A 57325-nucleotide genomic window follows, 5' to 3' on the forward strand; every position below is an offset into this window, starting at 1 on the left:
TAGACTTCCAGAATCTGCCGTCAACCCCTGATTTGGCTTTTCTATCACGATGTTCAAAATCACCGCTTATATATAGACGCGGCCGCCTTGAATGCGCAGTATATTGCCCAATACACGATACAACTCTTTCGCTCCCTGCCTTGGACGATGCCACGCAATGAATGACCAGCCTCGCAGCCTTGCCTCGACCCTGTTCTCGGTGGGCCTGCTATTAATAGCAATGGCGTCGATCCAGTCCGGAGCTTCCCTGGCCAAAAGCATGTTTCCTGTTATCGGCGCTCAAGGAACGACTACCCTGCGATTGATCTTCGCCAGCCTGATCATGATCGTGCTTCTGCGTCCGTGGCGAGCGAAGCTCACCACAAAATCCCTGCGTACCGTCATCGTTTACGGAATGGCGCTGGGCGGCATGAACTTCCTCTTCTATATGTCCTTGCGCACCGTTCCTCTGGGCATTGCGGTAGCGCTGGAGTTCACCGGCCCCTTGGCTGTCGCCATCTATGCCTCGCGTCGAGCGATCGACTTTTTGTGGATCGCCTTGGCCGCCGTCGGATTGCTGCTGTTGATACCGACAGGAGCAACCAGTGCCAGTCTTGATCTCCTCGGAGCGGGCTATGCCCTGGGCGCCGGTGTCTGCTGGGCGCTATATATCCTCTTCGGCCAGAAGGCCGGTGCCGATAACGGCGTGCAGACTGCTGCACTGGGGGTGATGATCGCCGCGCTGTTCGTCGCGCCTATCGGCATTGTTCATGCGGGTGCCGCGCTGTTGACGCCGTCGTTGATTCCTGTGGCCATCGGCGTTGCCATCCTTTCCACTGCCCTGCCCTATACGCTGGAGATGGTCGCCCTGACCCGAATGCCGGCCCGCACGTTCGGTACGCTGATGAGTATTGAACCTGCCTTCGGCGCATTGTCAGGCTTGCTGTTCCTTCATGAGTTCCTCTCACTGTCACAGTGGATGGCTATTCTGTGCATCATTCTGGCTTCCGTCGGCGCGACCATGACCATGGGAAGCGCCGCCAAGCCCGCCGTCGCGGCGGATTGATACAGGATTTGACGAAACTCTGGTATTTACCGCGCATTTAGGCCATGTTTAGGCCCGCAACCCAATGTCGGACATGGACTTTTCAGGATAGGGATATCAGAAACGCTTCGAACGAAAGCGAGTGCAGCCAGACCCGGGCACAAAGATCCGGGGACGCTTTAAGGACAGCAATGAAACGAATTTTGATACTCATCGCCGCACTTGCAGTTGCGGGCTGCGCGGCGACTTCGGAAACCCATATCAAACGTGGCAAGAAAGGGCTGCATGTCAACTGCTCCGGACTGTCGTCATCCTGGGACAAGTGCTACACCAGCGCCGCCAATTCGTGTGCGCCGAAGGGCTACAAAGTCATCGCCAAGTCAGGGGATGGCGTGGAAGAACCAGGCGATTATCCGTTTGGCCTCAATCCTGCCGGCTATACAAGCCGCAGCATGATCGTGATCTGCAAATAGGTTGATGCCGTCGCTTCAGGTTCGTGGGCTTGCGATCTGACGGCCAATCTCATCGTAACTGGACTTCAACACCGTGCGCTGGATCTCTGGAGTGGCCAACATTCGCGCCACCACCAATGCTCCAATGCATTGCGACAGAATGGCCCAGGCCAGGCTGTCGCTCTCCAGTATCTGCGCCCAACTCTCATGAAGCCGACAAATCCATTTCTCCGCCTGCTGGCGAATCATCACGTCTGAACGGGCAATTTCCGCGCCCAGTGCCGGTAACGCACAACCGGATTCCGGATGTTCGACATGGGACATGCTCAGGTAGTGCTTCAGGCAGCGTTCGAGCCTGTCACGGTCCTGATCGGCCCCCAGGCGTTCCAGGCTTTGACCCAGCTCCTTCTCGACGATTGAAGCGAACAGTTCATCCTTCGACGAAAAATGGCTGTAGAACGCTCCGCCACTCAAGCCAATAGCTTTCATCAGGGCATCGACGCCGACCGTAGAGAAACCGGACTTCTTCGCCGACACCGCACTGCTTTCCAGCAGCTTCTCCCTGGTTTCCAGTTTATGACTGGCCGAGTAACGCATTGCCTTCCCCTCAGGATTGATCGTCTTGACGCCTGCCCGATCGTAGCATAACGTTCGTTTAGTTAACGATCGTTTAGCAAAGGGAACTACCCATGAATAACAAGAAGGTCGTACTGGTAGTCGGCGCGGGTGATGCCACGGGTGGCGCTATCGCCAAACGTTTTGCGCAAGAAGGTTTCGTCGCGTGCGTTACCCGGCGCAGTGCAGAAAAACTCCAGCCGCTGGTGGACGCCATCAACGCTGTTGGCGGTGAAGCCCATGGTTTTGCCTGCGATGCACGCAAGGAAGAGGACGTGATCGCGCTGGTCGAACAGATTGAAAGCCAGATCGGTCCCATCGAGGCTTTTGTGTTCAATATCGGCGCCAACGTGCCGTGCAGCATTCTCGAAGAAACGGCGCGCAAGTATTTCAAGATCTGGGAAATGGCCTGTTTCTCAGGCTTTCTCAATGCCCGTGAAGTGGCCAAGCGCATGGCCAAGCGTCAACGGGGCACGATCCTGTTCACCGGTGCTACCGCCGGCATGCGTGGCGCGGCAGGTTTCGCGGCGTTCGCCGGCGCCAAGCATGGCATTCGCGCGCTGGCCCAGAGCATGGCCCGCGAACTGGGGCCGATGAACATTCACGTTGCTCACGTCGTCGTCGACGGCGCCATCGATACCGATTTCATTCGCGATGCTTTTCCCGAGAAGTATGCGACCAAGGATCAGGACGGCATCCTCAACCCTGAACACATTGCCGAGAATTACTGGTACCTGCACAGTCAGCCTCGTGACGCCTGGACCTTTGAGCTGGACCTGCGCCCCTGGAACGAACGCTGGTAAGCCCTCCCCTACAACAATAATCAGAGAGCATCGACCATGAGCAAAACCGTGGAGTTCTATTTCGACCTTGGCAGCCCCGCCACCTACCTGGCTTACACCCAACTGCCGAAAATCTGTGCGCAGACCGACAGTCAGCTGAACTATATTCCGATCCTGCTGGGCGGGGTCTTCAAGGCCACAGGCAACGCCTCACCCGCGACCATTCCGGCCAAGGGCGCCTATATGTTTCAGGACCTTGATCGTTACGCCAGACGCTACGGCGTGCCGCTGAAGTTCAATCCGAACTTTCCCATCAATACACTCATGCTGATGCGCGCAGTCACAGGCATGCAACTGCGCCATCCGGAACGCTTCCAGGCTTTTATCGACTGCCTGTTCCAGGCGATTTGGGTTGAAGGGCGCAACCTCGATGACTTGGCGACCGTCGCCACCGTGCTGACGCAAAATGGTTTTGATCCAACCGAAGTGCTGGCTTTGACGGCTGACGAAGAGGTCAAAACCGCGCTCAAGAACAACACCGAGAAAGCCGTGCAACGCGGTGTGTTCGGCGCACCCAGCATGTTTGTCGATAACCAGCTGTTCTTCGGCCAGGATCGACTGGACTTCGTCCTTGAAGCCCTGGCTTAAATCTCGATGACCAACCGCCCCTGAGCCCCTCCCGAGACGAGCAACTCATGGGCAGCCTCGGCCGTTTCCAGTGTGAACGTCCGAGGATCCATCAAGGGCATCAGCTTGCCCGCCTCTATCAACCGCGCCGTTTCTCGAAGAATCTCCCCGTGATGCTCGCGCCCGACACCGGTGAGCAAGGGCAACAACGTGAACACGCCAGAGTACGTTGCCCCGCGAAACGAAAGAGGCGCCAGACTGTGCTGCCCCCAGCCAAGGCAGCTCAACACATGACCGTGATAAATCCGCGCGGCCTTGAAGGAGGCATCCAGGGTTTCGCCGCCTACCGTGTCATAGACGATATCGAAGCCCTCCCCATCCGTATGCTGCGCTACATATTCCTCAACCGAAGACTGGCGGTAATCGATAAACGTCGCACCGTAACCTTCGATGATTGCCTGATGCCTTGCAGAACCGGTCGCAAACACCTGAGCACCGAAGGCCCGGGCAATCTGTATCGCAACATGACCTACACCACCCGCCCCGCCGTGAATCAGCACCTTCTGGCCCTCCCGCACCCGCGCCCGATCCACCAGTCCTTCCCACGCAGTGATCAGCACCAGCGGCAACCCCGCCGCCTCACGCATGCTCAAATTGCCTGGCTTGCGCGCCAACAACCGGGCATCGACCGCTGCGTATTCCGCCAAAGAACCCTGCGCACCGCCAATGCCGGTGGCCATGGCATACACCTCATCGCCCGGCTGCCATCCGGTAACACCTGTCCCCACACCTTCAACGATTCCCGCCAGATCAATGCCCACTGTCGCCGGCAACGGCTGACGCGCATGAGCCGCCAGGCCTGCACGGATTTTCCCGTCCAGCGGGTTCACCCCGCTGGCTTTGATGCGGACCAGCACCTGCCCCGTTTCGGGCACCGGCCGTTGAATGGAAGCCAAGCGTAGCGGCGCATTAGCCGAGTCGACAATCAGAGCGCGCATTTCAGTTATGTCTGTCATTTCGCATATTCCCGTCAGAGGTGGCTGTGGGATAAATCCTCCTCCATCTCACTCATGCTGATAAGACGCTATATAGCTATAGTGATCATGCCTATTTAGCATCAATGAGAAACCCTGTGGATAAACTCACTGCAATGGCGATCTTCGTCCGGGTCGTCGAACGCGGCAGCTTTTCTGCCGTTGCCCGAGAGATGCAGACCAGCCAGCCCACCATCAGTAAAGTCTTGAAAGCGCTGGAAACCGAACTGGGTGGAAAACTGATTGCCCGCAGCACCCGTCAGCTTTCCCTGACCGATGAAGGTCAGCGTTACTACAACGAATGTCGACAAATCCTCGCGGCCGTCGATGCGGCGGAACACAGCTTCCAGTCCGGCAGAGAGCGCATCGCCGGTCACCTGCGCATCGGTTCCTCGGTGAGTTTCGGGCGCTTGCAGATTGCCCCGCGCCTGGCGGAATTTCTGAAACACCATCCCGGTATCGACATTGACCTGCAACTGAGTGATCAAAACCAGGACCTGGTCCGCGAAGGGCTGGATGTCACGTTCAGAATCGGCGAACTGCACGACAGCGGCCTGATCGCCCGCCACGTCGGCACCACGTATCGAGTGACCGTCGCAGCGCCGGACTACCTCAAGCAACACGGCGAACCGCGATCACCGGAAGAACTGAGCGGGCACAACTGCCTGCAGTTCAACCTGCTGAACAGCCAGAACCTGTGGGTTTATGAGAAAGATGCCCAGCGCCACGAAGTGCGGATCAAGGGCAACGCACAAAGCAACAACTCGGAGGCTATCCGCGAGATGGTGTTGGGGGGACTGGGGATTGCGCTGTCGCCGGTGTGGTTGTTCAGCGAGGATCTGAAAACCGGGCGAGTGACGGCGATTCTGCCGGACTACGTTGCGCAGTCGCTGCCGATCCATGCCGTGTCCCCGGCGAATCGTCGCCAATCCGCCAGGGTCAAAGCCTTTGTCGACTATATGAGTCAAGCGCTGGAAGCAGCGCCTGAACTCAGGCCGATCAGATAGCGGCGGTTCGAGTGTTCAACCACTCAAGCGCTCCGCCGTCGAGCAACGGGCTCAAGCGCTCGCGCACTTCGGCGTGATACGCGTTGAACCATTGTTTTTCGTCCGCCGTCAGCAGCGACGGCTCGAGGCAACGGGTGTCGATCGGGCACAGGGTCAGGGTTTCGAATTTCAGGAACTCACCGAACTCGCTCTTGCCCGCTTCACGGTTCAACACCAGGTTCTCGATCCGCACACCCCAGCGGCCCGGACGGTAAGTGCCCGGTTCGATGGAGGTGATCATGCCCGGCTGCATCGCGGTTTGCGGTGCCGCCGCGGCTTGATAGGCAATGACTTGCGGGCCTTCGTGAACGTTGAGGAAGTAGCCCACGCCGTGCCCGGTGCCGTGACCGTAATCGACGCTTTCCGCCCAGATTGGCGCACGGGCGATGGAATCCAGCAACGGCGACAAGATACCCCGAGGGAATTGCGCACGGGACAATGCAATCACACCTTTCAACACGCGGGTGCAATCGCGCTTCTGCTCATCCGTCGGCGTACCGACCGGTACCATCCGCGTGATGTCGGTGGTGCCGCCCAGGTATTGGCCGCCGGAGTCGATCAGCAACAGACCGTCGCCTTCGATCACCGCATGCTCTTCTTCGGTGGCGTGGTAATGCGGCATCGCACCATTGGCGTTGAACGCGGCAATGGTGTTGAAACTCAGCGACACATAGTCCGGACGACGGGTACGCGCAGCGGTCAGGTGTTCGTCGATGGTCAGCTCGGTGATGCGCTCGCGGCCCCACGCCGACTCCAGCCAGGCGAAGAATTCGCACAGCGCCGCACCATCCTGTTCCATGGCCTTGCGGATGTGCTCGGCATCGGCCAGGCTTTTCTGCGATTTGGCCAGTGTCGTCGGGTTCAGGCCTTCAACCAGTTTTACACCGCTGTCCAGGTTGTCCAGCAGGCCAGCCGTGACACGCGCCGGATCGACTTGCAGGCTCGCGCCGCTCGGTACCGCGCGCAACGCGTCGGCCACTTCACTGTAGTCGCGCAGGGTTACGCCGTCCTGTTCGAGGATCGCGCGTAGCTCGGCGCTGACTTTGCCCAGCGCCACGAACAGGGTGGCCTGTTGCTGGCTGATCAGCGCAAATGAAACGAATACCGGATTGAACGACACATCGCCGCCGCGCAGGTTGAACAGCCAGGCGATGTCGTCGAGGGTGGCGATGAAATGCCAATCGGCGCCCCGCTCTTTCAACACCTCGCGCAGGTTGGCGAGTTTTTCGCCACGGCTGACCGTCGCCTGAGGCGGCAGGTGCTGATAGATCGGCTCGTTCGGCAGCGTCGGACGATCGCTCCAGACTTGGCTCAACAGATCGATGTCGGTACGCAGTCGGGCGCCGCGCTCTTCGAGTTTGCCCCCCAGCGTACGCGCCGAAGCCACGGCCATCACCGCACCGTCCACCGCGACGACACCGCCTTCAGGGGTTTGCTCGGCCAGCCAGTCCAGCGGGCCTGGTTGCCCCGGTTGCAGCTTGACCAGCTCAATGCCGCTGCCCTTGAGCTCTTTGGTCGCTTGCTCCCAATAACGGCTGTCCGCCCAGACGCCGGCGAAATCCGGCGTCACGATCAGCGTGCCGACCGAGCCGTGAAAACCCGACAACCATTGCCGCCCTTGCCAGTAACCGGGCAGATATTCAGACAGGTGCGGATCGGCCGACGGCACCAGCAGGGCATGGATACCCAACCGGCTCATCAGCTCGCGGGTGTGCGCCAGGCGCTCGGGCACCGATCCATTGATCGAAGGCTGCGTACTCATCGTGTCTCCTGCTAATCACTTCATCATTATTGTTGAGTGCCGATCTCAGTCGGCGCGTAAAAGCGCTACTGCCAGAATGCCGGAGCACTGGTGCAGGCGGCTGTGATCAGATGTACCGCCTGGTCGATATCCTGTTCGGTGGTAAACCGGCCCAGGCTCAGGCGAATGGTGCGACTTGCCGAACGAGCGTCATGCCCCAGGGCCAGCAGCACGTGGGATGGCGTATTACTGGCGGAGTTGCAGGCCGAAGTCGCGGAAAAGGCGATCGAGGCGCTCAATGCCGCCGGGTTGAAATCGCCTTCGTTGAAGGTCAGGCTCAGGGTATGGGGAATGCGCTGGGTGGCGCTGCCGTTGAGGCGAACGCCGGGAATGGTCAGCAACGGTTCCAGCAGGCGTTCACGCAGACGCGCGATCCTGGTTTTCTCTTCATCGAACAGTTGCGCCGCCAACGCGAAGGCCTCGCCCATGGCGGCAATCTGATGAGTCGCCAACGTACCGGAGCGCAAACCGCCCTCGTGGCCGCCGCCGTGAATCTGCGCCTGTAAACGCGGCTGCGCGCGAGGACCGACATACAACGCGCCGATGCCTTTGGGGCCGTAGATCTTGTGCGCCGAAAACGACATCAGGTCCACCGGCAACCGCGTCAGGTCAATCGCCACTTTCCCTGCGCCCTGAGCGGCGTCGACATGGAACAACGCATCGCGGGCACGCACCACTTCGCCGATGGCCGCGATGTCATTGACCGTGCCCAGCTCGTTGTTGACCAGCATCAGCGACACCAGGAAGGTGTCCTCGCGCATCGCCTCGCTGACGGCTTGCGCGGTGATCAGACCTTCCTCGTCCGGCACCAGATACGTCACTGCGACGCCCGCGTCCTGCAACTGCTTCGCCGTGTCGAGAATCGCCTTGTGTTCAATCTGGCTGGTGATGACATGGCCACCGGATACGCCCCGGGCCTGGGCCACGCCCTTGAGGGCGAGGTTGTTCGATTCGGTGGCGCCGGAGGTCCAGACGATCTGATTTGCTTGCGCGCCGACCAGTTCTGCCACCTGCTGCCGCGCCTGCTCGACCGTTTGCCGGGCCTGCTGGCCGAACGCGTGGGAGCTGGACGCCGGGTTGCCGAAGTTACCGGAAAAACCCAGACACTCGACCATGACCACGATGACCCGCTCATCCACCGGCGTGGTGGCGGCGTAGTCGAAATACAACGGACGTTTATTCATAAAAGACTCGCAGAGCTTGTTCCGGGATCAGTGCTGGGAACCAGTCAACCAGCAATACCTGATCGGATGCGTAATAGAAGTACGACTTCATTGAAAAGTGCGTAGGAACGCTCCTGAAGTCGAGCTTAACAGGCATCGGGCAACCGGATGAAGCAATGCGTCAGCTAAAGCTTTCGAGCAACAACGGATACAGCGAAACCACCAGCAGCGCGGCCATGCCCCAGTTGAACAGGCGCAACCAGCGACGGTCCTTGAGCACGTTGCGCAACAACGTGCCGCACGCCGCCCAGACACCGACGCTCGGCAGGTTGATCAGGGCGAAGACCGCTGCAATCACAAGCACATTGGTGAAATAGCCCTGCATCGGCGTGTAGGTGCTGATCGCACCGATGGCCATGATCCACGCCTTGGGATTGACCCACTGGAAAGCTGCGGCGCCGAGGTAACTGATGGGTTGGCTCTCCCCCTGCCCGCCGTCGGACACCGGCCCGGAATGCGCGATTTTCCACGCCAGGTACAACAAATACGCGGCTCCAACGTAACGCAAAACGGTATAGAACAACGGATAGGTTTGAAACACTGCGCCCAGGCCGAAACCGACTGCCACGACGAGCACGAAGAAGCCGCAGGTAATCCCAAGCATATGGGGAATGGTGCGGTTAAAGCCGAAGTTCACGCCCGATGCCAGCAACATGGTGTTGTTCGGGCCGGGAGTGATGGAGGTGACGAGGGCAAACAGGGCAAAACCCAGCAGCAGGTCGAGCGAGAGCGTCATGAGCGGCAGTCCATCAGGGTCAGTCAGGTATTGACCCTATCGCACACCCTGAAGGAAACCCATGGACAGTTGGGTGAAACTTCGAGCGGTACAGTCGCTCAGCTTGGACGGCCGTGAAGCTGAACGGCACGCTCGGCGTTCATCTCGCCTTGCTTGTCAAAACTGAAGGTCTTCTGCGGTTCGCCGAGCAATTCGGCTTTTTTCGCGTGGTATTCGTCGAAGGACAAACCGCGACGATTCAACGCCTCCAGCGCCAGTTCCCTGCTTTCTTCAGCAGTGTAGGGCCGCAATTCCGGGGAAACATGGCTGGCACATCCGGCGAGAACGGAGACCGCAAGCAGCAAGAAAGTGGTGAGTAGGGTTTTCATGATGTGGCGTCCTGGCATCTGGGTTCGGGTCAATGAACACAGGCTACCCCCGCCTCTCGATGGGCAGAAATCAACGCTTTCGATAGTGGCTATCGACTTTGCCTGATGACCTACCGTCCAGGTCGAAGTTACCGACGAATTCCTGAAGATCCGGCGCCGTGTGCTGCAAGGCGAAGCCGTGGATTTCGAAGGCAAACACTCGCAAGTGAAGAACGCCATTGCGTTATTCCGTTGTTGCCTGAACCGTACGCCAGCCTGGCCGGCCGCGGTGTCACCAACCTCACCGGCCGTTTGGCGAATCGATCGCCAATGACGTGCTGCCCGCCAAAGCCACGGCCTGAAACGATGTGGCGAGGGAGCTTGCTCCCGCTGGGCTGCGGTGCAGTCCCATAACAGGCCCGCACGTTTTTTCTCAAAGACCGCGTCAACCTGTTTACGACTGCTGCGCAGCCGAGCGGGAGCAAGCTCCCTCGCCACCCCCAAGAGGTTTGTGTTGAATTAACTGAGGAACCCCGCGTGACAGCTTGAGCCGTAACGTGACGCGCATACGACTGATCAAGATCGGCGAACTGGCGGCGAACAAGCGCCGACCGACCGAAAACGTGCAGGACGAGCGTCTGATGCACTTGTCGATTCAACCCACCAGATTGCAGTGCAACGCGTCATCGTGGCTACGTTCCAGACTGTGCAGCACCTGGAACGAGCCGAAGGTCACGGTTTTCGCCTGATGGGCGCGAATCAGCTGCCAGAAATCCTGCTCGCCGCTTTCAAAACTTTGAAACGCCGCTTCCCCCGCCTCGCGAGATTGCCATTGCAGGTAATTGAGCACCCGCCGGCCATCGTCGCTGGCCTGGATACTGGCGCTCAGAAATCCGCTGTAGCCTTGGGCCAGACGTTCGGTCTGCTTCGATAACGCCGACACCAATGCAGGTTGCTGATGGGGTTCGATCTCGAATTCGATCAACTGGGTGAAGCTGCGATTTTTCTCTGGCGCTTGCATGAAAAGTCCCCACTGACGTGTAAGACGGATCTTGCGATCCGAAGGCCTGCAGGGTAAAACCTCGAGTTAACTAGAGGTCAAGAGGCATTTTTCAAATGATCACCTCGGAAAACCTGCATAAGGAACTTACCGTCGGCCAATTGGCCGCCCGTAGCGGCGTGGCGGTCACGGCGCTGCATTTCTATGAAGCCAGGGGGCTGATCAAAAGCAATCGCAATCAGGGCAACCAGCGGCGCTATCCACGGGAAGTGTTGCGGCGGGTGGCGTTGATCAAGGTGGCGCAGCGGTTGGGGATTCCGTTGGCAGAGATTGGTGAGGCATTGAAAACCCTGCCGGATAACCGGGCGCCGACGGCGGCGGACTGGAAGGTGTTGTCGGCGCAGTGGAGTCGGGAGCTTGATGAGCGGATCAATCAACTGACCTTGCTGCGGGACAAGCTCAACGGTTGTATCGGCTGTGGGTGTTTATCGATGGAGGCGTGTCCGTTGCGTAATTTTGGGGATGTGCTTGGGGAACAGGGACCGGGGGCGCAGCTGTTGGAATCGGGGGTTGATCCTGAATAGCGGCGCGGCTATCGCGGGCTTGCCCGCGATGGCGATCCGAGCATTCTGTTGCTTCACTGTTGAAGGCTGAACAGTGGCGTTGTTATGCCCTGCACCGGTAGGAGCTGCCGCAGGCTGCGATCTTTTGATCTTGGTGTGGGCGCGACCGACGAAGGGTCAGGATCAAAAGATCGCAGCCTGCGGCAGCTCCTACTATCTTTGTAGGCTCGCGACAGCTTTATCCCATAACGAAATCAGGGAGACTGATCATGAGCGTCAAACCCATTCCAGAGGGTTATCACAGCATCACCCCGTATCTGGGGATCCAGAAAGCGGCGGAAGCCATCGAGTTCTACAAGAAAGCCTTCGGCGCCACTGAAGTCATGCGCCTGTCCATGCCCGACGGCGGCATCGGTCACGCCGAACTGCGCATCGGCGATTGCCCGATCATGCTCGGCACGCCGTGCGATCAGGGGCCGTTGAGCAATCCGGACAAGTCACCGTCCGTGGGCTTGCACCTGTATGTGAACGATGTGGACGCGTCTTACAAACAGGCAATTGCAGCGGGCGGCACGGTGGTGTCCGAGGTCAAGGATCAGTTTTATGGCGACCGTTCGGGGACCTTGAAGGATCCTTATGGGCATCTGTGGTTTCTGGCCACGCGCAAGGAGGATCTGACCCAGGAGCAGATCGAGCAGCGGGCGAAGGAGATGTTTCAGCAGGGTTGAGCGCTTTGGTGCCTGCCCCGGCCTCATCGCGGGCCAGCTCGCTGCCACAGGGTCCTGTGTCGTAGGAAAAATGGCGAACGACACAACACCGGTGGGAGCGTGGCTCGCCCGCGATGAGGCCATCAGCCACACCACACCGCCCTCGAACACACTTCATGAACAAGCCCACCACGCTTTGCGCCTTGCCCTCCCCGCCCAACACTTTCAGGATGCAGGCAACTACAACAAGGAGACCTCCATGTTCGCCGGATTCCTCAAAGACCAGCGCCACGTCAACGGTGTCGACATTGCCTACCGCGTCGGCGGCAGCGGGCCGGGCCTGCTGTTGCTGCACGGCCACCCGCAGACTCACGTCATCTGGCACAAGGTCGCCGAACAACTGGCCGAGCACTTCACCGTAGTCGCCGCCGACCTGCGCGGTTACGGCGACAGTGCCAGACCGCCGGCCGACGATCACCATACCCCTTACTCCAAACGCGAGATGGCCAAGGATGCCGTGGCGCTGATGAACGCCATGGGCTTCGATCGGTTTTCGGTTCTGGCCCACGACCGCGGCGCCCGCGTGGCCCATCGCCTGGCGCTGGATCATCCGGACGCGGTGCAACGCATGGTGCTGCTCGACATCGCCCCCACGCTGTCGATGTACGCACAAACCAACGAAGCCTTTGCCCGCGCCTACTGGCACTGGTTCTTCCTGATCCGCCCGGCGCCGTTGCCGGAAACCCTGCTTGAAGCCGACCCCGAAGCCTATTTGCGCAGCGTGATGGGCAGTCGCAGCGCCGGACTCAAACCCTTCACCGCCGAAGCCTTTGGCGAATACCTGCGTTGCCTGAAACTGCCGGGCTCGGCGCGCGGGATCTGCGAGGATTACCGTGCCAGTGCCAGCATCGACCTGGAGCATGACCGCGTCGACCTCGACGCCGGCCATCATCTGAACCTGCCGTTGCTGGTGTTGTGGGGCGCCGAAGGCACGGTCGGGCGCTGTTTCGAACCGCTCAAGGAATGGCAACTCGTCGCCACCGATGTGCGCGGCAAAGCGCTGCCCGCCGGTCATTACATCGCCGAAGAAGCGCCGGAACTGTTGCTCGCCGAAGTGCTGGGTTTCCTGCGCTGACACCCGCGTCGCGCTGCTATGCTGGCGGCTCATGCCGCCAGTGCCCGTTCTGTCATGACCACCAAGAAAGACACCGTGCCCCTTCCCGAAGACCTGCGTGTATTCCTCACCGTCGTGCGCAAAAGCGGTTTCGCCGCGGCCGCCGATGAGCTGGGCCTGTCGCCCGCCTACGTCAGCAAGCGCATCCAGATTCTCGAAACCACCCTAGGCACGCGCCTGCTGCACCGCACCAGTCGCCGCATTGCCCTGACCGAGGACGGCGAGCGCGTGCAGCGCTGGGCGTTGCGCATTCTCGATGACTTCCAGCAACTGCACGACGAACTCTCCGACGCCCACGACAGCCCTCGCGGGCGTTTGCATCTGTGCAGCAGTTTCGGTTTCGGCCGTCACCACGTGGCGCCGGCCGTGTCGTTGCTGGCCGAGCGATATCCGGACCTGGAGATTCGCCTCGACCTGTTCGACCGGGTGGTGGACATCGTCAGTGAAGGCTTCGATCTGGAGATTCGTGTCGGCGACGACATTCCCGGTCAGCACATCGGCCGGCGCCTGGTGAGTAATCGGAGGGTGGTGTGTGCGGCCCCCGATTATCTGCAGCGCCAGGGTGTACCGCAGACGTTAGGCGAACTGGAGCAGCATCATTGCCTGGTGATCAAGGAGCGGGACAACGCGTTCGGCATCTGGAACCTGGAACGCAACGGGGTGCAAGAAAGCGTGCGGGTCAGCGGACCGTTGTCGTCCAATAACGGCGAGATTGTCTTGCAGTGGGCACTGGACGGGCGCGGCGTGGTGCTGCGGTCATTGTGGGATGTGAAACCCTTGCTGGATCAAGGGAGGTTGGTGCAGTTGCTGCCCGAGTACAGTCAGAGCGCCAACGTCTGGGCGGTGTACCCGACGCGACTGGCATACTCGGGAAAGTTGCGGGCGTGCGTGGAGTTTTTACAGGCGCATTTCGAGGGGTTGTCGGTGTAGCCGAGCCAACACAATTCTAATGTGGGAGCGGGTTTGCCCGCTCCCACATTTTGATCTGCGTTTAGCTTAACCAGGGATTGGCGGCCAGGTGTTTTAGTTCGAAGGCTTTGATCTGCTCGCTGCGCTGCAAGGTGCTGCCGATGGCGTCGAGGCCGAGCAACAGCGCGGTTTTACGCAGAGTGTCGATGTCGAACAGAATGACCTCGCCGTCGTGGAGGCGAATCTCCTGCGCCTGCAGATCAACACTGATCTGCGCCCCCTCAGGCTGACTGACAACCCGGCCGAGCCGCTGCAACACCGACTCATCGAGGGTAATCAACAACACGCCGTTGCGCTGACAGTTGTCATAAAAGATCCCGGCAAAACTGCTGCCGATCAGCGCGCGGATGCCCATCTGCTTCAAGCCCCAGACGGCATGTTCCCGGCTCGACCCACAACCGAAATTCGGCCCGACCACCATGAAACTCGCGCCCTGCCACGCCGGTTGATTGAGCACGAACTCGGGGTTGGGTTGACCATCCGGCAAAAACCGCAAATCAAAAAACAACCCTCGATCCAGCCCGGCGCGGTCGATGCCCTTGAGAAACTGCTTGGGCATGATTACGTCGGTGTCGATATTGGCCGCCAGCATCGGCGCAGCCTTGCCGCTGACGTGGGTGAACGGCTGCAGGCTCATGCGCGGTCTCCAAAGTGGCGGATGTCGGTCAGGCGGCCGGTAATCGCGGCAGCGGCGACCATCGCCGGGCTCATCAAATGCGTGCGGGCGCCAGCGCCCTGGCGGCCTTCGAAATTGCGGTTGGTGCTGGACGCGCAGCGGTCGCCCGGCGCCAGCACGTCGTCGTTCATGGCCAGGCACATCGAGCAGCCGGACTGACGCCACTCGAACCCGGCTTCGATGAAGATCGCCGCCAGGCCTTCGGCTTCCGCCTGATTGCGCACTTCGGTGGAGCCCGGCACGATCATCGCCCGCACGTGCCCGGCGACGCGTTTGCCACGCACCACGCTGGCGGCATCGCGCAGGTCTTCGATGCGCGCATTGGTGCAGGAACCGATGAAGGCGTGACTGATGACAATGTCGCTCAGCGCCATCCCGGCTTCCAGGCCCATGTAGTTCAGGGCGCGGCGCATGTCCTGGCGCAGGATCAGGTCGCTGACGTCTTGCGGGTCCGGCACGCGGGCGCCGATCGGTGATGCCTGGTCCGGGCTGGTGCCCCAGGTGACCATCGGCTCCAGCGCGCTGGCGTCGAGAAACACTTCACGGTCGAACTGCGCATCGGCGTCGCTGTGCAGGACGCGCCATTGTTCAACCGCCTGGTCCCACAACGCACCTTTGGGCGCACGGGGTTTGTCCTTGAGGTAAGCGAAGACTTTTTCATCTGGCGCCATGAATGCGCCACGCGCCCCGGCCTCCACCGCCATGTTGCAGATGGTCATGCGCGCCTCGACGCTCAGCGCATCGATGGTCGAACCGCAAAACTCGATGGCATAGCCGGTGGCCCCGGAAGCGCCGATCTGGCCAATCAGCGCCATGATCACGTCCTTGGACGTCAGCCCCGGTGCCAGTTCACCGTCCACCGTCACGCGCAAGCTTTTCAGCCGTTTGTAGACCAGGGTCTGGGACGCCAGCAGGTGTTCGATTTCCGAAGTGCCGATGCCGAAACCGAACGCGCCGAGGGCGCCGTACGTGGTGGTGTGGCTGTCGCCCGCGGCAATCACCATACCCGGCAGGATGAATCCCTGCTCCGGGGCAATGACGTGTTCGATGCCCTGGCGCTTGTCGAGGATGTCGAGCAATTCGATGCCGAAGTCCCGGCAGTTTTCCGCCAGGTACGACACCTGCCGCGCCCCACCGGCGTCCGGCATGGCGGCCACGCGATTCGGTGCCGTGGGGTTGACGTGATCGACCACCGCCAGCGCGGTGCCGGCACGCCAGACTCCGCGCCTGGCCTCGCGCAGACCGCTGAATGCCTGGGGACTGGTGTATTCGTTGATGACCTGGCGATCGATGTACAGCAGGACATGGCCCTGGTCATCGAGACGACACACCGTGTGGGAATCGATGTGTTTGTCGTAAAGGGTTCTTGCTGAAGTCATGGGATTGTTCGCTCAGGCTCGCGGGTTTCAGGCGTCTGCGCCCCATCTTAGGCAGTCGCCCCGCCCCATCAATGGCCGGAGAGTGATCCCGTGAACCATGTTTCGTGTTGGATCAAGGCAGCACAGCAATCTGAAATGAATGCAACGCCCCTGTGGGTTATGCGTTTTCAGCAATAGGAAACATTTACTTTCATATCCCGCTTCGGGATTTCTGATTCTCATTCGTCTTATATAGATGCAGTCGGTTCGCGTAGGCAAAAGCCACGACCGTACTTTTCATGGACCCCACGCTGGGAAGCCCGCAGCCAAGGCCCTCTCATCACTACAAGACCTTGATCATGTCGAAGAAGTCCCGCTCAAAACTCTGGTTTCTGGTCCATAGCTGGCTGGCACTGCCCATCTGGTTTTTTGTGCTGATCGTCTGTGTGACCGGCACGCTGGCGGTGATCAGCCAGGAAATCGTCTGGCTGGCCAACCCGCAGATGCGCGCCAGCCAACCCGAAGGTGATGCGCCGCTGCTGAGCTACGACCAGATTATCGCGGCGATCAAACAGGCCGAGCCGCAGATCCTGGTCGAAAGCATCAGCCGCCCCGACGAATCGCATTTCGCCCTGGACGTGGAAGTCACCTACCCCGACGGCCGTTCGGTGGTGGTTTACGTCAACCCGTACAGCGGCGTGATCCAGGGCACCGCCCCGCAATTCAACTTCAGGGCGTTCACCCGCGCCTTGCATGGCTGGTGGCTGGTGCCCTTCACCAACGGCTACAGCTGGGGCTGGTACCTGGTGTCGTTTCTCAGCCTGCCGCTGCTGGCTTCGCTGATTACCGGGCTGGTGGTCTACAAGCGCTTCTGGAAAGGTTTTCTGCGACCGACCCTGCGCATTCGGCACGGCGCGCGGATTTTCTGGGGCGACTTTCACCGCCTCAGCGGTATCTGGTCGATCTGGTTCATCGCGGTGATTTCCGTGACCAGCACCTGGTTCCTGATCGAAGCGTTCATGTTCGATAACCAGATCACCATTTCCACCGCCCCGGTGGCGCCCGTGGTTCCGAGGGAAAGCGTGCCCCTCACCGCCGATGGTTCGCCGGCACCGATGATCAGCCTGGAAACCGCGATTCGCGAAGCGAAGGAACGCATTCCCGGCCTTGAAGACAGCTTCGTCAGCCTGCCCGCCAATGCCTACAGTTACCTCTCGGTGGGCGGCCGCAGCTGGTATCCGCTGATGTTCCAGACCGCCGAGATCAACCCGTACACCGGCGACGTGGCCGTCACCCGCCTGCTCTCGGACCGCTCGGGGCTGGAGCTGGTGACCGAATCGATGCGTCCGTTGCACACCGGTGATTTCGGCGGGATCTGGATCAAGCTGATCTGGTTCTTCTTCGGTCTGCTCCTGAGCATGATGGTGCTCAGCGGCCTGCTGATCTGGACCAAGCGCACTGCCCTGGCCACCGCCAATGCCCTCAAGCGCAGCAACAGACGTCCTCGCGCAGCAGAGGCCGCTCAAGTGACGAGCCGCGACACCACGGAGGTCAGCCAATGAGCCTGTTCACCGCCGAAAAACCGGGGTCGAAACTGAGTCGCTTCTGGCACAAATGGCGCTTCCACATCAACGTTCTGCTGTTGCTGGTGCCACTGGGCTTCATGCCTAAATACTTCGCCGATGCCGCGCTGTTTCGCGGGGACACGGGCCTGGGTGAGCGGGAAATCGGGGACGTTCAGGTCGGGCCATGGAGCCTGCGCCTGGCGGAATTGCGCAACGAAGCACCGCGCCTCGATGGCCCTGCCGGGCACATGAAGAGCTTCAATGCGGCGTTGTGCGACAGCTGCCGCGAGCAGGTCAAGGCGACGTACCTGCGCATTGGCAAACCCCGCAGCCTGCGCGCCGCCGGGGTGATTTTCTTTGGCACGCCTTACCGCATGGGCGCCATGTTGCCGATTCCGGAAAAGACCAAGGCCGACGCCGAGCTGTGGATCACCATGGAAGGCTGGGACGGCGCGATGCATCAAGCGTCCATTCCGCTGAGCCAGGCATCCCCCGCCACCCTTGAGTGGCTGAACAAACAAGGAGGCAAACCATGAGCAACACCTTTCGCCCTCTCCACGCTGTTTTGCTGATGCTGTGCGCCGGTTTCAGCACCAGCGCCCTGGCCCACAACCCGATGTGCGAGTGCAAGGCCATCGACGCCGAGCAGATCCAGTGCACCGGCGGTTTCTCCGACGGCAGCGGCGCACCGGGGGTGACCCTCGATGTGATCGGCTACGACGAAACCATTCTGGTGCCGGGCAAGCTCGGTGCCGATTCCACAGTGACCTTCAAAAAGCCCAGCGCCGAGTTTTATGTGCTGTTCGACGCCGGCCCCGGCCACGTCGTCGAGATCGACCAAGCGGACATCGAGGCCCCATGAGTACGCCTACTACGCACGTCGTCCGCCCGGCCGGTGCCGGCCATGAAACCCTCTATGTGCTGCTGTTGTGCCTGATGATCCTGGCGGTCGCCGGCTCGGTGGTCGCCTGGCGCCATGAGTCCCAGGAAACCAGCAACGTCAGCAGCCATCAACTGGATGCCCGCCGCGACCTGAGCGCTTCCGAGCAAGGCATCTACGCCGATTTGCGGGTGACGCTGGACGAGATTCACCTGCTGCGCCAGGAACAGCAAACCCTGCCGACACCCGAAGCGCTTGCCGACGAGGGTTTTGCGCCGTTTGCCCAGGACGCCAGTTCCGTCAGCCGTGGCGCTCATGCCTGGCAATTGCTCGACGCCAAGGCGTATTTCGGCCAGAGCCAGGCGCCCGCCGTGGCCGGTTCGTTTCTGATGCGCCTGACCGCTGACGATGAGGCGCCAGACATCTGGCTCAATCGTGCCGCCGACCTCAAGGCCCCGACCGACCTCACCGACGCCGCGCTGGAAAGCGCTGGCTGGCGGCAGATCGTCGCGCAATTCGATGCCGGCGTGACCCGCCAGCACCGGCACTGAACCCTCGCCTTCACCCGAGAGAAGACCGCTTTCCCATGCCTATTTCATCTCAACGCTCTTTTTGGCGACCGCTGCTGGTCGGCCTGCTCGCCTGCCTGCTGATGCCCGTGGCCAGCGCCGACGAAGCCAAGCGCCTGCGCATCGGCATCACCCTGCACCCTTATTACAGCTACGTGGCCAACATCGTCGGCGACAAGGCCGAGGTGGTGCCGCTGATTCCAGCCGGTTTCAACCCCCATGCCTACGAACCCCGCGCCGAAGACATCAAGCGCATCAGCGGGCTGGACGTGGTCGTGCTCAACGGCGTCGGTCATGACGACTTCGCCGACCGCATGATCGCGGCCAGCGAAACGCCGAACGTGCCAGTGATCGAAGCCAACGAAAATGTGCCGCTGCTGGCCGCCACCGGTGTCGCCGCTCGCGGTGCCGGCAAGGTCGTGAACCCGCACACCTTCCTCTCGATCAGCGCGTCCATCGCCCAGGTCAACAACATCGCCCGCGAGCTGGGCAAGCTCGACCCGGACAACGCCAGGACCTACACCCAGAATGCCCGCGCCTACGGCAAACGCCTGCGGCAGATGCGCGCCGACGCCCTGGCGAAACTGACCCAGGCGCCGAACGCCGAGTTGCGGGTGGCCACGGTTCACGCGGCTTACGACTACCTGCTGCGCGAATTCGGCCTGGAAGTGACCGCGGTGGTCGAGCCCGCGCACGGCATCGAACCGAGCCCGAGCCAGTTGAAAAAGACCATTGATCAACTGCGCGAACTGGACGTGAAAGTGATCTTCTCGGAGATGGATTTCCCGTCCACCTACGTCGAGACCATCCAGCGTGAATCCGGGGTGAAGCTGTACCCGCTGTCGCACATTTCCTACGGTGAATACACCGCCGACAAGTATGAAAAGGAAATGACCGGCAACCTCAACACCGTGGTCCGGGCGATTCAGGAGTCTGGCGCATGACGGCTAAAGAAACGCTCAGCGAATCCCCTGTGGGAGCGAGCCTGCTCGCGAAAGCGTCAGGTCAGTCCGCACATTCGTTAAATGACACACCGCTTTCGCTGGCAAGCCAGCTCCCACAGGTTTCGGGACCAACCCTCGACTTTGCGGAAGTCAGCCTGACGCTGGGCCGCACGACGATCCTCGACAAGGTGACCTTCCAGGTCCAGCCCGGCAGCGTGCATGCGCTGGTCGGCCCCAACGGTGGCGGCAAGAGTTCGTTGATCAAGACCCTGCTCGGGCAAATGCCGCATCAGGGCCGCCTGAGCCTGCAGTGGCCGGGCGATCCCGGCACCATCGGCTACGTGCCGCAGGCGCTGGAATTCGATCGCGGGCTGCCGATGACCGTCGGCGATTTCATGGCCGCCATGTGTCAGCGGCGCCCGGCGTTTCTCGGGTTGAGCAAACATTACGCGACGGCGATCGGTGAGGCGTTGGAGCGGGTCGGCATGCAGGACAAACGCAAGCGGCGCATGGGCGCCTTGTCCGGTGGCGAGCGTCAGCGCGTGTTGCTGGCGCAGGGGCTGATCCCGGCACCGCAGTTGCTGGTGCTCGATGAACCGATGTCGGCCCTTGATGAGGCGGGCATTCAGGTGTTTGAACGGTTACTCGGCGACTGGCGCAAGAGCGGGATTACCGTGCTGTGGATCGAGCACGATCTGGAAGCGGTCGGGCGTCTGGCGGATCGCGTTACCGGGCTCAATCGCCGGGTCTTGTTTGATTCCACACCGAAGCAGGCACTGACCCCCGAAACATTGTTGACGCTGTTTTCAACCCATCCACGGAGCGCTGCCTGATGAGTTACGAAGCCTTTCGTTTGATGGTCCAGGGCTGGGCCTCTTCGGGTTATCTGCCTGAAGCGCTGGCCTACGGATTCGTGGTCAACGCCCTGCTCGCCGGTTTGCTGATCGGCCCGGTGCTCGGTGGTTTGGGCACGCTGGTGGTGGTCAAGCGCTTCGCGTTTTTTTCTGAAGCGGTGGGTCACGCCGCACTGACCGGTGTCGCCATCGGCATTCTGCTCGGCGAGCCCTACACCGGGCCTTATGGCAGCCTGTTCGGTTACTGCCTGTTGTTCGGCATTTTGCTCAACTACCTGCGCAACCGTACGGGTCTGGCGCCGGATACCTTGATCGGCGTGTTCCTGTCGGTGTCGTTGGCGCTGGGTGCGAGTCTGCTGCTGATCCTGGCGGGCAAGATCAATGTGCACATTCTGGAAAACGTGTTGTTCGGCTCGGTGCTGACGGTCAACGGCAATGATTTGCTGGTGTTGGCCATCGTCGGTTCGCTGGTCATGGCACTGGCGTTGCCGCTGTACAACCGCATCATGCTCGCCAGTTTCAACCCGCAACTGGCGGCGGTGCGCGGCGTGGCGGTGAAGACCCTGGATTACCTGTTCGTGATTCTGGTGACACTGATCACCGTGGCGGCGGTGAAAGTCATTGGTGCGATTCTGGTCGGTGCCCTGTTGGTGATTCCAGCAGCGGCGGCGCGGTTGCTCAGCCAGTCGCTGAAGGGGTTCTTTTGGTGCTCGGTCGTGATCGCTACGGTCAGTACGTTGTGCGGGATTCTTGCGCCGATTGTCTTCGACCTGCCTATCCCGTCCGGCGCCGCGATCATTCTGGTGGCCGGTATCGCCTTCGCCCTCGCCGCCATTGCGCGCGGTGTTGTCCCCAGTCTGAAAGGGAACCTTGGATAAATGTCATTTTCTCTGCGTCAACTGACCCTGGCCGTCGCCCTCTGCGGGCTGGTTAACACTTCGTTTGCGGCAGACAGCGCCAGGCCGTTGCATGTGCTGGCGTCCTTGCCGATCACTTACGGACTGGGCGAAGTGCTGCTCAAGGGCACCAACGTCAAGCTTGAACGTGCGGCGCCGGCGAACCTGCCCGGCAGCCGTCAGACCGCTTATTTCACCGGGCGTGGCGCGCCGGCGCTAGCGAAACTGGCGACGGACGCCGATGCAGTGATTGGTCTGCGTTCGTTGTGGGCGGATGACCCGCTGTACCCGATCTCACGGCGCAGCAACATTCGTATCGTCGAAGTCGATGCCGCACGCCCGGTGGACGGCGCCCTCCCCGGCATCGCCGTGCAGCCGGGCAACAAGGTCGATGGCTTGAACAGTCAACCGTGGTTTTCCAGCAACAATATGGGACGCATGGCGGATGTGATGGCGGCGGATCTGGTGCGCCTGGCGCCGGAGGCCAAGCCGAAAATCGAGGAGAACCTGGCGGCGCTCAAGCAACGCTTGCTCAAGTTCAGTGCCGACAGCGAAGCGCGGCTGGCCAGTGCCGACAACCTGAGTGTGATGTCCCTGAGCGATCATTTTGGCTATCTGATTGGTGGGCTCAACCTGGAGTTGATTGGGCTCGATGCGCGGCCGGATGCTGAGTGGACGCCCGAAGCGCTGAAGCAATTGGGCGAGACACTGAAGGACAATGAGGTGGCGGTGGTGCTGCATCATCGGCAGCCTTCGGAGGCGGTGAAAGCGGTGATTGATGAGGCCGGCAGCCGGTTGTTGGTGTTGAGTGTGGATGCGGCGGATCCGGTGGGTGAGCTGGAGGGGAATGTGGATTTGGTGATCAGGGCGTTGAGTGGGGTGTAGCCGGCGGTTTGCTAAGGCTCGCCATGCCCTCCTCCCGGTCCTGCCTGTCATTTGAAGCGTATGCGTTCCCCCTGTGGTAGCTAGCCTGCTAGCGATGGACGCTCACGATAACGCGTATTGTCTGAATGAACGCGTTGCCTGGACATCCATCGCTAGCAGGCTAGCTCCCACAGGGGAACGCGTTCTGCTTTGGCTTTGGTTTTTGATCTGGTTTTTGATCTTGATCTGCCCCGTCGGAAGGCCGAGAGCAGGTTCTGCGTAGTGGGCCCACGGAGCAGGACCGGAGCGAGGCAAATCAAGGCTTGCTCACGAAACACACCTCCAGACAACACAAACTCCAAAGCAAAAAAAAGCCCGCTGACCTTACCGGTCCAGCGGGCTTCTCTTTGCGTGAAATCTAGTGAGCCAGAGCCTGTTCTTCCATCTTCTTGCGCAAGCTCAGCGGACGCATGTCCGTCCAGGTTTCTTCGATGTAAGCCAGGCATTCCTTCTTCAGCCCGCTCTTGCCCACGGTGCGCCAGCCTTCAGGCACAGCTTTGTAGTCGGGCCAGATCGAGTACTGCTCTTCGTGGTTGACCACGACCTGAAAGAGGATGTCCTCGCGGTCGAATACTGACGTCATGGTGTCTCTCCATCGCTGTAAGGTGAGCTGCACTGCGTGCGCAGCCGTTATGTAGAAAGAACGTTCCGGGGCCCGGAAAATTTAGAGGCTGGCGGTGGCAGCAGCCATGGCTCGACCAAAAATTTCCGCGACCCGATCGATTTCCGCGGCGGTAATCACCAGTGGCGGCAGGAAACGCACCACGCCGCCATGACGGCCCCCCAGCTCAAGAATCAGCCCGCGCTTGAGGCATTCACGCTGCACCAGCGGCGCCAGACGAGCAAAAATCGGTGGATGCCCCTGAGCATCCGGCGCGCCTGTCGGGTCGACCAGTTCAACGCCAAGCATCAGGCCGCGACCGCGAATATCGCCCAGTTGCGGGAAGTCTCGTTGAAGAATGCGCAGGTGCTCGCTCAAGCGCTCGCCCATGGCCGCAGCGTGTTCGCAGACCTTGTGCTCAACCAGATAACGCATCACCGCAGAGCCCGCGGCCATGGCCATTTGATTGCCACGGAAGGTCCCGGCATGCGCGCCCGGCAACCAGGTGTCGAGCCAGTCGCGATACACCACCACCGCCAGCGGCAGGCTGCCGCCGATGGCCTTGGACATCACCACCACGTCCGGAATGATCCCGGCGTGCTCGAAGGCGAACATCTTGCCGGTACGGGCAAAACCGCTCTGGATTTCGTCGACGATCAGCGCCACGCCCGCCTTCTCGGTGATGCGCCGCACGCCGCGCAACCAGTCGAGGTCGGCCGGGATCACCCCACCTTCGCCCTGGACGACTTCCACAATCACGGCAGCCGGCAATTGCACGCCGGCCTCGGGATCGTTCAGTAAATTATCGAGATAGTTGAGGTTGACCTGCACGCCTTGGGCGCCACCGAGGCCGAACGGGCAACGGTAATCGTAGGGATACGGCATGAACTGCACGCCGCTGCTGAGCAATGCGCCCAAGGGCTTTTTCGGACCCAGGCTGCCCATCAGGCTCAACGCGCCCTGGCTCATGCCGTGATAAGCGCCCTGGAAAGACAACACGGTGCTGCGCCCGGTGGCGGTGCGCACCAGTTTCAGCGCGGCTTCCACCGCGTCGGTGCCGGTCGGGCCGCAGAACTGGATCCTTGCTTCAGCGGCGAGCGCCGGCGGCAGCAGTCCGAACAGGTCCTGGACGAACTGGTCCTTGACCGGCGTGGTCAGGTCGAGGGTGTGCAGCGGCAGTTCATCGGCCAGCACTTGCTGGATCGCTTCGATCACCACCGGGTGGTTATGCCCCAGGGCCAGTGTCCCGGCGCCGGCCAGGCAGTCAATGAAACGGCGGCCTTCAACGTCTTCGACATAAATGCCCTTGGCACGCTTGAGGGCCAGGGGAATGCGTCGCGGATAGCTACGGGCATTCGATTCCTGCTGACTCTGGCGTGCCAGCAACGGCGATTCGTTGAACTGATACAGCGTCTCGGCCGGCGCCGGAGTGATCCGGGCCGACTGATCTTCCATAAGGCTGGTAGCGACTGACATCTCTCGACCCCTCAATAGGTTTTCCTGTTCTGGAAACGCATCAGCGCGCCGAGGATTTAGACCCTTGATCAGCTTTTATGAAGGTGGCGTCAGCGCCTTGTACATGGGGATGGCGTGGAGCCCGGCGACGGTGAAGGTTTCGGCGCAGGGCTGATAACCCAGATGACGGTAAAAGGCTTCGCTGGTTCGGGTGCTGTTGAGTCGGGCCTGGGCCACACCGCGTTCAATCAGCCAGCGTTCGAGGTCGTGGACCAGTGCCTGCCCGGCACCGCGTCGAAACCATTCCGGCTGCACGTAACAGAACGCAACCTTGCCGCTGATCGCCGCCATCGCGGCGCCTACCGGTTTGTCCTGCAACAGGGCGATATTCAGGTACAACCGTTGGTCGGTCAGCCACGTTTGAATGCGTTCAGTGGTTTTGCTGTGAGTCCAGGTGGCGACGGTTCGCGGGTCGTTGCGGTGGTCGAGCGCACAGCCGATGCGGATCGAACGCTCGACGATCCGGCTGATGATGCCGGCGTCGGCGGGGGTTGCCTTGCAGACGTGCAGGGATGCATCCATGGCACTGTGACCTCAATCCATTGAGAAAAAGCCGTCGGGGACGATAGCCCCGCAGGTGCCAGCAATGCCAATGGAGAGAGGTTACATTTGATGTGCAACACAGAATCCTGTGGGAGCGGCGGTGCGACGTGCCCGCTCCCACAGGGTTTTGTGGTGTGCTCAGACCGGTTGCAACGGCATGGTCAACTCAACCCGCAAGCCATCCGGCCGGCTGTCGAAACGCAGCGTGCAGCCACATCGCTGAACAATGGCCTGGACAATCGCCAGCCCCAAGCCACAGCCGGTGCTCTGGCCGTTGCGCCAGAAGCGCTGGGTCAGGTGTTGCAGATCGTCTTCGGCAATGCCCGGGCCATGGTCGCGTACTACGAACTGTACGCGGCTGCCGGTAGTCTCCAGGCTCAGTTCCACCGGTCCGTCATTCGGGGTATGGCGTAGCGCGTTGTCCAGCAGGTTGCGCAGCGCGGCAATCGACAGCACGGCGGGCATTTGCACGGGTGCGTGAGAGATCTTCGGCGGCAACTTGAATGTGATCCGCTGACGATCACCGCTGGCGGCATCCTGAATCGCCAGTTTTGCCACTTGCTCGGCGCTGCATTGCACACCGTCGTCGAACGACAGGCTGCCCTCGACCCGTGCCAGCAACAACAGTTGCTCAAGGGTCCGGTGCAGGCGGTCGGCGCCCTCCTCGGCCCGGGCCAGGGATTGATCCCGCGCCGCGCCGTCGGTCATGCGTGCCACTTGCAGGTGCGTCTTGATCGCCGTCAGCGGGCTGCGCAGTTCATGCGCCGCATCACCGGTCAGGCGGCGTTCGCGCTCGATGGTCTTGCCGATGCGCTGGAACAACTGGTTCTGGGTATCCAGCAACGGTTGCAATTCGCTGGGCAGCGGCTGGATCTGCAAAGGTTCCAGCGAGTCGGCGCTGCGGCGCATCAAGGCATCGCGCATGCGGTTCAACGGCGCCAATCCCTGGCCGATGCCCAGCCAGAGCAGGCACAGGCAACCGAGCAATGCCACGCCCACCGGCACCGAGGCGGCCAGCAGAATCGACATGTTCAGCGCTTCACGCTCGATCTGCCGATCAGCGGTGGTGATGCGCAAATCGCCACGAGCCAGGGTGAAGCTGCGCCACGGTGCGCCGTCGATCATCTGATCGTGGAAGCCCATTTTCTCGGCTTCCAGGGTTTGTTGCGGATCGGTGTGACTGCGGGCCAGGATTTCCCCGCGCAAGGAGCTGACCTGACACGCCATGCCACCCGGGATGTTCAGTTGTTCCGCGCTGAAATGGGTGCCCTCGCCCTTGGTCGGCAAGGCGGGCAATTGCTCCATCAGGCCGGCGACCATACGCGCCGACGCCACCAGCCGCTGGTCGAGGGAAAACATCATCTGGTTGCGCAGGTCGCTGAGCATCCAGGCTGCCGCCAGGGCCCAGATCAGCGCAAACGCGGCGCCGAGTGTCAGGCTCAGGCGCAAACGCAGGCTCATCACTTTTTCAGTTCCTCTGCACCATCGGCCGGCCCCAGGCGATAGCCCAGGCCGCGCACGGTCTCAACAATGCCGTTACCCAGCTTGCGCCGCAGGTGATGGATATGCACGTTGAGGGCGTTGCTTTCCAGCTCGTCGTTGAAGCCGTAGACGCTGTCCTTCAACTGCTCGGTGGACAGCACCCGGCCACGGTTGTGCAGCAGAGCTTGCAACAGCGACTGTTCGCGACGGGAAAGGTCCACCGGTTGTCCGGCGAGCGTGGTTTCGCGGCTGCTCGGGTCATAGGTCAGGGCGCCGTGCTCGATCAGGTTGACGCTGCGCCCCGCGACCCGCCGCAACAACGTGTGCAGGCGTGCGGCGAGTTCACGCAGGTCGAATGGCTTGAGCAGGTAATCGTCGGCACCGGCCTGCAAACCGTCGACGCGGTCAGTGACCGAATCCCGCGCGGTGAGAATCAGCACCGGGATTTCCAGACCGTTGTGACGCAACTGCTGCAACAGCTTCAGACCGTCCTCGTCGGGCAGGCCGAGGTCGAGCACCATGACGTCGAACTCGGCGACCTTGAGCATGGCGCGCGCAGCCGAGGCCGTCGCCACGTGCTCGACCGTCAGGCCTTGAGCGGTGAGACCGGCGACAATGCCGCTGGCGATCAGCTCGTCGTCTTCGCAAACCAGTACGTGCATGGTCAACCCTGTTGAAAAAAGCTGATTAGGCCGGTGGCCGATTAAGCGGACATTATGCCGCAAGCGCCACGTCCACAAGGTTATCGCGGTTAATCATCGGTTAATCGCCGCCTCCCATTGTGCACCTCACTTGCAAAGGGATAAGGCTTACCCATGCGTCGACTGTTTTTGTTTTTTCTTCTCTTGATCTCGGGTGTGGCCCAGGCAGGGACCAATCCGTTCGAAACCAAACCTGAATTCCTGCCGGTGGAAAAGGCGTTTGTCTTCACCTCCGAGCGCCTCGACTCAGGTGAAACACAGCTCTATTGGCAGGTCTCCGATGGTTACTACCTTTATCAGAAACGCCTGAAGTTCGATGGGTTACCCGCCGAGCTGCATCCTGTGCTACCCGAAGGCGAGTCTCACAGTGATGAATTCTTCGGCGAACAGCCGGTTTATCGCCAGGGCCTGGAACTGAAGATTCCGGCCGGTGCGACGGGCACGATCAAGGTTGGCTTCCAGGGGTGTGCCGATGCCGGTTTGTGTTATCCACCGCAAACCCAGGTGGTGGATCTGGGCGGCAGCGCTGCCACTTCCACGACGACCGAAGCCCCGGATCAAGCCCTGGCCAGCAGCCTGCAACAACGGGCGCTGGGCTGGAGCCTGCTGGTGTTCTTCGGTCTGGGCCTGCTGCTGGCCTTCACCCCTTGTTCGTTGCCGATGCTGCCGATTCTGGCCGGTTTGATCGTGGGCAGTGGCGCCACGCCCAAACGTGGTTTTGCGCTGGCGACCAGTTATGTCGTGAGCATGGCGCTGGTGTATGCGGCGATGGGCGTTCTAGCCGCGTCGCTGGGTGCGAACCTTCAGGCGCTGCTGCAAAACCCTTGGCTGCTGGGCAGTTTCGCTGCGGTGTTCGTGTTGCTGGCACTGCCGATGTTCGGGTTCTTCGAACTGCAACTGCCGGTGGCCGTGCGTGATCGGCTGGAAAACGTGTCGCGCAATCAGCGTGGTGGCAGCCTGCTCGGCGCGGGCGTGCTGGGCGCGTTGTCCGGTTTGCTGGTCGGCCCGTGCATGACCGCTCCACTGGCGGGCGCCCTGCTCTACATCGCGCAAAGCGGCAATGCGCTGCACGGCGGGTTGATTCTGTTCGCCATGGGCATCGGCATCGGTGTGCCGCTGCTGTTGCTGGTGACGGTCGGCAATCGCTTCCTGCCCAAACCCGGCGCCTGGATGAACCTGCTCAAAGGCGTATTCGGCTTCCTGTTTCTCGCCACCGCGTTGCTGATGCTACGGCCGGTGCTGGATCAATCGTTGTGGGTCGGTCTGTGCGGTGCGCTGTTGCTGATCGCCGCCTACAGTGCCTGGAAACAGTCGGAAGGTTTCGGACGCGTCGCGCATGTGTTCGGTGCCAGCTCATTGTTGCTCGGCGTCTGGGGCAGCCTGTTGATGATCGGTGCGGCGGGCGGCAGTGATGACCTGTTGAAACCGCTACAGGTCTTTAGCACCGCCAATGCGAGCAATGTCACCCGCCCGGTCGGCCACGACGCCTTCACCACGATCAAGGACCCGGCCGCGCTGCAACGGGAACTCGACGCGGCTCAGGCTCAGGGCCAGTGGGTGCTGCTGGACTACTACGCCGACTGGTGCGTGTCGTGCAAAGTCATGGAAAAACAGGTTTTCGGCCAAACCCGCGTCCTCGACGCCTTGAGCGATGTGCGCTTGCTACGGCTGGACGTCACCGCCGACAATGCCGCCAGCCGCGAACTGCTCGGCCGTTATAAAGTGCCGGGGCCGCCGAGTTTTCTGTGGATCGGCGCCGACGGCATCGAGCGTCGCAGCCAGCGCATCACCGGCGAGGTCGATGCCGACACCTTCCTGCAACGCTGGACCACCACCCGAGACGCCCGTTAATGCTGACTTTTACCCTCGGCACCTTTGCCATCGCGCTTAACCACCTGCTGCTGATCAGTGCCCTGGCGCTGGCGACGTTTGTCGGCTGGCGGGCGGCCAAACGTGGCGGCGAGAACCCCGAGTCGGTGCTGTTCAGCCTGTTCCTGATCGGCATGCTGGCCGCCCGGATCAGCTTCGTGGCGCTCTACTGGGCGCACTATCGCAATGATCCGTGGCAAGTCATCGACTTGCGCGACGGCGGTTTTCTCGCGCTGCCCGGGGTGATCGTGCTGTTGCTCGCCGCGTTGTATCGCGGCTGGCGTCGGCCAGGCTTGCGCCGCCCGTTGGGCTTCGGCGTGGCCAGCGGCCTGGCGTTCTGGGTGCTGGCCACCTTCTCGCTGACAATTTACGAACAGGGCACGCGCCTGCCGGACATTACCCTGCGCAATGCCGCCGGTGAAACCGTGCAACTGGCGGACTACAAGGGCGGGCCGCTGGTGATCAATCTCTGGGCCACCTGGTGCCCGCCGTGCCGTCGGGAAATGCCGGTCCTGGAAAATGCCCAGCAACACCGCCCGGACCTGACTTTCCTGTTCGTCAATCAGGCCGAAAGCATGCAAAGCGTCAGCACGTTCCTGGAAACCCAGGGCCTGAGCCTGTCCAACGTGCTGTTCGACGGCAGTGGCCGATTGGGCCAGGCCGTCGGCTCGATGGCGTTGCCGACTACGCTGTTCTATAGCCCTGACGGTCGTCTGTTGGGCAGCCACCTGGGCGAACTGTCGGAAGCCAGCCTGGCTCGCGCCCTGGAAAACTTCGATACCCCGAATCCCGCCGTACCGGCCACCTCTTCAAGGAAACTGCCATGCCCCGCCTCCGCCACCTGTTGACGCTGACCCTGGGCGCCGCCCTGCTGCACTTGCCGTCGGTACAGGCCGCTGAAGAACTGCCCGAAGCGATCAAGAAGATCGAAGCCAAGGGCGCCAAAATCGTTGGCCAGTTCGACGCACCCGACGGCCTGCGCGGTTATGCCGCGCAGTACCAGAACCGCGGCATGGCGCTGTACCTGACGCCCGATGGCAAACATGTGTTGCTGGGCAGTTTGTACGACGCCGAGGGCAACGACCTGAGCAGCGCGCCCTTGCAGAAGCTGGTTTACGCGCCGATGGCCAAGGAAATCTGGGGCAAGCTGGAAACCAGCAACTGGATCGGTGACGGCAACAAGGACGCCCCCCGCGTGGTGTACCTGTTCAGCGACCCGAACTGCCCTTACTGCAACATGTTCTGGGAACAGGCGCGGCCGTGGGTGAAGGCCGGCAAGGTGCAATTGCGGCACATCATGGTCGGCATCATTCGTGAGGACAGTCCGGGCAAATCCGCGGCGCTGCTCGCGGCCAAGGACCCGCAAAAAGCCCTGCAAGACCACGAAGGTGCCGGCAAGGCCAGTTCGCTCAAGGCCCTGAAAGACGTACCGCCGGCGATTCAGGCGAAACTGGCGGCGAACATGCAGTTGATGGAAGACCTGGAGTTGCAGGCGACACCGGCGATTTTCTACATGGACGACAAGGGTGAACTGCAGCAACAGCAAGGCGCGCCGTCACCGGACAAGCTGGTGAAGATTCTCGGGCCGAAGTAAGGGCCGTTTGATTCGTGGTGGCAGCAGTAACGTCATCGCGGGCTCGCCCGCGATGACGTCAGTACGATCGACTAATTTCTCTCAGCCAGAAACTTCAGCAAGGCCTCGGTCACAAACGACGGATTCTCCAGATTGGAGATATGCCCCGCCTCCGGTACCAGCACACACGGGCAACCGATCAACTCGGCCATTTCCTTCGCCTCCGACGGCGGTCGCGGCTTGTCCTGATCGCCACACATCACCAGCGTGGCGCCAGCATTCAACTCGCCCAGACGCGGCAACAGATCATCCCGACCAAACGTAATCCGGCCCATCGGCACGATGCTTTGACGCAGGCGCTCCGGCGGCAGCGCAGCCAGTTTCGCGCGAAAATCCTGATACAGCGCCGACTGCGGATCGATGCCCGGACGGAAGAAGATCGGCACGACGATGTCGAGCAATTGCGGTGCAATCACCCCGCTGTCTTCGATCTGCTTGAACAGCGAGAAATAGTACTGGCGGGTCGGTTCCGGTTCGACACCGACGTAGGTGTCCATCAGCACCAGGCCGTTGATTCGTTGCGGGGCTGACAGTGCCAGGCGTACGCCCCACATGCCGCCTACCGACAGACCGACCAGCGTGACACGGTCGATGTCCAGATGATCGAGCAACCCCCGTGCCTGACGGGCAATGTCATCCAGCGATTGCGTGCCTTCCGGTAGCGGGCCTGATTCACCGTGACCCCACAGGTCCAGGGCGATGACCCGGTATTGCCGCGACAGCGCGGCGATCTGCGGCGCCCACATGGCCTGGTCCCAGAGGTAGCTGCCAGCGAGCAGCACTGCGGGGCCGGTGCCTTGATCGATGTAGTGAAGGGGTTGTCCGTCAATCGTAACGAAGGGCATTGACTGTTTCCTCTGCCGAAAAGGGAAGAGGCAGACTGCGACGGGTCGGATCTACAGTCAACGCACAAATCGTGTCGAAAATGACCACGCCATCGCTAGCAGGATAGCTCCCACAGGTCAGCATTGCCCCTGTGGGCAGCTAGCCTGCTAGCGATGAGGCCTCACAGACGCTAGAGAATTACAGCCCCTCCAACTCCGCCATCAGATCATTCAACCGATCCACCTTCTCCTCGGTAATATCGCTCGCCGCCAACCCGTCGATGTACTCCGCCAGCTCCTCGACCGTGCTGCACTCGAACATCGCCCGCAGCGGCACATCCCGTTGCAGCGATTTCTGCACCCGCGAGGCAATCTGCGTCGCCAGCAGCGAATGCCCGCCCAGCTCGAAGAAGTTGTCGCGCACACCGACCTTCTCGACCTTCAATACCTCGGCCCAGATGCCCGCCAATGTCTGCTCCAGTTCATTGCGCGGTGCCTGGTAATCCTGGCTCTGCAACTGGCCGATCTCCAGCGCCGGTAGTGCCTTGCGATCCAGTTTGCCATTGGCGTTGAGCGGCATCCGCTCCAGCCACAACCAGTGCAGCGGCACCATGTATTCCGGCAGTTCGGCGCGCAGGCGTTGCTTGATGCGCTCCAGGCGTTCGCCTGGAGCGAGCGCCGATTCGGCCGCCACAAGGTAACCGACCAGATGCTTTCCATTGACGCCTTCCTGCACCCCGACCGCCGCTTCGCGCACTTCCGGTTGTTCGTGCAGACGCGCTTCGATTTCACCCAGTTCGATGCGGTAACCGCGAATCTTCACCTGATGGTCGATGCGCCCGACGTATTCCAGCACGCCGTCACTGCGACGCCGGGCCAGGTCGCCGGTGCGATACAGACGATCCCCCGGCTCGCCAAACGGGTTCGGCACAAACACCTGCGCCGTGCGCAACGGATCGCTGACATAACCGCGCCCGACACCGGTGCCGGCCACGCACAACTCGCCCACCGTCCCCAGCGGCACCAGGTCCAGTGCGCCGCCGAGCAGGTACAAACGGTTGTTGTCGGTCGGCGTACCGATCGGCAAATAGCTGCCGCGGGTCGAGGCCATGTCGACGCGGAAGAACGCCACGTCGTCGGAGCATTCCGCCGGTCCGTAAGCATTCACCAGCCCGATGTCGGGGTAGCGCAGCAACCATTGATGCGCCAGTTCCGGCGGCATCGCTTCGCCCGTCGGCAACATCCAGCGCAGGCCGTCGAGGCGCATGCGTTCCTGGGCGAGCATGCCCTGAATCAGCGACGGCACGCTTTCGAGCACGGTGATGCCCTGGGCCGACACGTGCGCCAGCAAGCCCTGTGGATCGTGGGCGATGGTGTTCGGCACGATGTCCACCCGCGCGCCAAACAACGGCGCGGCAAGGAACTGCCAGACCGAAATGTCGAAGCTTTGCGAAGCGGTCTGGGCGATCACATCAGTGTCACTGAGATTGAGGTACGGGACCTTGCTCAACTGATTGTTGAGCATGCCGCGCTGTTCGACCATCACACCTTTGGGCAGACCGGTGGAACCCGAGGTGTAGATCACATAAGCGAGGTTGTCCGGACCGCTGTAGAGGCCCGGATTCGCCACCGAAACATCGCTCGCCTGAACTTCTTCCCACACCAGCAACCGTGGCCGATTGGCGCAACCGAATGCCTCCAGCAGCGCGACAGCCTGTTCACGGCAGGCCTGCGTGCAGACCAGCAACGGCGTACGGCTCAGGTCGATGATGCGGCTCAGACGCTGACTCGGCAGCCCCGGGTCCAGCGGCAGATAACCGGCGCCCGCCTTGAAGCTGCCGATGATCATCCCGAGCAGGTCGAGGTTACGTTCGGCCAGCAACGCCACCGGTTGATCCAGCCCGACACCCGCCGCGATCAACCCATGGCCGAGGCGGTTACTGCGCTGGTTCAGCTCAGCGTAAGTGTGTTGCCGGTCGAGGCAACTGGCGGCGATCCGTTGTGGATACCGCGCGACCTGCGCTTCGAACAACGCGACGTAGCTCTGCTCCAGCGGGTAATCGTGTTCGCTCTGGTTGCAGCCATGGATCAGGAAATCCTGTTCCTCGGCCCCCAGCAGCGGCAAGTCCGCCATGTCGCCATGGAAACCGTCGACCAGCGCCAGCAACAAACGCTTGAACTCACCCAGCATGCGCTCGACGGTCGACTCGTCGAAATAGCGCTGGTCGTAAGACAGGTGCAAGCCCAGGTCATCACCCGGATAACACACCGCCGTCAGCGGGAAGTTGGTGTGGGTGCGGCCCGAATCCGAGGTCGCGTTGAGGCTCTGCGCGCGGTCCAGTACCGAGACGTCCACCGGGGCGTTTTCGAACACGAACAGGCTGTCGAACAGCGGCTGGCCTTTGGGCAACTCGCTGTTTTCCTGAATGCTCACCAACGGCAGGTATTCGTACTCGCGCAGTTGCATGTTGCTGTCGAGCAAGCCGCTGAGCCACTGGCGAACACTGCAACGCTGATCGTCCTCGGGCATTTTCACCCGCAGCGCGATGCTGTTGATGAACAGCCCGACGGTGCGTTGCATCTCGGGCATGTCCACCGGACGGCCGGCCACGGTGACGCCGAACAGCACATCGCGATCACCGCTCAAACGCCGCAGCACCAGGGCCCACGCCGCTTGTGCGAAAGTGTTGATGGTCAGCTGATGGGCCTGCGCCAGTTCACGGAGGTGTGCACCGTCACGGGCATCGAGACGGGTGTAGCGGTCGCCGACGATCATGCCGCCGCTGTCGCCCGCATGTTCACGCAGGAACGGCCGGTCACTCGGGATCGGCGTGGTGCGTTCGAAGCCTTGCAGGTTGGTTTTCCACCACTGCCGCGCTTGCGCCAGGCTCTGCCGTTGCAGCCAGCCGATGTAGTCGCGATAACGTGGCGGCACGGCCAGTTTGGCTTCGCGTCCGTCACCCAGCGCGGTATAGATCTCAAAGAAATCCGCCATCAGCAACGACCGGCACCAGGCATCGATGAGGATGTGGTGGTTGCTCATCATGAACCAGTAGCGTGCTTCGCCAACCTTGATCAAACGCAGGTGGAACGGTGCCTGGTTGAGCAGATCGAAGCCGGCTTCGCGCTCGCTTTTCAGCAAGGCTTGCAGTTTCGGTTCTTGCTCCGCCTCGGCGATGGCGCTCCAGTCGAGGTACTCGATCGGCGTGCTGCCCGGCTTGTGGATAACTTGCAGCATGTCTTCGCCGATGTTCCAGCAGAACGACGCACGCAAGGCTTCGTGCCGGGCGATCACCGCTTGCCAGGCCGCGGCGAAACGTTGCGGATCGAGTTCGCTGTTGATGCGATAACGGTCCTGCATGTAGTAGAGGCCGGTGCCCGGTTCCAGCAAGGTGTGCAGCAATATGCCTTCCTGCATCGGGGTCAGCGGGTAAACGTCTTCGATGGCAGCGGCCGGGATCGGCAGTGCGTCGAGTTGCGCCTGGGTCAGCTTCGCCAGCGGGAAGTCCGACGGCGTCAGGCCGCCCGCCTCGTCACGCAGGCAATGGTCGATCAGGCTCTGCAATTCACCGAGGTAGGCGTCCGCCAGTTCGCAGATGGTTTGCGCGTCGTGGCGTTCGGCACTGAAGGTCCAGCGCAGCACCAACTCACCACCATAGACCTGACTGTCGACGCTCAGCTCGTTGGGCAGCGGTGCTTTCGGATCGTGGGCGGCGCCGACGGCTTCATCGAGCGGACGGAACAACGCGTCCGCGCCGAAGCTCTGGTCGAACTGGCCGAGGTAGTTGAAGGTGACCGGCGCCACTGGCAACGCAGCCATGGCCTCACGGCTCGGTTCATCGGCGAGGTAGCGCAGCACGCCAAAACCCAGTCCTTTGTGCGGCACGCCACGCAGTTGCTCCTTGATCGCCTTGATCGAAGCGCCCTGCCCGGCGGCCTCTTCAATGTTCAGCGGTGTCAGGCGCAACGGATAAGCGCTGGTGAACCAGCCAACGGTACGGGTCAGGTCGATCTCGTCGAACAGCGTCTCGCGACCGTGGCCTTCGAGTTGAATCAACGCCGACTCATGACCGCTCCAGCGGCACAGCACCCGGGCCAGCGCCGTCAGCAACAGGTCGTTGACCTGGGTGCGATAGGCGCTCGGTGCCTGTTGCAACAGTTGCCGGGTGTACTCGCTATCGAGGCGCACGCTGACGGTGTCGGCGTGACGATTCTGCCGGCCGCCTTCAGGCCGGTCGCACGGCAATTCGACGCTCGGCCCGGCCAGTTGCGACTGCCACCAGCTCAGCTCTTCACGCAGGGATTCGCTGCCGGCATACGCCTGCAAACGTGCAGCCCAATCCTTGAAGGCGCTGGTTTTCGCCGGCAGTTTGACCGACTGTTCAGCCGCCAGTTGGCGATACACCGTTTGCAGATCGTCGAGCAATACGCGCCAGGAAACGCCGTCCACCACCAAGTGATGGATCGCGAGGAACAGCCGTTGCCGGCCTTCGGGACCATCGACCAGCAGCGCACGCATCAACGGCCCCTGTTCAAGGTCGAGGCTGCGCTGGGCATCGGCGAACAGAGCCGCGCATTCATCCATCGCCGAGACACGCACCTGCCACAGCACCGGCGTGCCGCCCACCTTCTGGTGCGCCGCCGTCCATTCGCCCGCTGTTTCAGTGAAACGCAGGCGCAAGGCATCGTGCTGTTCGATCACCGCCAGCAACGCTTGCTCGAGACGATGAGGGTCCAGCGCAACGGTCGGTTCCAGCAGCAATGCCTGGTTCCAGTGCTGACGCTCGGGCATGTCGGTGTCGAAGAACCAGTGCTGGATCGGCGTCAGACGCGATTCGCCGGCGAGCAAACCTTGCTCGGCCGTGACCTGTTCGGTGCGGCTCGCCACAGCGGCGAGTGTCTGTACGGTCTGGTGCTGGAACAGGTCACGCGGGCTGAAGTGAATGCCCTGCTGCCGCGCGCGGCTGACCACCTGGATCGACAGGATCGAGTCGCCGCCCAGTTCGAAGAAGTTGTCGTTGAGACCGACCTGCGCCACGTTCAGCACGTCGCACCAGATCTGCGCCAGCGTCAGCTCCAGTTCATTGCTCGGCGCCACATAGTCCTGACGATTCAGCTCAGGGTCCGGCGCCGGCAATGCACGACGGTCGAGTTTGCCGTTGGCGGTCAGCGGCATGCTGGCCAGCAGGATCAGGTGCGGGGGCACCATGTAGTCCGGCAGTTGCGATTTCAGATGAGCCTTGAGGGCGTCGCGCAGTTCGGTTTGTTGCGCGTCGTCCCGATCGGCGACCTCAGTCACCAGGTAGCCAACCAGTTGTTTGCCGCTCGGCGCATCCAGCGCCAGCACCACGGCTTCGCGGATAGATTCATGTTCCAGAAGACGGGTTTCGATTTCGCCCAGCTCGATGCGGAAACCGCGAATTTTCACTTGATGGTCGATGCGCCCAAGGTATTCCACCAGCCCGTCGGCGCGCTGACGCACCAGATCGCCGGTTCGATAGATCCGCCCGCCATCGGCCACGAACGGGTTGGCCACGAACCGCTCCGCGGTGATGCCCGGACGGTCGTGATAACCCTGCGCCAGGCCGGCACCGCCGACGTACAACTCGCCGGTCGCGCCCTGCGGCACCAACGCCAGATCGGCATCGAGAATGTACGCCACGCGAGCACCGATCACGCTGCCGATCGGCACGCTGCCCATGCCCTCTTCAAGCTGCTCGGGCGCGAGACTGGCCAACGGCATGACCACGGTTTCCGTCGGGCCGTAGGCGTTGAAGAACAGACTCGGCTTGAACGCTGCGCGAATCCGCTGCAGATGTTCGCCGGTCAGCGCTTCACCGCCGGTGATGCACATGCGCACCGGCAGGGTTTCGCCTTGTGTCGCCAGCCACTGCGCCAGTTGGCTGCCGTAGCTCGGGGTGAAACCGAGGATGTTGATGTGATGGCGACGGATCAACCCGCAGATCTCTTCCGCGTCCCACTGACCCTGAGCACGCAAAACCACTTGAGCACCGCTCAGCAACGGCACCAGCAAACGCTCGGTCGCGGCGTCGAAGTTGATCGAATAGAAGTGCAGCTCGCAGTCGTCCGGGCGCATGCCGAAACGCTCGATCACGGCGCGGCAGTGCATGGCGATTTCACCGTGGGACACCACCACGCCTTTGGGCTTGCCGGTGGAGCCCGAGGTGTAAATCAGGTACGCCTGGTGTTGCGGCAGGCTGATGAACGGCAGTTCGGTGGTCGGGTAATTGGCCAGCTCCCCAGCATCGTCCTCCAGGCACCAACGGGCGACGGTGGATGGCAGCTCGCCGAGGGCGTTGAACATCGCCGCATCGCTGAGCAGCAAACCGACGCCGCTGTCTTCGATCATGTAATGCAGGCGATCGAGCGGGTATTCCGGGTCCAGTGGCACATAAGCGCCGCCCGCCTTGAGGATCGCCAGCAGGCCAATGACCATTTCCAGCGACCGCTCAAGTGCAAGCCCGACGCGAACCTGCGGGCCGACACCGCGTTCGCGAAGCATCCAGGCCAGGCGATTGGCGCGGCTGTCGAGTTCGGCGTAGCTCAGGGTCTCGCCGGCGAACGTCAGCGCCGGCGCATCCTTGCGCGCCAGGGCCTGCTCGCTGAACAGGTGATGGATGCACTGGTCCAGTCGGTGTTCGCCCGGCTCGACGCCAAGGCTGTCGAGCAGGTTTTGCTGTTCCGTGGCTTCGAGCAACGGCAGCTCACTGAGACGCTGTCGCGGATCGGCCAGCAGCGCTTCCAGCAGATTGCGCCAGTGCCCGGCCATGCGCGCAATGCGTGGTTCATCGAACAAATCAGTGCTGTAGGTCAGGCAGCAACCGAGACGATGATCGAGGTCGGTGACTTCCAGGTTGAGGTCGAACTTGGTCGCCCGCGCATCGTTGGCCAGGTACTCGACGGTCATGCCGGCGAGCGTGCGGCTTTGCTGGAATTCCCAGCGCTGCACGTTGCACATCACCTGGAACAGCGGGTTATACGCAGCGCTGCGCGGTGGCTGCAACGCCTCCACCAGATGATCGAACGGCAGGTCCTGATGGGACTGGCCTTCGATCACGGTATGACGCACCTGCTCGAACAATTCGCCGACCGACATCTGCCCGTCGAGCTGACAACGCAGCACCTGGGTGTTGAGGAACGCACCGATCAACCCTTCGCTTTCGGGGCGAATACGGTTGGCTACCGGCGCGCCGATGCGCAGGTCTGCCTGGCCGCTGTAGCGGTAAAGCAGCACCGCCAGCGCGGCGGTCATGGTCATGAACAGGGTCAGACCGTTTTGCGCATTGAACGCACGAACCCGTGCGGCGAGGTCGTCGCTCAGGTCGAAACGGAACAGCTCGCCCTGATGACTTTGCACAGCCGGACGCGGGCGGTCGGCGGGCAATTCCAGCAGTGGATGTTCGCGCCCCAGTTGTACAGTCCAATAGTCGAGCTGGCGCTGACGCTCGCCAGACTCCAGCCACTGACGCTGCCAGACGCTGTAATCGAGGTATTGCACCGGCAGCGGCGCCAGCGGCGATTCGCGGTCATCGACGAACGCTTCGTAAAGCGCGCTGAGTTCCCGGGCAAAAATGTCCATCGCCCAACCTTCGGTGACGATGTGGTGCAGGGTCAGCACCAGGTAATGTTCCTGTTCAGCGGTCTTGACCAGACAGGCGCGCAGCAGCGGCCCGGTTTCCAGATCGAAGGGTTTATGCGCCTCGTCGTCGGCGAGTTGCTGCACCGCCAATTCCCGGCCGTCGGCTTCCAGCGCGGAGAAATCTGTCCAGTCCATGCGCATCCCGGTTTCCGGGTGCACCCGTTGCTGGGCCACGCCGTCAATGCTCGGGAACGTGGTGCGCAGGGTTTCGTGACGCATGATCAGCGTTTGCAAAGCCGCCTCGAAGCGCCCGACATCCAGCACCCCGCGCAACCGCGCCATGCCACCGACGTTGTAGGCCGGGCTGTCCGGCTCCATCTGCCAGAGGAACCACATGCGCTGCTGAGAATAGGCCAGCGGCACCGGCTGGCTGCGATCGACTATCTCGATCGGTGGTTGCTTGTTGGTATTGCCGCTGGCCTGGATCTGTCGGACCTGCCCGGCGAATGCGCCCAGTTCACTGTTTTCGAACAAGACTCGCAGCGGCAACTCGACGTCGCACGCCTGACGGGTGCGGGAGATGATTTGCGTGGCCAGCAGCGAGTGGCCGCCGAGGGCGAAGAAGTCATCGCGCAGACCGATCTGCTTCAAGCCCAGCACTTCACGCCAGATCGCGGCGATCTGCTGTTCAAGCTCAGTGACCGGCTCAACGTGTTCGCGCACTTGCCACCGGGGTTCGGGCAAGGCGCGACGGTCGAGCTTGCCGCTGGGGCTGAGGGGCATTTCGCCCAGGCGCATCAGTTGCGCCGGGACCATGTATTCCGGCAGCTCGGCCGCCAGCGCAGTTTTCAGGCGTGCGGTTTGCGTGTCTTCGGCTTCGCTGTTTGCAGTGGCGGTGTAGTAACCGATCAGTTGAGCCCCGGCCGCTGTTTCGCGCACCTGCACCACCGCTTGAGCGACGCCGTTCTGAGCCAGCAGACGCGCTTCGATTTCTTCCGGCTCAACGCGAAAGCCGCGCACTTTGACCTGCTGGTCGAGACGGCCGAGGTATTCGATCACGCCCTCGGCGGTCCAGCGTGCGCGGTCGCCGGTGCGGTACAAACGTGCGCCCTGCTCGCTCAATGGATCGACGACAAAGCGTTCGGCGGTCAGGCCCGGACGGCCCAGATAACCTCGGGCCAGGCCAATGCCGCTGATGCACAGTTCACCCGGCACACCGGCCGGCACCGGGTTGAGGTCGCTGTCGAGCACCCGGCAGATCACGTTGCCCAACGGACGGCCAATCGGCGAGCGCTCACCATCGGCCGCGCTGCACTGCCAATGGGTGACGTTGATCGCCGTTTCGGTCGGGCCATAGCGGTTGTGCAGTTGTACCGCCGGCAGCTGTTCCAAAACGCGGTTGCGCAGTTCCGCCGGCAAGGCTTCACCACCAGAGAACACACGGCGAAGGCTGGTGCATTCGGCGGTGAGCGGCTCGTCGATGAACAACGAAAGCAGTGGCGGCACAAAGTGCAGCGTGGTCACGCCGTATTGCCGAACAAGCTGCGCGATGCGGTGCGGATCGCGGTGTTCACCGGGACCGGCGATCAGCAAGCGTGCACCGGTGATCAGCGGCCAGAAGCATTCCCACACCGACACGTCGAAACTGATCGGCGCTTTTTGCATCAGCAGGTCGGAGTCGTTCAGGCGATAGGTGTTCTGCATCCATTGCAGGCGTTCGGCAAGGGCCGCGTGGGTGTTGCCGACGCCCTTCGGTTGGCCGGTGGAACCGGAGGTGTAAATCACGTAAGCGAGGTTGTCGCCGTGCAGATGCAGACCCGGTGCCTGGCTCGGCCAGTTCTCCAGGTGCAGCGCATCCATGGCAATCACGCTGACGCCATCGGTGGCCGGCAAGCGATCAAGCAATTGGGTTTGCGTCAGCAGCAATTCCACGCCGCTGTCCCTGAGCATGTAGGCCAGGCGTTCGGCGGGGTAATCCGGGTCCAGCGGCACGTAGGCACCGCCGGCCTTGATGATCGCCAGCAGGCCGATCAGCAACTGCGGCGAGCGCTCGGCAGCGATGGCCACGCACACGTCCGGGCCGACGCCTTTGTCGCGCAGGTAATGCGCGAGGCGGTTGGCCTGGGCGTGCAGTTCAGCGAAGTCCAGGCTGCCGCCGTCCCACATCAGCGCGGTACGCTCCGGGGTCAGGCGGGCCTGTTCGCCGAGCAGTTCCGGCAGCCATTGGCTGGCCGGTGTGCACGGTGCGGCGCTCCAGTTTTCCTGCTGATCGTGTTCGCTGGGCGCCAACAATTGCGGGTCGCCGATAGCGGTTTTCGGTTGATCGCAGATGGCGCGCAGCAGGTTGCTGAAATGCTCGGCCAGTCGCTCGATGGTGGTGGCGTCGAACAGTTCGCTGGCGTAGTCGAAGGACAGGCTCAGGCGACCGTTACGGTCTTCTTCGCTGTGCAGTTGCAAGTCGAACTTGGCTTGGCGGCTGTGCCACGGCAGTTCGTCGGCGAGCAGGCCGGGCAAGCGACGCAGTGCGCTCAGGTCCCGTTGCTGGTGGTTGAACATGACCTGGAACAAGCCCTGTTCGCGGGCCTGCGGGAAGGCTTCGAGCAGTTGTTCGAATGGCAGGTCCTGATGCGCTTGTGCGCCCAATGCGCTCTGTCGGGTTTGCGCCAGCAACTCAACAAACGGCAACCGTGAATCCACCTCGGCGCGCAGCACCTGGGTGTTGATGAAGAATCCGATCAGGCCCTGGGTTTCCAGGCGTGGACGGTTGGCGTTTGGCACGCCGACGCGGATGTCGGTCTGGCCGCTGTAGCGATGCAGCAGGCTCTGGAACGCCGCGAGCAATAGCATGAATGGGGTGGAATCGTGGGCCTGGGCGGTCTGGCGAATCGCATCGCAGAGGGTCGCGCTCAACCGGACGGTGTGGCGCGCGGCGCTGTGCAGGTGTTGCGCCGAACGCGGGTGATCGGTGGCCAGGCTCAGGGGCGGATGCTCCTCGCCCAACTGCGTTTTCCAGTAGACCAGTTGCCGTTCGCCCTCGCCTTGCGCCAGCCATTGACGCTGCCAACTGCCGTAGTCGGCGTACTGCGTCGGCAATGGCGCGAGCGTTGCCGTTTGCCCTTGGGACGCAGCGGCATACAGACGCGAGAATTCGTCGATCAGCACGTTCAGCGACCAGCCGTCGGCGATGATGTGATGCAGCGTCACCAGCAACTGGTGATCTTCATCATCGAGGCGCACCAGCGTCACCCACAGCAACGGACCTTTTTCCAGATCGAACTGGGTACGCGCTTCGTCCTCGCGGATTTGTTGCGCACGGGCTTCACGCTCGGCGACGGGCAAATCGCTGATGTCGATCCGTTGCAGGTTGAATTCACCCGCAGCATCGATCAGTTGCAGCGCCACACCGTCACGCTCGAAGAAACGTGTGCGCAGGGATTCGTGGCGTTCGATCAGTTGCTGGAAACTGGCGCGCAAGGCGTCTTCGTCCAGCTCACCGCGCAAACGCAAGGCGCCGGGAATGTTGTAGGCGCTGCTGTGCGGGTCGAGCTGCCAGGTGATCCACAGACGGTTTTGCGCGAGGGATTGCGGCAGCGCTTCGCTGCGCGACAACGTGCTGATCGCGCCTTGGGCCAGGCTGCCGTCCTGTTGTTGCTGCACGACCGCGACGGTGAATGCGCCGAGGGTCGGCGCTTCGAACAGCAGGCGCAGGTTCAGCTCCAGACCGAGCGCTTCGCGCAGGCGCGCCACCACTTGAGTGGCGGCGATGGAGTTGCCGCCGAGCAGGAAGAAGTGGTCATCGGCATTGACCTGCTTGACCTGCAATTGCTCGGACCAGATCTGGCCGATCAGGGTTTGCAGCTCGGAATCCGACTCGATTGTGGCCTCGTTTTCAGTGCTCGCCGACGGGAACACCGCGTAGCTGTCGAGGCTGCCCTCCGCCAGGCGATTGCGGCACGCCGAGCGTTGCAGTTTGCCGCTGGAGGTCTTGGGCAAGGCGCCCGGATTGAGCAACACCACCACGCTCGGTGCTTCCTGATACGCCTCGGCCACCGCCTGGCGAATGGCTTTGATCAGCGCTTCGGGCGGGAGGATTTTCTGCACGCTGCGGCTGATTTCCGCAGCGATGCCGATACCTTCCTGACCGTCGATGTTCACCGCGAACGCGGCGACGCGACCTTTACGCACCACTTCCACTTCACGCTCGACGGTCTGCTCGATGTCTTGCGGGTACAGGTTGTGCCCACGAACGATCAGCATGTCCTTCAGGCGCCCGGTGATGAACAATTCACCGTCGCGCATGAAACCCAGGTCACCGGTGCGCAGCCAGGTTTTTCCGGCAAGCTGGACGAAGGTCTTGGCGCTGGCCTCGGGGTTGCGCCAGTAGCCATGGGCGATGCTCGGCCCGGTAGCCCAGACTTCGCCGATCGCGTTGTCGGCCAGTTCGTTGAGCGCCAATGGCTCGACAATCAGTACCGCGTGATCTGGTTGGCTGCTGCCGCAACTCATGATCGCGCTGCCTTCGCCCGGTTCGGCACGGTTTTGTGCCAACGCCTGATCGTCCACCCGCAGATTGCCGATGCCTTCGCCACGCGCTGTGCCAGCGACGAACAAGGTGGCTTCCGCCAATCCATAGGACGCCATGAAACTGTCCGGGGTGAAACCGCAACTCGCGAACTTCTCGGCGAAACGGTCCAGGGTGTCGAGACGAATCGGCTCGGAACCGGAATACGCCACGCGCCAGCCGCTCAGGTCGAGGCGTTCCAGCGCCGATTCGCTGACCCGCTCGCTGCACAGCCGATAGGCAAAATCCGGCCCGCCGCTGATGGTGCCGCCGTATTCGCTGATCGCTTCCAGCCAGCGCAACGGCCGGCCGAGGAAGTACGCCGGCGACATCAACACACACGGCACGCCACTGAAAACCGGTTGCAACAGACCGCCGATCAAGCCCATGTCGTGGTACAGCGGCAGCCAGCTGACAATCACGTCATCCGGGTTCAGGTCGATGCCGAAACCCTGGCGAATCAGCAATTCATTGGCCACCAGATTGCCGTGACTGACTTGCACACCTTTAGGCAACGCGGTGGAGCCGGAGGTGTATTGCAGGAACGCGATGTGATCGCCGTCAAGGTTCGGCTCGGCCCAACGCTGCGCCAGTGCGACATCAAGGGTGTCGACGCACAGCAGCGGCGGCGCGCCATCGATGTGCTGCAACGCGTGGCGCAGGTCGGCACTGGTCAACAGCAGGCGCGGTTCGGCGTCGCTGATGATCGACAGCAGGCGTTCCTGATGATGACGCTTGGCCGACTCCGGTGGATAAGCCGGCACCGCAATCACACCCGCATACAAGCAACCAAAAAACGCCGCGACGTAATCCGGCCCGCTGGGAAACAACAGTACCGCGCGATCACCGAAATCCGTCTCGGCCTGCAACGCACCGGCAATGGTGCGCGCCCGTTGATCCAGCTCGCGATAACTGAGCACTACGGCCTGATCCGGGGTTTCGGCGAGAAAACGCAAGGCCACCCGATCCGGCGTCAGGGCCGCGCGGCGCTGAAGGGCTTGGACCAGTGTGCCAGGTATTTCGAACGCGTCGGTCATGAGGTTTCCTGCCTGAATTCGGCTTGCAAATGGAATCGGTTTTCTGACGTCACGCCCCTTCAGGGGCATGCAGGACGCGGTCTTCGCCGACCGCGCAAGGCATTGGGAATGCTGTTTTGGCCGGGGCGTACGCCCGGAGCCATTCACCAATGAGAACGGATGGCGTCTTGAAATAATTAGTCCGCAGGTTTGATCGTCAACGGGAGCGCGGCTGCCGCAAGCGGGCGCGACAGCGTGTCGCAGTTCTCAATGTGCACCTTTGAAGAGCATTACTTCTCTTTCTCAATTGACAATCATTATCATTCAGAATAATTTGTCGCTCGATGTGTAGGACGGCTCCGATTCCCTTGCTGTCCCACGACCCTATTTGCAGCAAGGTGATTTCCATGACGGAACAAGTATCCACAAGCAGGTGCGATTCACCGCTACTTCAGGCATTCGTCGACAATCGACTGATTCTGGTCAAGATTGCTGCCCGTATCACCGGCTGCCGGTCACGTGCCGAAGATGTGGTTCAGGATGCGTTCTTCCGCCTGCAATCGGCGCCGCAGATCACCTCCTCGATCAAGGCTCAGCTCAGTTACCTGTTCCAGATCGTGCGCAACCTGGCGATCGATCACTACCGCAAACAGGCGCTGGAACAGAAGTATTCGGGGCCTGAAGAGGAAGGGCTGAACGTGGTGATCCAAGGTGCTTCGCCGGAAACCTCGCACATCAATTTCTCGACCCTGGAAAACATCGCCGACGCGTTGACGGAGCTGCCGAGCCGTACCCGTTACGCTTTCGAGATGTACCGTCTGCACGGTGTGCCGCAAAAGGACATCGCCAAGGAGCTCGGCGTGTCGCCGACCTTGGTGAACTTCATGATTCGCGATGCGTTGGTGCATTGCCGCAAGGTGTCGGGCAGTCGCGCGGATACGTTTGCCCGTCGTTGACTGGCAACGTCAGATCAAAAGATCGCAGCCTTCGGCAGCTCCTACATGGAATGCATAACCCTGCAGGAGCTGCCGAAGGCTGCGATCTTTCAGGTTTAACGCTAAATCAGGCCAACACACACCGCTCAAAAAACCACTCCCGCCCCAACACCATCAACGCTGCACGCTTGTGCGGGAAGTCGAACTCTTTCTCGCAGTGAAAACGCTGACCCTGCATATACCCGATCATCTTCGCGTTATCGGCGCGCGGCTCGGCGACCACCCGTTGGGTGCGTGGATCGTCGAGAAACAGGTAATGCGTCAACGCCGATAACCAGCTCGCCACCTTGTGTGGGCCGCGATGATTTTCTTCGCCGACCAGCATGTGAATGCCACGGTCGTAATCACCCGCCTCATAAAACGGCGCGATGCGGTCTTCCTTGGCCCAGTAGGCTTCGAAATAGGCAAACGGCTGGTCATCGAAACAGCCGATCAGCGTCACGGTGTGTGGATCGGCTTCGAGTTTGCCCAGGTACTCGCGATGCTGTTCAAGGCTGCCCTCTTCCTGCCAGAAACTCGCCACCCGCGCACTGTTCTGCCAGCGGTTGAACCGCGCAAGATCCAGGTCGATATCCACCGTTCGCAGGGAAATCCATGCCCCCAGCCGTGCATCGAAACGCCGATAGACCTCACCGCGAGGCTTCACTGGCCGCAACGGATGACGCTTGCCGTCGCTGATCACCCTTTGCTGTGGGTAGCTGTTGGTCTGCGAGGTGCACAACCAAGGTTGCGGCAATTGCCAGAAGAGCGTGCGCTCGCAGCGATACTGGCCGGCGATCCCGGTCGGGATCAGCAGTCCAGTGAGCAAGGCTTCAGCGGGGGCTTCATCGAGGTGCCAGGTCAGGTGCTGACACTCGGGGTCACGGGCAAACAACCAATAACAGGCGGCCCACAATGCCTGAATGTCGGGATGCGCCTCGACTTTCACCTGCAATTCGGGTTCGCGTGCCAGGCGCAAGGTAATCAGCGGTTGCGCGTCCTGGCTAAGACTCAATCGGTTTTCACTTTCTTCAGCGACAAGACGACTGCCCGTCGGCAAGGCCAGGGCAGTCAGATTATTCAAATTGGACATGGGTCGGGCTCACGGTAATCGTCGACAGTTCAACGATGTGACGTCAGCCAGCGGGGAAAATTTAAGCGACTCAGGCAAACACGCGACGGTTGACGCGTATTCAATTGCCCGGAACCGGCACCACCGCGATCTTGTACGGATCGAAAATCTTCAGCATCTGGCCGTTGTCGCGCAATCCTTGCAGCAACTTGCCAAATGCCTCGCCGCTGATGGGCGCTGAAGGACGAAGAATGGCGTAGTGGTGATAGACCTGATCGATGCGCTCGGACACCAGCAACTGATCGGCGACCTTCTCGTTGCGCAGCAGGTAATCGCTCAGGTAAGAGCGCGTCACCAGGGCAACGTCGGCCCGCCCGCGCAGTACCATCAGCAGATTGCTGTCGTGGGAATAGGTCAGCGTGGCGTTGTAGTTTTGCGCGAGGACTTTCGGGTCGGCATTGAAGTTGGCGAACTCGTAGTGATAACCGCTGAACAGCGCCAGACGCTTGCCGGCGAGATCGGTAAAGTAGTTCTGCTGACGATTCGGTATTCGTTGTGCAACAAAAATCTCCGCGTCCTCCAGTCCCATGTCGACGCTGGTGTGGGGGATGTCCTTCCAGCCCCAGCCCGGGTTCTCGAAAATAGCCATATCCACCCGGCCCTGCTTGAAGTCACCGAAGCGTCGCGGAATGGACGTCGGCACCAGCACGAACTGATAGTCGCTTTGTACTGCATTGAGCGCTTCGACCAACTGTGGCAACAGACCGGTGTCGGCACCGGATTCCGGGCGCACGGTATAAGGCGGAAAATGCGCTGCACCGACCCGCACTAGTTGTGCAGCCGGGGACGGCAATACCCACAACGCCGCAAGCGCCGCCAGCAAAAGCCGCGAGGCCGTCCGAATTGGCGAAGACATCAAAACTTCCCACTCCCCAAAAAATACGCATCAATCCATTCAAGCTAGGCGGTTTCGGCCACTTAGCCAGTTTCCTGCGGCCCTGAACGAAATTATTGTTGTTCTTTCAGCACCAGTATCAACGCTTCATCGGCCAATTGATCGAGGTTCATGCTGCCACCCGCGCGATACCAGGTCGTGGTCCAGGACAGCGCGCCGGTCAGGAAACGGCGGGTGATGAACACGTCCCCACGGATGAAACCCGCGTTTTTGGCCTCACCCAGCACTTGCAGCCAGAGGTCCTCATAGATGTCACGCAGCGCCAGGACCTTCGCCTGGCCGTCTTCGGACAGCGAACGCCATTCATACACCAACACCGCCATGGCCTCACCGCTGCCGCCCATGATCGACTGCAATTCGCAGCGAATCAGCGCCAGCACCCGCTCGCGCACGTTGTCGGCTTCAGCGATCGCGGCATGCATCAACGCGGTGTTGTAGCGAATGGTTTCCTCCATCACCGCCCGCAGGATCTCGTCCTTGCTTTTGAAGTGATGAAAAATACTCCCCGACTGAATGCCCACGGCACCGGCCAGATCGCGCACCGTGGTGCGTTCAAAGCCTTTATTGCGGAACAGGTGAGCCGCCACTTGCAGCAGTTTGCCACGGGCGCTGTCCGGGTCGGTCAACTGGCCGCTGTCGACCAGTTCGCGCATGACCCTCAGGGCTTTTTGCTCGTCCACCCGTTCTCTCCTACAGTCGTATTCACCGCTAAAACAGCGGGGTTGCGCGGGCAATTTAAGCTGACGCAGGCAACCAAGCAAGCGCTCGGCCCTAAGATATTTCAGTCGTTTACAAACCAAGCGCTTGCTTGGTAGTCTCGATTCACGATTGTCGGAGGTGGCTATGGAAAGGGCTGTGCCTGAAACGATACGCATCGGTTGCGCCAGCGCCTTCTGGGGCGACACCTCGACCGCCGCCGCGCAACTGGTGGAAGGCGGGCGCCTGGACTATCTGGTGTTCGATTATCTGGCCGAGATCACAATGTCGATCATGGCCGGTGCGCGGATGAAAGATCCACAGGCCGGCTACGCCAGTGACTTCATCGAAGTCCTCAGCCCTCTGCTGGGGCCACTCGCCGAACAGAAAATCCGCGTCATCAGCAACGCCGGCGGCGTCAATCCACACGCCTGCGCGGCTGCGTTGCAAGCGGCCTGCGACAAGGCTGGCGTGGCGCTGAAAATCGCGGTGCTGCTGGGTGATGACCTGCAACCGCAGTTCAAACAGCTGAGCAGCCGCGGCCTCCATGAAATGTTCAGCGGCGCCCCCTTGCCACCGATGTGCGTTTCCACCAACGCCTACCTCGGCGCGCCGGGCATTGTCGAAGCCTTGCGTCTGGGCGCGGACATCGTGATCACCGGGCGTGTGGTCGACAGTGCCGTGGTCAGCGCGGCGCTGGTGCATGAATTCGGCTGGTCCTGGCACGACTACGACAAACTCGCCCAAGCCGCCCTCGCCGGCCACATCATCGAATGCGGCGCCCAGTGCACCGGCGGCAACTTCACCGATTGGCGCGACGTGCCCGATTACGAACACATCGGTTTCCCCATCGTCGAAGTCAGCGCCGACAGCCAGTTCATTGTCAGCAAACCCGAAGGCTCCGGCGGCCTGGTGACGCCCCTTACCGTCGGCGAGCAAATGCTCTATGAAATCGGCAACCCGCAGGCTTATCTCTTGCCCGATGTAGTCTGCGATTTCACCCAGGTCAAACTTCAGCAACAAGGCAAAAATGCGGTTCAGGTGCATGGTGCAAAGGGTTTGCCTCCAACGGACCAATACAAGGTCAGCGCGACTTATCCGGATGGTTTCCGCTGCACTGCCAGTTGCCTGATTGCCGGCATCGATGCAGTGGACAAGGCCCGGCGTGTCAGCGAAGCGATCATCAACAAGACCTCGGAAATCTTCAGCCAGCGCGGCTGGGCGCCCTACAGCGAAGTGAACATCGAGCTCCTGGGCAGCGAAGCGACCTACGGCCCCCATGGCCAGCGACAGGACAGCCGCGAAGTGGTGATCAAACTCGCCGTGCGTCACCCGAGCAAACAGGCGTTGATCGTGTTCTCCCGGGAAATTGCCCAGGCTGCCACCGGCATGGCGCCGGGGCTGACCGGGATTGTCGGCGGGCGGCCGACGGTGTATCCGCTGATCCGGCTGTTCTCGTTCCTCATCGACAAAAGCGCCTGCACGCTGGACATTGATCTCAACGGTCAGCGTCACCCGTGTGCCCTGCCCGCTCTCGACGTGCTCACCACCGCGGACCTGCCGGTGCCGTTCGAACCACCGAAGCCCACGGGTCGCGCCGATGCCAGCGTGGCGCTGATCAAGCTTGCGGTCGCACGTTCCGGCGACAAGGGCAATCACAGCAACATCGGCGTCATGGCCCGCGAGCCGGAATACCTGCCCTGGATTGCCGAAGCCTTGACCCCGGCCGTGATCGTCGACTGGATGAGCCACGTGCTCGACCCGGTTCACGGGCGTGTCGAGCGCTGGTACCTGCCCGCGACCCACAGCCTTAACTTTCTACTGGAGAACGCGCTGGGCGGGGGCGGCGTGGCCAGCCTGCGGATCGATCCCCAAGGCAAAGCCTTCGCCCAACAACTGCTGGACATCCAGATTCCGGTGCCTCAGCGCATCGCCGACCAGGTCAACTAGAGGACTGCCGCCGTGGCCTACGATTCGATTTTCAAAGCCGATCTGTTTGCCGGCCAAAACATCATCGTCACCGGTGGAGGCAGCGGCATCGGCCGCTGCACCGCTCATGAACTGGCGGCGCTCGGTGCCCATGTGCTGTTGATCGGGCGCAATGCCGACAAACTGAAATCCGTGACCGCCGAAATTATCGAGGATGGCGGCAAGGCTGACTGGCAGACCTGCGATATTCGCGAGGAAGAAGCGGTCAAGCATCTGGTCAGCGAACTGATCCGCAAGCACGGGCCGATCCACGGACTGGTCAACAATGCCGGAGGCCAGTTCCCTTCGCCGCTGGCCTCGATCAATCAGAAGGGCTTCGAAACCGTGATGCGCACCAACCTGGTGGGCGGTTTCCTGATGGCCCGGGAAGTGTTCAATCAATCCATGAGCAAACACGGCGGCGCCATCGTCAACATGCTCGCCGACATGTGGGGCGGCATGCCCGGCATGGGCCACTCGGGCGCGGCGCGCTCGGGCATGGACAACCTGACCAAGACCGCTGCGTTCGAATGGGGTTACGCCGGGGTCCGGGTCAACGCGGTGGCGCCGGGCTGGATCGCCTCCAGCGGCATGGACACTTACGAAGGCGCGTTCAAAGCGGTGATTCCGACCTTGCGCGAACACGTGCCGCTGAAACGCATCGGCACCGAATCGGAAGTCAGTGCGGCGATCGTATTCCTGCTCAGCCCGGCCGCGGCGTTCGTCAGTGGCAGCACCTTGCGTATCGACGGCGCCGCGAGCCTGGGCGGCCGGGCGTGGCCGATTCACAAGGCGACCAACAGCAAGTCGTACAACGGTTTCCACCGCGCGTACTTACCAGAAGTGCTCAAGGACAAGGAATAAGTCATGCCGGTGATTCAGTCGCAAATCGACCCGAACAGCGAACAGTTCGCCCGGAACCGTGCCGCGATGCTGGCGGGTATCGAGCAGGTCCGTCAGCTCGAACAAAACCTGCTGAACAAAGCAGCCGAAGCCAAACCGAAGTTCGACAAGCGCGGGCAATTGCTGCCCCGTGAGCGCCTCAACCTGTTGCTCGACCCCGGTGCGCCGTTCCTCGAACTGGCAAGCCTGGCCGGTTACAAGTTGCATGACGACAAGGACGGCAGCTCGGCGGGCGGCGGCTTGATCGCCGGGATCGGCTACGTGTCGGGTGTTCGTGTTTTGGTCGTGGCGAACAACAGCGCGATCAAGGGCGGAACCATCTCCCCCAGCGGTTTGAAAAAATCCCTGCGCCTGCAACAGATCGCCATGGAAAACAAATTGCCGGTGATCACCCTCGCCGAAAGCGGCGGCGCCAACCTTAATTACGCTGCGGAGATTTTCGTCGAAGGCGCGCGCAGCTTTGCCAACCAGGCGCGGATGTCGGCCATGGGGTTGCCACAGATCACGGTGGTCCATGGCTCCGCCACGGCAGGCGGCGCGTATCAGCCGGGGCTGTCGGATTACGTGGTGGTGGTGCGCGGCAAAGCCAAGCTGTTTCTCGCCGGACCGCCCCTGCTCAAGGCGGCCACCGGCGAAGTCGCCACCGATGAAGAGCTGGGCGGCGCCGAGATGCACGCGCAAACCGCCGGCACCGCTGAATACCTGGCCGAGAACGATGCCGATGGCGTGCGTCAGGTCCGGGAGATTGTCAGCCTGCTGTCGTGGAACGATCAATTGCAGTGGGTCCCCGAACGTCACTACCAGCAACCGCTCTACCCCATCGACGAACTACTCGGGCTGATCCCCGACGACCCGAAAAAACCCTATGACGTGCGCGAAATCGTCGCGCGAATCGCCGACGGTTCTAACTTCCTCGAGTTCAAGGGTGAGTTCGATCAACAAACCGTCTGCGGTCATCTGCAGATTCAGGGCCGCGCCTGCGGCTTCATCGGCAACAACGGCCCGATCACGCCCAAAGGCGCGAGCAAGGCTGCGCAGTTCATTCAGCTGTGTGATCAGAGCCGCACGCCTCTGCTGTTCTTCCACAACACCACCGGGTTCATGGTCGGCACCGAGTCCGAGCAACAAGGCGTGATCAAGCACGGCGCCAAAATGATCCAGGCAGTGGCCAACGCCCGGGTGCCAAAACTGACGATCGTTGTCGGTGGCTCCTATGGCGCCGGCAACTATGCAATGTGCGGCCGCGGCCTCGACCCGCGCTTCATCTTCGCCTGGCCCAACAGCCGCACGGCGGTGATGGGCGGTGCTCAGGCCGGCAAGGTCCTGCGGATCGTCACCGAGGCCAAACAGCTCAAGGACGGTCTGGTGCCTGACCCGAAGATGCTCGACATGCTGGAGCAGGTCACCGCGCAGAAACTCGACAGCCAGTCCACCGCGCTGTACGGCAGTGCCAACCTGTGGGACGACGGGCTGATTGATCCCCGGGATACCCGCACGTTGCTCGGCTATTTGCTGGACATCTGCCATGAGGCCGACCTGCGGCCGCTGCAAACCAACAGTTTTGGCGTCGCCCGGTTCTGAACCGGCCAGAGGAGAACAATAAAAATGATCTTCACCCAGGAACACGAAGCACTGCGCCGCACCGTTCGCCAATTCGTCGAGCACGAAATCAACCCGCACGTCGATGAGTGGGAAAAGGCCGGGCGTTTTCCGATCCACGACATTTTTCGCAAGGCGGGTGAGCTCGGCCTGCTGGGGATTTCCAAACCGGAAAAATTCGGCGGCATGGGGCTCGACTACAGCTATTCGATCGTCGCCGCCGAAGAGTTCGGCACCATCCATTGCGGCGGGATCCCGATGTCCATCGGCGTTCAGACCGACATGTGCACGCCGGCGCTGGCACGCTTCGGCTCCGATGAACTGCGTGAAGAGTTCCTGCGGCCGGCGATTACCGGCGAACAGGTCGGTTGCATTGGCGTGTCGGAAGTCGGTGCCGGCTCCGACGTGGCCGGCTTGAAAACCACCGCTCGCAAAGACGGTGACGACTACGTGATCAACGGCAGCAAGATGTGGATCACCAACTCGCCGAGCGCCGATTTCATCTGCCTGCTGGCCAACACCTCGGACGACAAGCCGCACATCAACAAATCGCTGATCATGGTGCCGATGAACACCCCAGGCATCAGCCTCAGTTCGCACCTGGACAAGCTCGGCATGCGCAGCTCGGAAACCGCCCAGGTGTTTTTCGACAACGTGCGCGTACCGCAACGCAACCGCATCGGGCATGAAGGTGCGGGATTCATGATGCAGATGCTGCAATTCCAGGAGGAACGTCTGTTCGGCGCCGCGAACATGATCAAGGGCCTGGAATACTGCATCGACAGCACCATCGAGTACTGCAAGGAACGCAAAACCTTCGGCAATGCGTTGATCGACAATCAGGTCATCCACTTCCGCCTCGCCGAGCTGCAAACCGAAGTCGAATGCCTGCGCGCGCTGGTCTATCAGGCCACCGAGCAATACATCAAAGGTCAGGACGTCACGCGCCTGGCGTCGATGGCCAAACTCAAGGCCGGGCGACTGGGCCGCGAAGTCAGCGACAGTTGCCTGCAATACTGGGGCGGCATGGGCTTCATGTGGGACAACCCGGTGGCCCGCGCCTACCGCGACGTGCGGCTGGTATCGATTGGCGGCGGCGCCGACGAAATCATGCTGGGGATCATCTGCAAACTCATGGGCATCCTGCCGGGGAAAAAGAAATGAGCACCCTGCCGGTTTGCCAGACGTTATTGCTCGAATTGCATAACGGTGTGCTGCACATCACCCTCAACCGCCCGGAAAGCCGCAATGCCATGAGCTTGCAGATGGTCACCGAGTTGCGTTCGGTGCTATCGGCAGTTCGCGATGATCGCGAGATTCGGGCCCTGGTGATCGGAGGTGCCGGCGGGCACTTCTGCGCCGGTGGCGACATCAAGGACATGGCCAATGCCCGTGCTCAGGGACCATCGGCGTACCGCGATTTGAACCGGGCGTTTGGCGCGCTGCTGCAGGAAGTGCAACACGCGCCACAAGTGGTGATCACGGTGCTGCAAGGCGCGGTGCTCGGCGGTGGTCTGGGGCTGGCATGCGTCAGCGATGTCGCTCTGGCGGATCATCAGGCGCAATTCGGTTTGCCGGAAACCAGCCTCGGCTTGCTGCCCGCGCAGATTGCGCCGTTCGTGGTGCAGCGTATCGGTTTGACCCAGGCTCGACGGTTGGCACTGACTGCAGCGCGATTTGATGGAACCCACGCCCGCCGCATGGGGCTGGTGCATTTTGTCGAGCATGACGCGCAAGCGCTGGCCGAGCGTCTCGATGAAGTCCTGGCCCATGTGCTGTGCTGCGCGCCGGGGGCGAATGCGACGACCAAAAAGCTGTTGCTGGCGAGTGCCGGACAGCCTTCGGATGCGCTGTTGGATGAAGCGGCTGATTGGTTCAGCGAAGCGGTGACCGGGGCTGAAGGGGTCGAAGGGACCATGGCTTTCGTGCAGAAGCGTAAACCGGGGTGGGCCCTTTAAAAGCATCGCGGGCAAGCCCGCGATGAGGCCATCACATTCACCGCAAAAACAAGAGAACAACCCATGCCCGGACTCAGCAAAATACTGATCGCCAACCGCGGTGAGATCGCCTGTCGCATCCAGCGCACCGCCCAGGCCCTGGGCTACCGCACCGTCGCCGTATTCAGCGACGCAGATGCAGACGCGCTGCACGTACAGATCGCCGACGAAGCCATCAACATCGGCCCGGCCCCGGTGCAGCAATCGTATCTGAACATCCCGGCCATTCTCGATGCCGCCCGCCGCACCGGCGCCGACGCGATCCACCCCGGCTACGGTTTCCTCTCGGAAAACGCCGGGTTCGCCCGCGCCTGCCGAGACGCAGGCATGACCTTCATCGGCCCCAGCCCCGAAGCCATCGAACTGATGGGTAGCAAGCGCCTGTCGAAACTCGCCATGCTCGACGCCGGTGTGCCGTGTATCAAAGGCTATCAGGGCGCCGAGCAGGATGATGCGACGCTGAGCCGCGAAGCCGAACGCATCGGTTTTCCGTTGATGATCAAGGCCAGTGCAGGCGGTGGCGGGCGGGGCATGCGCCTGGTGCACGAGGCCGGCGAGTTGCTGGCGCAGATCCGCACCGCGCGCTCCGAAGCGCTGCATGGGTTTGGCAGCGACGAGCTGATTCTCGAACAAGCGTTGATCGACCCGCGTCACGTCGAGGTTCAACTGTTCGGCGACCAGCAAGGCAACCTGATCTACCTCGGCGAGCGCGACTGTTCGATCCAGCGTCGCCACCAGAAAGTCATCGAGGAAGCGCCCTGCCCGGTCATGACCGCCGAGCTGCGTCAGGCCATGGGCGAAGCAGCGCTCAAGGCCGGTCGCGCGGTGAATTACGTCGGCGCTGGCACCGTGGAGTTTTTGCTGGATGCGCGCGGACAGTTTTATTTTCTGGAAATGAATACCCGGTTGCAGGTGGAACACCCGGTAACGGAACTGATCACTGGCCTGGATCTGGTGGCCTGGCAACTGCACGTCGCCGAAGGGCTGCCGTTACCGTTGCGCCAGGAGCAGGTGCAACTCAGCGGCCATGCCATCGAAGTGCGCTTGTACGCCGAAGACCCGACCCAGACGTTTCTGCCGCAAACCGGGCGGATCGCCGCCTGGGAACCGGCATCGCAGGGCGGCGTACGGATCGATCATGGTCTGATCGAGGGTCAGCAGGTCAGCCCGTTCTACGACCCGCTGCTGGGCAAAATCATCGCCCACGGCGCTACTCGCGAGGAAGCCCGGCGCAAGTTGCTGCGGGCAGTGCAGGACAGCGTGCTGCTCGGTCTTGCCAGTAATCAGCGCCTGCTTGCCAGCCTGTTGGAACATTCGCAATTCATCAGTGGCGAGTTCAGCACCGGGTTCATCCCGACGTATTTTTCCGATCATCCCTGCCTGCATCCTTATGTACCCGGCGCCGAAGAACTGGCGATTGCCGCTGCGCTGTTCTATCAGGCTTCAGCCCAGGCTCATCCCGCCGTGCTGGCCGGTTGGCGCAATAACGCCAGTGTGCCGCTGCACTATCGCATCGGCCTGGAGGATCAGGATTGGCCGGTGCAATTGAACGCGGTACCGGGCGAACCCTATCGGATTCAAGCCGCCGGACAGGCCTTCGAACTGAGTGTCATCCAGTGCGACGGGCGCTGGGCCAGCCTGGAAATCGATGGCATCCGCCGGCGTCATGCCTACCGTCTCGACGCCGGGCAACTCTGGCTTTTCACCCGTCCCGGGAGTCTGCGGCTGATGGATTGCACACAGGCGCTGGTCAGTAGCGAGGCCAGCGCCAGCTCCGGCACGCTCAAGGCTCCGATGGACGGCGCCATCGTCGATGTGCTGGTCACTGAAGGCAGCATGGTGAGCAAAGGCCAGCTGCTGGTGGTGCTGGAAGCCATGAAAATGGAGCACCCGTTGAAATCAGGCATCGACGGCGTGCTCAAGCGGCTGCAGGTCAGGGTCGGCGACCAGGTGAAAAATCGTCAGATTTTGTTGGAGGTCGAATAACCCGCTAGGCGGATCCGCCGGGTTTGGCTACGCTCAAACCCTATCAGGATGCGGATACCAGGAA

47 protein-coding genes and 2 pseudogenes are annotated in these 57325 nt (G+C 61.6%); 29 read left to right on the forward strand and 20 right to left on the reverse strand.

Features of this window, described 5'->3' with window-relative positions; translation table 11 throughout:
• Positions 1-157: 157 nt before the first annotated feature.
• Together rhtA and ACM1ZW_RS00080 are read left to right on the forward strand one after the other, a co-directional pair.
• On the forward strand, positions 158-1045 hold the full coding sequence (gene rhtA / locus ACM1ZW_RS00075; protein ID WP_017339935.1) for a threonine/homoserine exporter RhtA: 888 nt from the start codon (positions 158-160) through the stop codon (positions 1043-1045).
• A gap of 170 nt (positions 1046-1215) precedes the next feature.
• Entirely contained in the window at positions 1216-1497 is a 282-nt protein-coding gene (locus tag ACM1ZW_RS00080) for a hypothetical protein (RefSeq protein ID WP_414879304.1), read from the forward strand.
• 15 nt (positions 1498-1512) lie between these two features.
• Here ACM1ZW_RS00080 and ACM1ZW_RS00085 read toward each other — a convergent pair whose 3' ends face one another.
• Entirely contained in the window at positions 1513-2073 is a 561-nt protein-coding gene (locus tag ACM1ZW_RS00085) for a TetR/AcrR family transcriptional regulator (protein WP_416739979.1), read from the reverse strand.
• A 92-nt stretch (positions 2074-2165) separates the two neighbouring features.
• Here ACM1ZW_RS00085 and ACM1ZW_RS00090 point away from each other — a divergent pair, with 92 nt between their 5' ends.
• Together ACM1ZW_RS00090 and ACM1ZW_RS00095 are read left to right on the forward strand one after the other, a co-directional pair.
• Entirely contained in the window at positions 2166-2894 is a 729-nt protein-coding gene (locus tag ACM1ZW_RS00090) for an SDR family oxidoreductase (RefSeq protein ID WP_017339938.1), read from the forward strand.
• A gap of 36 nt (positions 2895-2930) precedes the next feature.
• Positions 2931-3521, forward strand: a complete 591-nt coding sequence (locus ACM1ZW_RS00095) for a 2-hydroxychromene-2-carboxylate isomerase (RefSeq protein ID WP_414885084.1) — start codon at positions 2931-2933, stop codon at positions 3519-3521.
• Here ACM1ZW_RS00095 and ACM1ZW_RS00100 read toward each other — a convergent pair.
• Entirely contained in the window at positions 3518-4516 is a 999-nt protein-coding gene (locus ACM1ZW_RS00100; RefSeq protein WP_416739980.1) for a zinc-dependent alcohol dehydrogenase family protein, read from the reverse strand. The two genes, ACM1ZW_RS00095 and ACM1ZW_RS00100, sit on opposite strands and share 4 nt — an antisense overlap.
• Positions 4517-4620: 104 nt before the next feature.
• On the opposite strand from ACM1ZW_RS00100, the gene ACM1ZW_RS00105 reads away from it, so the two are divergent.
• Positions 4621-5541 (forward strand): LysR family transcriptional regulator, encoded by a 921-nt coding sequence (locus tag ACM1ZW_RS00105; protein WP_414879300.1) that lies wholly within the window; start codon positions 4621-4623, stop codon positions 5539-5541.
• Here ACM1ZW_RS00105 and ACM1ZW_RS00110 read toward each other — a convergent pair.
• The 5 genes from ACM1ZW_RS00110 to ACM1ZW_RS00130 all read right to left on the reverse strand — a co-directional run bounded on the left by ACM1ZW_RS00110 (position 5534) and on the right by ACM1ZW_RS00130 (position 9913).
• A complete protein-coding gene (locus tag ACM1ZW_RS00110) occupies positions 5534-7342 on the reverse strand; it encodes an aminopeptidase P family protein (protein WP_416739981.1) in 1809 nt (602 codons plus the stop codon). The two genes, ACM1ZW_RS00105 and ACM1ZW_RS00110, sit on opposite strands and share 8 nt — an antisense overlap.
• A 65-nt stretch (positions 7343-7407) precedes the next feature.
• Complete coding sequence (locus ACM1ZW_RS00115) at positions 7408-8565, reverse strand: cysteine desulfurase family protein (RefSeq protein WP_414879298.1); 1158 nt, start codon at positions 8563-8565, stop codon at positions 7408-7410.
• Positions 8566-8725: 160 nt separating this feature from the next.
• The gene (locus ACM1ZW_RS00120) at positions 8726-9340 is read right to left on the reverse strand and encodes a LysE family translocator (protein WP_414885089.1); all 615 of its coding nucleotides are present in this window, start codon (positions 9338-9340) and stop codon (positions 8726-8728) included.
• Positions 9341-9438: 98 nt separating this feature from the next.
• Positions 9439-9708 (reverse strand): hypothetical protein, encoded by a 270-nt coding sequence (locus ACM1ZW_RS00125; RefSeq protein WP_414879296.1) that lies wholly within the window; start codon positions 9706-9708, stop codon positions 9439-9441.
• Positions 9709-9778: 70 nt separating this feature from the next.
• Positions 9779-9913: a hypothetical protein gene (locus tag ACM1ZW_RS00130; protein WP_416740868.1), complete on the reverse strand. Its 135-nt coding sequence runs from the start codon at positions 9911-9913 to the stop codon at positions 9779-9781.
• Between the two features lie 17 nt (positions 9914-9930).
• On the opposite strand from ACM1ZW_RS00130, the pseudogene ACM1ZW_RS00135 reads away from it, so the two are divergent.
• Both ACM1ZW_RS00135 and ACM1ZW_RS00140 read left to right on the forward strand, forming a co-directional pair.
• Positions 9931-10049: pseudogene (locus ACM1ZW_RS00135) on the forward strand (alkanesulfonate monooxygenase); the annotation flags it as partial.
• 183 nt (positions 10050-10232) lie between these two features.
• Positions 10233-10343 (forward strand): annotated as a pseudogene (locus tag ACM1ZW_RS00140) (sigma-54-dependent Fis family transcriptional regulator); the annotation flags it as partial.
• Here the strand turns inward: ACM1ZW_RS00140 and ACM1ZW_RS00145 are convergent.
• Positions 10343-10708 carry an antibiotic biosynthesis monooxygenase gene (locus ACM1ZW_RS00145; RefSeq protein WP_017339947.1) on the reverse strand — a complete coding sequence of 122 codons (366 nt, stop codon included), beginning with the start codon at positions 10706-10708 and terminating at the stop codon, positions 10343-10345. The pseudogene ACM1ZW_RS00140 and the gene ACM1ZW_RS00145 overlap by 1 nt on opposite strands.
• Positions 10709-10803: 95 nt before the next feature.
• Here ACM1ZW_RS00145 and soxR point away from each other — a divergent pair, with 95 nt between their 5' ends.
• The 4 genes from soxR (at position 10804) to ACM1ZW_RS00165 (ending at position 14061) form a co-directional block, all read left to right on the forward strand.
• Positions 10804-11271 (forward strand): redox-sensitive transcriptional activator SoxR, encoded by a 468-nt coding sequence (soxR, locus tag ACM1ZW_RS00150; RefSeq protein WP_017339948.1) that lies wholly within the window; start codon positions 10804-10806, stop codon positions 11269-11271.
• A 248-nt stretch (positions 11272-11519) separates the two neighbouring features.
• Positions 11520-11978 carry a VOC family protein gene (locus ACM1ZW_RS00155; protein WP_017339949.1) on the forward strand — a complete coding sequence of 153 codons (459 nt, stop codon included), beginning with the start codon at positions 11520-11522 and terminating at the stop codon, positions 11976-11978.
• Positions 11979-12216: 238 nt separating this feature from the next.
• Positions 12217-13092 (forward strand): alpha/beta fold hydrolase, encoded by an 876-nt coding sequence (locus ACM1ZW_RS00160; RefSeq protein WP_416739982.1) that lies wholly within the window; start codon positions 12217-12219, stop codon positions 13090-13092.
• A gap of 18 nt (positions 13093-13110) precedes the next feature.
• Complete coding sequence (locus ACM1ZW_RS00165) at positions 13111-14061, forward strand: LysR substrate-binding domain-containing protein (RefSeq protein WP_017339951.1); 951 nt, start codon at positions 13111-13113, stop codon at positions 14059-14061.
• 61 nt (positions 14062-14122) lie between these two features.
• Here ACM1ZW_RS00165 and leuD read toward each other — a convergent pair whose 3' ends face one another.
• Both leuD and leuC read right to left on the reverse strand, forming a co-directional pair.
• Positions 14123-14737: a 3-isopropylmalate dehydratase small subunit gene (gene leuD, locus ACM1ZW_RS00170; RefSeq protein WP_017339952.1), complete on the reverse strand. Its 615-nt coding sequence runs from the start codon at positions 14735-14737 to the stop codon at positions 14123-14125.
• The gene (gene leuC / locus ACM1ZW_RS00175; protein WP_414879291.1) at positions 14734-16155 is read right to left on the reverse strand and encodes a 3-isopropylmalate dehydratase large subunit; all 1422 of its coding nucleotides are present in this window, start codon (positions 16153-16155) and stop codon (positions 14734-14736) included. The genes leuD and leuC overlap by 4 nt, the downstream gene beginning before the upstream one ends.
• 338 nt (positions 16156-16493) lie before the next feature.
• On the opposite strand from leuC, the gene ACM1ZW_RS00180 reads away from it, so the two are divergent.
• Genes ACM1ZW_RS00180 through ACM1ZW_RS00215 form a run of 8 tightly spaced genes read left to right on the forward strand, consistent with a single transcriptional unit; the run spans position 16494 to position 22727 of the window.
• The gene (locus ACM1ZW_RS00180; RefSeq protein WP_416739983.1) at positions 16494-17696 is read left to right on the forward strand and encodes a PepSY-associated TM helix domain-containing protein; all 1203 of its coding nucleotides are present in this window, start codon (positions 16494-16496) and stop codon (positions 17694-17696) included.
• The gene (locus tag ACM1ZW_RS00185; RefSeq protein WP_414885095.1) at positions 17693-18235 is read left to right on the forward strand and encodes a thiamine pyrophosphate-binding protein; all 543 of its coding nucleotides are present in this window, start codon (positions 17693-17695) and stop codon (positions 18233-18235) included. The genes ACM1ZW_RS00180 and ACM1ZW_RS00185 overlap by 4 nt, the downstream gene beginning before the upstream one ends.
• On the forward strand, positions 18232-18561 hold the full coding sequence (locus ACM1ZW_RS00190; RefSeq protein WP_414879288.1) for a hypothetical protein: 330 nt from the start codon (positions 18232-18234) through the stop codon (positions 18559-18561). The genes ACM1ZW_RS00185 and ACM1ZW_RS00190 overlap by 4 nt, the downstream gene beginning before the upstream one ends.
• Positions 18558-19130 (forward strand): DUF6162 family protein, encoded by a 573-nt coding sequence (locus tag ACM1ZW_RS00195; protein ID WP_414879287.1) that lies wholly within the window; start codon positions 18558-18560, stop codon positions 19128-19130. The genes ACM1ZW_RS00190 and ACM1ZW_RS00195 overlap by 4 nt, the downstream gene beginning before the upstream one ends.
• Before the next feature lie 35 nt (positions 19131-19165).
• Positions 19166-20092, forward strand: coding sequence for a metal ABC transporter substrate-binding protein (locus ACM1ZW_RS00200; RefSeq protein ID WP_416739984.1), 927 nt, complete (start codon positions 19166-19168; stop codon positions 20090-20092).
• Positions 20089-20925, forward strand: coding sequence for a metal ABC transporter ATP-binding protein (locus tag ACM1ZW_RS00205; RefSeq protein WP_416739985.1), 837 nt, complete (start codon positions 20089-20091; stop codon positions 20923-20925). Before ACM1ZW_RS00200 ends, ACM1ZW_RS00205 begins: the two co-directional genes overlap by 4 nt.
• On the forward strand, positions 20925-21824 hold the full coding sequence (locus ACM1ZW_RS00210; RefSeq protein WP_017339960.1) for a metal ABC transporter permease: 900 nt from the start codon (positions 20925-20927) through the stop codon (positions 21822-21824). The genes ACM1ZW_RS00205 and ACM1ZW_RS00210 overlap by 1 nt, the downstream gene beginning before the upstream one ends.
• Positions 21825-22727 (forward strand): metal ABC transporter substrate-binding protein, encoded by a 903-nt coding sequence (locus ACM1ZW_RS00215; protein WP_414879285.1) that lies wholly within the window; start codon positions 21825-21827, stop codon positions 22725-22727.
• 397 nt (positions 22728-23124) lie between these two features.
• Here the strand turns inward: ACM1ZW_RS00215 and ACM1ZW_RS00220 are convergent, their stop codons facing one another.
• The 5 genes from ACM1ZW_RS00220 to ACM1ZW_RS00240 all read right to left on the reverse strand — a co-directional run bounded on the left by ACM1ZW_RS00220 (position 23125) and on the right by ACM1ZW_RS00240 (position 27569).
• Positions 23125-23349, reverse strand: a complete 225-nt coding sequence (locus ACM1ZW_RS00220) for an MbtH family protein (protein ID WP_017339962.1) — start codon at positions 23347-23349, stop codon at positions 23125-23127.
• Positions 23350-23430: 81 nt separating this feature from the next.
• Positions 23431-24843, reverse strand: coding sequence for an aspartate aminotransferase family protein (locus ACM1ZW_RS00225; protein ID WP_416739986.1), 1413 nt, complete (start codon positions 24841-24843; stop codon positions 23431-23433).
• Between the two features lie 75 nt (positions 24844-24918).
• The gene (locus tag ACM1ZW_RS00230; protein WP_414878104.1) at positions 24919-25404 is read right to left on the reverse strand and encodes a GNAT family N-acetyltransferase; all 486 of its coding nucleotides are present in this window, start codon (positions 25402-25404) and stop codon (positions 24919-24921) included.
• 159 nt (positions 25405-25563) lie between these two features.
• Complete coding sequence (locus tag ACM1ZW_RS00235) at positions 25564-26889, reverse strand: ATP-binding protein (protein ID WP_017339965.1); 1326 nt, start codon at positions 26887-26889, stop codon at positions 25564-25566.
• Positions 26886-27569 (reverse strand): response regulator, encoded by a 684-nt coding sequence (locus tag ACM1ZW_RS00240; RefSeq protein WP_017339966.1) that lies wholly within the window; start codon positions 27567-27569, stop codon positions 26886-26888. The genes ACM1ZW_RS00235 and ACM1ZW_RS00240 overlap by 4 nt, the downstream gene beginning before the upstream one ends.
• Positions 27570-27722: 153 nt before the next feature.
• Between ACM1ZW_RS00240 and dsbD the strand changes: the two genes are divergently transcribed.
• Genes dsbD through dsbG form a run of 3 tightly spaced genes read left to right on the forward strand, consistent with a single transcriptional unit; the run spans position 27723 to position 31071 of the window.
• A complete protein-coding gene (gene dsbD, locus ACM1ZW_RS00245) occupies positions 27723-29459 on the forward strand; it encodes a protein-disulfide reductase DsbD (RefSeq protein ID WP_416739987.1) in 1737 nt (578 codons plus the stop codon).
• Positions 29459-30325 carry a prolipoprotein diacylglyceryl transferase family protein gene (locus ACM1ZW_RS00250; protein WP_414878101.1) on the forward strand — a complete coding sequence of 289 codons (867 nt, stop codon included), beginning with the start codon at positions 29459-29461 and terminating at the stop codon, positions 30323-30325. The genes dsbD and ACM1ZW_RS00250 overlap by 1 nt, the downstream gene beginning before the upstream one ends.
• A complete protein-coding gene (gene dsbG / locus ACM1ZW_RS00255) occupies positions 30301-31071 on the forward strand; it encodes a thiol:disulfide interchange protein DsbG (RefSeq protein WP_017339969.1) in 771 nt (256 codons plus the stop codon). The genes ACM1ZW_RS00250 and dsbG overlap by 25 nt, the downstream gene beginning before the upstream one ends.
• 71 nt (positions 31072-31142) lie before the next feature.
• Here dsbG and ACM1ZW_RS00260 read toward each other — a convergent pair whose 3' ends face one another.
• Together ACM1ZW_RS00260 and ACM1ZW_RS00265 are read right to left on the reverse strand one after the other, a co-directional pair.
• Positions 31143-31955, reverse strand: coding sequence for an alpha/beta fold hydrolase (locus ACM1ZW_RS00260; protein WP_414878100.1), 813 nt, complete (start codon positions 31953-31955; stop codon positions 31143-31145).
• A gap of 178 nt (positions 31956-32133) precedes the next feature.
• A complete protein-coding gene (locus ACM1ZW_RS00265) occupies positions 32134-45132 on the reverse strand; it encodes a non-ribosomal peptide synthetase (RefSeq protein WP_416739988.1) in 12999 nt (4332 codons plus the stop codon).
• Positions 45133-45518: 386 nt separating this feature from the next.
• On the opposite strand from ACM1ZW_RS00265, the gene ACM1ZW_RS00270 reads away from it, so the two are divergent.
• Positions 45519-46067, forward strand: a complete 549-nt coding sequence (locus tag ACM1ZW_RS00270; protein WP_017339972.1) for an RNA polymerase factor sigma-70 — start codon at positions 45519-45521, stop codon at positions 46065-46067.
• A 106-nt stretch (positions 46068-46173) separates the two neighbouring features.
• Here the strand turns inward: ACM1ZW_RS00270 and ACM1ZW_RS00275 are convergent, their stop codons facing one another.
• The 3 genes from ACM1ZW_RS00275 to ACM1ZW_RS00285 form a co-directional block, all read right to left on the reverse strand.
• Positions 46174-47178 (reverse strand): GNAT family N-acetyltransferase, encoded by a 1005-nt coding sequence (locus tag ACM1ZW_RS00275; RefSeq protein ID WP_416739989.1) that lies wholly within the window; start codon positions 47176-47178, stop codon positions 46174-46176.
• Positions 47179-47278: 100 nt separating this feature from the next.
• Complete coding sequence (locus ACM1ZW_RS00280; RefSeq protein ID WP_416739990.1) at positions 47279-48073, reverse strand: substrate-binding periplasmic protein; 795 nt, start codon at positions 48071-48073, stop codon at positions 47279-47281.
• Positions 48074-48165: 92 nt separating this feature from the next.
• Entirely contained in the window at positions 48166-48792 is a 627-nt protein-coding gene (locus tag ACM1ZW_RS00285; protein ID WP_017339975.1) for a TetR/AcrR family transcriptional regulator, read from the reverse strand.
• Positions 48793-48967: 175 nt separating this feature from the next.
• On the opposite strand from ACM1ZW_RS00285, the gene ACM1ZW_RS00290 reads away from it, so the two are divergent.
• The 6 genes from ACM1ZW_RS00290 to ACM1ZW_RS00315 all read left to right on the forward strand — a co-directional run bounded on the left by ACM1ZW_RS00290 (position 48968) and on the right by ACM1ZW_RS00315 (position 57261).
• A complete protein-coding gene (locus tag ACM1ZW_RS00290; RefSeq protein ID WP_162491069.1) occupies positions 48968-50758 on the forward strand; it encodes an acyclic terpene utilization AtuA family protein in 1791 nt (596 codons plus the stop codon).
• A 12-nt stretch (positions 50759-50770) separates the two neighbouring features.
• Entirely contained in the window at positions 50771-51640 is an 870-nt protein-coding gene (locus ACM1ZW_RS00295; protein ID WP_414878096.1) for an SDR family oxidoreductase, read from the forward strand.
• 3 nt (positions 51641-51643) lie between these two features.
• Positions 51644-53260, forward strand: a complete 1617-nt coding sequence (gene atuC / locus ACM1ZW_RS00300; RefSeq protein ID WP_414878095.1) for a geranyl-CoA carboxylase subunit beta — start codon at positions 51644-51646, stop codon at positions 53258-53260.
• A gap of 24 nt (positions 53261-53284) precedes the next feature.
• Positions 53285-54442: a citronellyl-CoA dehydrogenase gene (atuD, locus tag ACM1ZW_RS00305; RefSeq protein WP_414878094.1), complete on the forward strand. Its 1158-nt coding sequence runs from the start codon at positions 53285-53287 to the stop codon at positions 54440-54442.
• Positions 54439-55236 (forward strand): enoyl-CoA hydratase/isomerase family protein, encoded by a 798-nt coding sequence (locus tag ACM1ZW_RS00310; protein ID WP_416739991.1) that lies wholly within the window; start codon positions 54439-54441, stop codon positions 55234-55236. Before atuD ends, ACM1ZW_RS00310 begins: the two co-directional genes overlap by 4 nt.
• 63 nt (positions 55237-55299) lie before the next feature.
• Positions 55300-57261, forward strand: a complete 1962-nt coding sequence (locus tag ACM1ZW_RS00315; RefSeq protein ID WP_416739992.1) for an acetyl/propionyl/methylcrotonyl-CoA carboxylase subunit alpha — start codon at positions 55300-55302, stop codon at positions 57259-57261.
• The last annotated feature ends 64 nt before the right edge of the window (positions 57262-57325 follow it).

It is taken from the genome of Pseudomonas sp. NFX71 (assembly GCF_048079215.1).
Taxonomy (GTDB): domain Bacteria; phylum Pseudomonadota; class Gammaproteobacteria; order Pseudomonadales; family Pseudomonadaceae; genus Aquipseudomonas; species Aquipseudomonas fluorescens_B.

Bases quoted from the DNA above. Each gene is read 5' to 3' on its own strand.
- rhtA (WP_017339935.1), top strand. From the start codon at position 158: ATGAATGACCAGCCTCGCAGCCTTGCCTCGACCCTGTTCTCGGTGGGC.
- ACM1ZW_RS00080 (WP_414879304.1), top strand. From the start codon at position 1,216: ATGAAACGAATTTTGATACTCATCGCCGCACTTGCAGTTGCGGGCTGC.
- ACM1ZW_RS00085 (WP_416739979.1), bottom strand. From the start codon at position 2,073: ATGCGTTACTCGGCCAGTCATAAACTGGAAACCAGGGAGAAGCTGCTG.
- ACM1ZW_RS00090 (WP_017339938.1), top strand. From the start codon at position 2,166: ATGAATAACAAGAAGGTCGTACTGGTAGTCGGCGCGGGTGATGCCACG.
- ACM1ZW_RS00095 (WP_414885084.1), top strand. From the start codon at position 2,931: ATGAGCAAAACCGTGGAGTTCTATTTCGACCTTGGCAGCCCCGCCACC.
- ACM1ZW_RS00100 (WP_416739980.1), bottom strand. From the start codon at position 4,516: ATGACAGACATAACTGAAATGCGCGCTCTGATTGTCGACTCGGCTAAT.
- ACM1ZW_RS00105 (WP_414879300.1), top strand. From the start codon at position 4,621: ATGAGAAACCCTGTGGATAAACTCACTGCAATGGCGATCTTCGTCCGG.
- ACM1ZW_RS00110 (WP_416739981.1), bottom strand. From the start codon at position 7,342: ATGAGTACGCAGCCTTCGATCAATGGATCGGTGCCCGAGCGCCTGGCG.
- ACM1ZW_RS00115 (WP_414879298.1), bottom strand. From the start codon at position 8,565: ATGAATAAACGTCCGTTGTATTTCGACTACGCCGCCACCACGCCGGTG.
- ACM1ZW_RS00120 (WP_414885089.1), bottom strand. From the start codon at position 9,340: ATGACGCTCTCGCTCGACCTGCTGCTGGGTTTTGCCCTGTTTGCCCTC.
- ACM1ZW_RS00125 (WP_414879296.1), bottom strand. From the start codon at position 9,708: ATGAAAACCCTACTCACCACTTTCTTGCTGCTTGCGGTCTCCGTTCTC.
- ACM1ZW_RS00145 (WP_017339947.1), bottom strand. From the start codon at position 10,708: ATGCAAGCGCCAGAGAAAAATCGCAGCTTCACCCAGTTGATCGAATTC.
- soxR (WP_017339948.1), top strand. From the start codon at position 10,804: ATGATCACCTCGGAAAACCTGCATAAGGAACTTACCGTCGGCCAATTG.
- ACM1ZW_RS00155 (WP_017339949.1), top strand. From the start codon at position 11,520: ATGAGCGTCAAACCCATTCCAGAGGGTTATCACAGCATCACCCCGTAT.
- ACM1ZW_RS00160 (WP_416739982.1), top strand. From the start codon at position 12,217: ATGTTCGCCGGATTCCTCAAAGACCAGCGCCACGTCAACGGTGTCGAC.
- ACM1ZW_RS00165 (WP_017339951.1), top strand. From the start codon at position 13,111: ATGCTGGCGGCTCATGCCGCCAGTGCCCGTTCTGTCATGACCACCAAG.
- leuD (WP_017339952.1), bottom strand. From the start codon at position 14,737: ATGAGCCTGCAGCCGTTCACCCACGTCAGCGGCAAGGCTGCGCCGATG.
- leuC (WP_414879291.1), bottom strand. From the start codon at position 16,155: ATGACTTCAGCAAGAACCCTTTACGACAAACACATCGATTCCCACACG.
- ACM1ZW_RS00180 (WP_416739983.1), top strand. From the start codon at position 16,494: ATGTCGAAGAAGTCCCGCTCAAAACTCTGGTTTCTGGTCCATAGCTGG.
- ACM1ZW_RS00185 (WP_414885095.1), top strand. From the start codon at position 17,693: ATGAGCCTGTTCACCGCCGAAAAACCGGGGTCGAAACTGAGTCGCTTC.
- ACM1ZW_RS00190 (WP_414879288.1), top strand. From the start codon at position 18,232: ATGAGCAACACCTTTCGCCCTCTCCACGCTGTTTTGCTGATGCTGTGC.
- ACM1ZW_RS00195 (WP_414879287.1), top strand. From the start codon at position 18,558: ATGAGTACGCCTACTACGCACGTCGTCCGCCCGGCCGGTGCCGGCCAT.
- ACM1ZW_RS00200 (WP_416739984.1), top strand. From the start codon at position 19,166: ATGCCTATTTCATCTCAACGCTCTTTTTGGCGACCGCTGCTGGTCGGC.
- ACM1ZW_RS00205 (WP_416739985.1), top strand. From the start codon at position 20,089: ATGACGGCTAAAGAAACGCTCAGCGAATCCCCTGTGGGAGCGAGCCTG.
- ACM1ZW_RS00210 (WP_017339960.1), top strand. From the start codon at position 20,925: ATGAGTTACGAAGCCTTTCGTTTGATGGTCCAGGGCTGGGCCTCTTCG.
- ACM1ZW_RS00215 (WP_414879285.1), top strand. From the start codon at position 21,825: ATGTCATTTTCTCTGCGTCAACTGACCCTGGCCGTCGCCCTCTGCGGG.
- ACM1ZW_RS00220 (WP_017339962.1), bottom strand. From the start codon at position 23,349: ATGACGTCAGTATTCGACCGCGAGGACATCCTCTTTCAGGTCGTGGTC.
- ACM1ZW_RS00225 (WP_416739986.1), bottom strand. From the start codon at position 24,843: ATGTCAGTCGCTACCAGCCTTATGGAAGATCAGTCGGCCCGGATCACT.
- ACM1ZW_RS00230 (WP_414878104.1), bottom strand. From the start codon at position 25,404: ATGGATGCATCCCTGCACGTCTGCAAGGCAACCCCCGCCGACGCCGGC.
- ACM1ZW_RS00240 (WP_017339966.1), bottom strand. From the start codon at position 27,569: ATGCACGTACTGGTTTGCGAAGACGACGAGCTGATCGCCAGCGGCATT.
- dsbD (WP_416739987.1), top strand. From the start codon at position 27,723: ATGCGTCGACTGTTTTTGTTTTTTCTTCTCTTGATCTCGGGTGTGGCC.
- ACM1ZW_RS00250 (WP_414878101.1), top strand. From the start codon at position 29,459: ATGCTGACTTTTACCCTCGGCACCTTTGCCATCGCGCTTAACCACCTG.
- dsbG (WP_017339969.1), top strand. From the start codon at position 30,301: ATGCCCCGCCTCCGCCACCTGTTGACGCTGACCCTGGGCGCCGCCCTG.
- ACM1ZW_RS00260 (WP_414878100.1), bottom strand. From the start codon at position 31,955: ATGCCCTTCGTTACGATTGACGGACAACCCCTTCACTACATCGATCAA.
- ACM1ZW_RS00265 (WP_416739988.1), bottom strand. From the start codon at position 45,132: ATGACCGACGCGTTCGAAATACCTGGCACACTGGTCCAAGCCCTTCAG.
- ACM1ZW_RS00270 (WP_017339972.1), top strand. From the start codon at position 45,519: ATGACGGAACAAGTATCCACAAGCAGGTGCGATTCACCGCTACTTCAG.
- ACM1ZW_RS00275 (WP_416739989.1), bottom strand. From the start codon at position 47,178: ATGTCCAATTTGAATAATCTGACTGCCCTGGCCTTGCCGACGGGCAGT.
- ACM1ZW_RS00280 (WP_416739990.1), bottom strand. From the start codon at position 48,073: ATGTCTTCGCCAATTCGGACGGCCTCGCGGCTTTTGCTGGCGGCGCTT.
- atuC (WP_414878095.1), top strand. From the start codon at position 51,644: ATGCCGGTGATTCAGTCGCAAATCGACCCGAACAGCGAACAGTTCGCC.
- atuD (WP_414878094.1), top strand. From the start codon at position 53,285: ATGATCTTCACCCAGGAACACGAAGCACTGCGCCGCACCGTTCGCCAA.
- ACM1ZW_RS00310 (WP_416739991.1), top strand. From the start codon at position 54,439: ATGAGCACCCTGCCGGTTTGCCAGACGTTATTGCTCGAATTGCATAAC.
- ACM1ZW_RS00315 (WP_416739992.1), top strand. From the start codon at position 55,300: ATGCCCGGACTCAGCAAAATACTGATCGCCAACCGCGGTGAGATCGCC.